Raw genomic sequence first — 57,671 nt, 5'->3', positions numbered from 1 at the left:
AGTGGTCGGAATGGTGCCGATTTTGGGATGGATTTTGAGTTTTGTGGCTTTCTTTCTTGTGGTATATATGTGGGTTATTGGGTTGATGAATGCCGTAAATAAAAGACAAAAACCTTTGCCTTTTTTGGGTAAAAAGTTTGAAGAATGGTTTGAATCAGTTGGATAAAGAATTCTTATATCAAAGAAAACCTTCCAGAATAGCTTTTTTCACCAATCCGGCTAAATTTTTCACATCAAATTTGATAAACAAATTGGTGCGGTGATTTTCAACTGTTTTTTCAGATAGAAAAACCAATTCAGCAATTTCTTTTGTGGTTTTTTCTTGGAGAATGAGGGACAAGATTTCTTTTTCTCTCGGTGTGAGAAGAATACTTTGCTTTTGTCGAATCGAATTTTGATTACCACTATTCACAAGACCTTTTGAAATGAATTTTTCCTCTTTTTTTATCGATTCAAGTGCTCGGAAGATTTCTTCTTTAGGGTCTGATTTGAGTAAATAACCATCGACATCTTGTTTGAAAAGTGTATTGACAGTGTTTTCGTCAGCAAGCGACGAAATGATGATGATTTTTAATTTGGGGTAATTTTCTTTGATTTCCTTTATAAAATCACGTGCATCTGACTTCCCAAACATTATGTCTTGGAACAGAATGTCGATGGAATGAGTTTTTAAAATTTCAAACAATTCAAGTTTGTCAATTGCCATGTAGCAACTGATGCTTGGATCTTGGTTTTTTAAAACGGTTATAAATCCGTCAATTATCAGCGAGTGATCATCCGCAATTAAAATCTTCATACATTAAACTGTTTTCAACAACAAAAATACGGAAGTTCCTCTTTGGGAAGAATCAATATTAATCTGCCCATTTATTTTTTCAAATCTTTCAATGATACCAGACAATCCTTTTGATTTTTTTTCTGCTTCCAAATTGAATCCCACACCATCATCTTCGATATTTACTGTAAGAACATCTTCGTTTTTCATCAACATGACATCTATTTGTTTGGCATTTGAATGTTTGATAGCATTTTGAATAAATTCTTGAACGACTCTATACAAAACCATTGCATGATCTTTGTTGAGGTTGACTTGCTCAACATTGGATTGGAAGATTATAGGCTGTTTTTCAGTGCTACAATCGTCACAGAATGTTTTTACAACTTTCACGATGTTTTCTTTTTCAAAATCAATTGGCATCAAATTATGCGCAACTTGTCTTATTTCGCGATGAGTATCACGTACTAAATTCAATAATTTGTCTGAATCTGAATTGTTTTCAATTTGCAGTTTAACCGCCACTAAATTGGAAGCGATTCCATCGTGCAACTCTTGAGCGAGACGTTTTCTTTCCTTTTCTTCACCCAACATAAGCGATTTGAGTAATGCAGCTTCTTGTTCGGCTTTGAGTGTGGTGATGCGTTGTTGGTTGATTTTCTTATTTTGATAGAAACCTCCAAAAATTAACAATGCTAACAAGCCAAGCCCCACTGAAGTACCAATGAAAATATTTCGTTGATTGTTCTTTTTCTGTATTTCGAGCTCTTGTTCAGCTATTTGTTTTTCTTTTTTCTCATTTTCATATTTGGCAGTAAGTTCATTGACAATCACAATATTTTGATCAAGTCTCGAATTGTCTTTTAATCTTATGTGCTCCAATAAATGAGTAGTAGCTTCTTTATAATCTCCTGTTTTATCACAAGCGAGACCTAAAAAGAGTAATGTTTGGGTTATTTTAGGGGTTAAATTTAAGGTTCTAAACATTTCTAGAGCCTTTGACATTTCATCTTTAGAACTTTTATAATCTTCTTTTCGGTAAAAAATCAACGCTTTTTTGAACAAGGCATCTGCAATCGAAGAGTCTGATTTTAGAAAGGCAATTTCTTGCACAGATTTATCACTGTAATCGATTGCTTTTTCAAATTCATTGTTTCGAGCATAATATTCAGCCAACATGGAGTATGCTTTTGAGCGTCCTTTTTTATTTTGAATATCTTTTTCATCTGTAGGAATAGAAATAGCTTTTTCGGCCCAATTTTTCGACTCCTCAAAATCTTTCAATGACATATAACCTTCAGCAATTGCAGCGACTAATGATACTTCTAGAGTTTTGTCGCTTGATTTTTGCAGAGCTTCATAAGCTTTAAATAGGTATTCTAGATGTTTTTCAAAATTATAAATCGAACTAAATTGCGTAGCAGTATTAAAATAATTGACTATGAGTTTGTCGTAATCTTTTCGATTTTCTAAGATTTTAGCAATGTCAAGAAACATCTCAATTGCTTCATCTTTTTGGTTTTTTAAACTGAAATAATTTCCCCTTAAATTCATAAAACTAATTTTCAACATCTCATCTTTTATGAGTGGAAATTGATCATCATAAATTTTCATAGCATCATCTTGTTCTCCATTTTGCATTTTGTGACGAGCAAGTACATAATAAAGATACTGAACGTATGGTTCTTTCTTTTTTTCTCCTAAATTAATTGCCTCTTGATAGATTTTATCACAATTATCTAATCTGTTTTGAGAGCATTCATTGGCTTTTTTAACCAATTCTAGAATTTCAGGATCGGTTACATCTTCGAGATTATTTTGAGAAAAGACAACTGAGTTTAGCAGTAAAAAAAGTAAAATAGTAAAGTAGTGTTTCATAATGGAAGAGTAAAGTTAAACGTATGGTTTTAGTACGAGGCTAATTAAAACCATTTGTTGAATATAAAAAACTTTTAACTGATTCTAATTAAAATTGAGAAGAAATTTCGGATTTTACGCCTGAAATTACTAGAATAAATAAGTCATTCTTTAACTTTTACATTTCATTAACCGTTCAAACTATAAAATAGTTCTTATTTTCGCAAGATAAATTTTTGACCATGAATATTCCTTTTAAAAAGTGGAACAACATACTAGGATGGGGCATGTTCGTCATTTCGGCGATTGTGTATTTGTTAACCATGGAGCGAAAACTAAGTTTTTGGGATTGTGGTGAATACATCGTGTCTTCTGCAAAATTGGGTGTTACGCATGCTCCTGGTGCAGCTTTGTATCAATTAATTGGTGCTGTTTGGGCAGGATTGGCGTTTGGTGATACCAGCAAATATGCAGTTTTAATCAATTCCATGTCTGCAATTGCTAGTGCTGCTACCATTATGTTTTTGTTTTGGACCATTACGCATTTGGCAAGAAGAATGTTCTTTGTAACCAAACCCAATGAATTAATCGACAACGCCTATTCGACTGCTTTATCAAAATCTCAAGCTTTGATTGTATTGGGAAGTGGTATTGTTGGGTCAATGGCCTTTATGTTCAGTGATTCTTTTTGGTTCTCAGCAGTTGAAGGTGAAGTATATGCGATGGCATCTTTGTTTACAGCCATCTTGATTTGGATGGGTTGTAAATGGGAAGAAGAATCTGATAAGGATAGAGCCAATAAGTGGTTTTTACTAATTTCCTTATTCATTGGTTTAGCGACGGGAGTTCACTTGATGGCGATTTTAGCAATACCTGCAGTATGTTATATGTATTACGCAAAGAACTATAAGTTTACAGTTAAAAGCTTCATTATTGCGAATATTATAACGGCTGTATTTTTAGGGTTTGTATTCAAAGTTTTGTTTGGAGCGATTATGTCTTTCTTCGGGAAAACAGAAATCTATGTGGTCAACAACTTCGGATTACCGTTTAATTCGGGAACTTTCATAGCCGCTTTAATCCTTATTTTAGTTTTTTGGTTAGGAGTGAAGTACACCAAAAAATACAATTGGAAACTAGGAAATACAATGGTTTTGTCCATAGCTTTCATGTTAATTGGATTTTCTTGTTGGTTGGTTATTCCAATTCGTGCCAATGCAAATCCGCATATGAATTTAAATGATCCTGATTCGGCTTTGGGAATGTTGGATTATTTCAATCGTGAACAATATGGTGATTGGCCAACCATAAGAGGGCAAGTTTATACGGCGCATATCGCAGATGATGGAATTTCCGTTTTGCCTTCTGGAGCTTATGAAACAAAAGTTACCGGAGCGAATTATGTCAAAGATTTGAATTCGAAAAAATACATCAAAGTATCGGATAGAAAGGATTACGTCTACAATAAAAAACATATCAAATGGTTTCCTAAAATGTACAATGCTTCGCCAGATGTGATGGAGAATTATGCAGCGATGTATGGATTTCCTGAATTTTCTATCAATCCAATGTTCTTCAATAATCCTGAAGATCATCCGGAAGTAAAAGCACAAAAAAGACAATATGCAGAAAAGATGTACAATGATTTGTTACAGAAAAAGCATGATGGTTCTTTGAAGGTTGCTGATTTACAAAAGGCTTCTGAATTATTGGATATTCAACCACCGACTTTTGGTCAGCAATTGAATTACTTCTTGGATTTCCAATTGGATTATATGTTTTTCCGTTATTTCATGTGGAATTTCTCTGGAAAACAAAACGATTGGGAAGGTAATTTAGAAGTAACGAAAGGAAACTGGATTACGGGAATTCCGTTTATCGATAATGCAAGATTGGGCGATCAATCTAAATTACCAGCTGTTTTCAAAGAAAACAAAGGACATAATGTGTATTACATGTTGCCTTTAATTTTGGGATTAATTGGATTCTTCGTGCAGTTAAATCGAAATTTAACACATTGGTGGGCGATTTTGTCCTTATTTCTATTGACTTCAGTCGGAATCATCTTCTATACGAGTGTAAAACCATTTGAACCGAGAGAACGTGATTATGCATTGGTGAGTTCGTTTTATGCGTTTGCTATTTGGATTGGATTAGGAGTTCAAGCGATTTATCTGTTGGTGAAGAAATTTAAAAAGCGCGAATTGACTCCTTCAGTTTCGATTGTGATTTCAGCGATTTGTTTAGGAATTCCTTTGTTGATGGGATTCCAAAATTGGGATGATCATGATCGATCAAAACGTGAAGGTGCGTATGCATTGGCATATAATTATTTGAAAAACTTAGACAAGAACGCCATTTTGTTTGTGTATGGTGATAACGATACTTATCCGCTTTGGGGATTACAGGAAACAGAAAACTTCCGTGACGACTTGAAAATTGTGAATTATACTTTATTGGGTTCACCTTGGAACATAGAACAATCTTTACGTAGAACCTATAATGCAGCGCCACTTCCAGGGAAAATGCAATACAAAGATTATCAGTTGAACACCAACGATAACATCATGGTGGTAGCTGGAAGTATCAAATCAATTTTTAATGAATTGCATAGTATTATACGTCCAGACGCTAGTTTATCCTTATCGGAAATCATGAACTTAAGTCCTGATCAAATTTCTGGGTATTTAACGGATCCAGGATATGATCCTGCTGGAATTCAAAATATGTATCGTTCTGTACAATCTCTTGAACAATATTTGGTGAAGGATAGTATGACGGTAAAAGAAGCGATGGACTTCTTGATGGACAATAAAAATCCGTCCAAAGCTGCATTGGCTGATTATTTTGGGTATCCGGTTGGAGCGGTGAATTATTTACCCGTTGATAAATTGGTGATTCCGGTTAACAAAGAAAATGCAATCAAACATGGAATTGTTTCTGCTGCTGACGCAGGAAGTATAGTGGATCATATCACGATCAAATTAGGAAAGCGTCAATTGTACAAGTCAGAATTGATGATGATTTCGATGTTCTCTGAATACAATTGGGATCGTAGCATCTATTTCAGTGGTGGAGGAATCTCAGATGGAAGCAATATTTTCTGGTTGTCAGATTATTTAGAAAACAATGGATTTACCTACAAATTAATTCCAATCAAGACGCCATTTGGTTCAGGTGGGAAATTAGGAAGAACCAATACAGAACAGATGTATAAAAACTTCCAAGAATTTGAATGGGCAAATTATAATTTGGATAATGCTTCTTTCTCCAATACCGATAGAAATTACACCAATACCTACCGAAACATTGGAACAAGATTGGCAGAAGACTTCATTGAAAGAGGTGATAAAGCAACGGCTAAAAAGATTTTGGATACCTTGATGGAGAAAATTCCAGATCAGCCTAGATACGATTATGGTGTAAGTTTAGAAAGAGTAGGTCATGCGTATCGAAAAATAGGCGAAACGGAAAAAGCCAATAAAATTCTAAAATCAACCAAAGATCGATTGATTGAAAAAATCAATTTCTATGAAACTTTGCCTTCTCATTTGCGTTACACTGTCGGTAAACAATTAGCTGATGCAAGAAGTGATTATGCGATTATGGTGTATGGTGAAGTTACGGCTTTGTTACAAGCAGGAAATAAAGAAGGAGCTATGAAAGTATTTGAATCTGAATTTAAACCAATCAAGGAGAAGTTGGTTCAAACTTATAAAGCACACAACAAAGATGGTAATATCGACGTTAAAGAACAGAACAATATTGATGGCCAATTCCGATTTGTAAGTGAATTACTGGGAATTGCAGATATGATCGATTCAACGTATGCCGAAAGAGAAACAAATAATTTATACGATATTTTAACAAACGAGAAATAAATTAAATTTTTATGAAAAAGTTATTTTTAAGCGCATGTTTAGGGTTAATTGGGCTAGTTGGGGTAAATGCTCAAGAAGGATTAAAAGCAGAAGCAACCGTAGGAGCAACGATCGGTGATGGTGCTGATGCTTTTGGAATTAACTATGGCGCTGCTGCTTCTTACTTATATCCAGTGATGGAAAATCTACATGTTGGAGGTAAAGTAGGATTGGACATTTTTGGAGGTAAAAAGGTAGATGCTGTTATCATCGATGGTGTTGCAGTAAATTCAAACCTTAAAGCTCAAAATATGACCTTGATTCCAATTACAGCTTCTGCTCAATATGATTTCATGGATCAATTTTTTGCTGGAGTAGATTTAGGATATGCCATTAGTTTAAACAATGATTACAACGGCGGATTCTATTTTATGCCAAAAGGTGGATGGCAAAATGAATTCATTCAAGTTTTTGCTTATTTGAAAGGAATTTCTTCTAAAATCGATAGTGATATTCCAGATACAGCATTCTCTAAAAATTTCAACAATGTTATGGGAATTGGAGTAGGTGCTGCTTACAAATTCTAATAACTCATTCAAGAATAAATAAAAAAGACGGAATCAATTCCGTCTTTTTTTATGGGTGTATTTTTAGTTCGAATTAAAATAATCCATTCAATTCTGCATCGACTTTATCGTAGATAAAACTCAAATCTTCGCGATTGTTGACAAAATCCAAATTGTCTACATCAATGATCAAAAGTTTTCCTTCATGGTAAGTTTTGATCCATTCTTCGTATTTTTCATTCAATCGACTTAAATATTCGATGCTGATGGTGGACTCATATTCTCTTCCACGCATTTGAATTTGTTTCACCAAAGTAGGAATGGTAGCGCGAAGGTAAATCAACAAATCGGGTGCTTGAACAAATGAATTCATCAAGTTGAAAACCGTCAAGTAATTTTCATAATCTCGGGTCATCAAAAGTCCCATATCATGTAAATTGCTTGCAAAAATATAGGCATCTTCATGAATGGTTCTATCTTGAATGATGTCTAAACCGCTATCACGAATTTCTTTGATTTGTCTGAAGCGACTTCCCAAAAAATAGATTTGTAGGTTGAAAGCCCATTTTTCCATGTTGTTGTAAAAATCATCCAAGTAGGGATTTTGGTCAACATCCTCAAACTGAGGCTTCCAATTGAAATTTTTGGCTAATAATTGAGTCAAGGTAGTTTTTCCCGCACCTATGTTTCCGGCAATCGCTATATGCATTTTTAATCGTGTTTTTGGAATTCGTAAAGATAAACAACCTTATTAGTTAAGACAAAAAGATATCGGTTATTTATCGCGAAATAGTCAAAACCATTTGGGGTATCCAAAAGTTGCGTCGTTTTGGTTTGTAAATCGAATTTCCAAATTTTTCCTTCTGCAGAATAATAGAATTTCTGGTTCACAAAATACAATTGATCGAATTTTTGAAAAGGAATGACCGAAACCAAATTGGCATATTCATCAAAAACCAAACATTTGGTGTAGCCGATTAAATAGATTTTGTTTTGGTGGTAAACCATTTCAGAAAAGAATTCATCGCCTGTTTTTTCGCTTAATATTACTGATTGTCGTATGGCTTTCTTTTCACGATAATTCCAAAGAACCAATCGTTGCATAACAGGATCATATCCCCAAACATAATTGTTATCCACCAAAGCGGTAAGCGTTGGCGAAAAATTGGTTTCAATGGGAAATTGGATAAGATCTTGAATTGGATTCAATTGATTGTCTAACACCAATAGATTGAAAAATCCGGATTTTAATGTGACTTGAAGAATATTTTGGGTATTTAAATTTTCAAGAATTTGTTGATTTGAAAATGTTTTTCTTCTACGTGTTTGAAAGTCGATTTTGTTGAGTTCAGAAAAATTCCGGATGTAATACATATTGTGAAAATCATCTACGGAGAAATCAGTGATACTATCTCTTGCTTCCAATTGGATGGAGTCAATTTTTTTCCAACTTTGCCCCAATAAAAGGTTGCTTAGCAAAAACCCGATACCAAATATTATGAATTTCATCATTCTCAAAAATACATAAAAAAATGCTCGAAATACATAATAGTTCGAGCATTGTATGGTGACCGCGGAGGGATTCGAACCCCCAACCGTCGGAGCCGAAATCCGATATTCTATCCAGTTGAACTACGCAGCCTTAAAATTTTGGCCAAAATTACAAATTTTGTGTTATAAGCCCAACACCTTTATTCCTTGTTCAAATACGATATCATCTGGGATTCCAGCTTCTTTCAATCGATCTAAATCTTGTTGCAATTGACTTGAAATATGACCTTTATCTTTTGTGAGTTTCTTTACGCCTTCATAGTCTCCTTCTCCTTGCAATTTTAAAATCACCGCAGAAAGACTGTTCATGGCTTGTTCCATTTTTACAAAATCAACGATGTAGGTTCCTTCTTTTGTACGTTTAAATGCTCCTTTTTCTTGAAAATAATTGAAACAAATCATATTAGCCGAACCATGAGCACTTGCGCCAAAGCGAACCGATCGGAAAATTCCAGCTAAAAAGGTAACCATGAAATCTTCTTTTTGACCTTCTAAGTGGCCATCTTTTAACAATTGATTGACCATGTACAATCCAAGAATATCGGCTTTTCCTTCTTCCAAATGAGAATTTTGTTCTTTCAAAGCTTCACGAACGCTTCCTTTTCCATTGATGGTATTTTTGATTCCTAATCCATGTGCCACTTCGTGAAACATCACATTGGCAAAAAAGGCATCAAATTTCACATGTTGACGTTGAGATTCATCTATTAGAATTTCAGAAATCGGTAACATGATTTTGTCGAATTTCGCTTTCATCGCGTTTTTCAATTGCAATCTTCTGGTTCCTTTTTCTAACTGAACACGTTCATCATTGGGTAAATTGATGGCTATTGTTTTTCCGCCTGCATTACAATCTCCAGCATAATACACAACATCATAGGCATTCAAGTCAGAATCCGTTCCTGGACTTTCTGCTTTGTATTTGTCATCAACCGGTAGATTCTTTTGCAAATCGGGTAGTAAAGCGGCATATTTTTCCAATTTTTTGGACCATTCCATGTCTTTGATCAAAACATAGGCTTCGTGAGCTGTTTTATAACCAAATAATTCATCTTCGTAATTTTCAATTGGTCCAACGACGAAATCTAGACGATTGGTTTTCATGTTCATCCATGCAATGTCACTTTCAAAATATTCATCTGTTTCCAATGCTTTGGCACGTAATTCCAAATAATTTTTCAATCCTTCATCTTCTGAGAAGGTTGCAGCTTTACGTAATAAACTCGCGGCTTTTGCAATTTGGTCTTTGAAATGAACATGGTAAGGAATAGTGTATAATTTTCCTGTTTCATCACGTCTTACAAACGTATAAGGACTTTTTCCTTCTGGTAAATTGGCTTGTTCAAATTCCTCAACCGACATATCAAACGGATAGAAATTCGCGCCTTTTGGTTTGTCTGGGAATCCAGTCAAGAAAGGCTTCATATCATTTAGTCGATCCCAAGGACCATAATTGATTTCTGCATAGGTTTTGAAACGATTCGGGATTTTTGCCAATAATTCAGCTTTGTCTCCATAGGCCTCGTACCAAAACAAATCATCCATGATTTGGGAAGCTTCGATAAATAAAACCAACATGGCTTTTTCTTTATCGGTCAAATGTGAAATGTCCGAATTCAAGGTAACTGTAGCATAATTCTTTAAGGAATCTTTGACTTCTATTTCTACTTCTGGAAGTTGTTCATTATTATCAACCGGTTTTTTTTCCGATTTACAACTTTGAATAATTGCTCCTGCGCAAACAAGTGCTAAACCTAAAATTACGATACGTTTCATTTGACTAAAATTGCAATAAATACCAAAAATAAAATAAAAAGGAGATGAAACCTAATAATTCATCTCCTTTCATTAACACACATGAGGACTTTTTTATTGCATAACAAAGGTGGAAAATTATTTAGGCTAAAAGGTTAGTAAAACGCTAATAAGAAAGTTGTGGAGATGAAGAAATTGTAAACAAAAAAAGTCCTGAATTTCTTCAGGACTTCTGTGGGTGAATGATGGGTCTCGAACCCACGACCTCCGGAACCACAATCCGGCGCTCTAACCAACTGAGCTACAATCACCATTTTTCAATTGGACTGCAAATATAAGGGTTTTTTAAATTCGTGCAAAAAAAATTACAAGATTCCTTCAAAATCTTTTATACCCAAATATCCTTTGATCATGAAGCCTTCACCTGCTTCTGTCCCTATTAACATCCCTAAGTCTTTGGCTCTGTATTCGATACTTTCTTGAAAGGTCTTAGAAGAAATAGGTGTATCGGGTTCTTTATTGGAAGGGTCATGAAATTGTGTTTTGAACGCCATGCATGCTTCTTTTTTCTTTTCCAAGTATCCAGTGACATCCAAAATGAAGTCAGGTTTTAAGGGAAACCATTGGATATAATGAAAAATATGTTTGGGCCTCCAAGCTTCTTGACCGGTTTCAATTCGTTTTAAGCCTGATAAAAATGCTGCTTTTTCAACCAATTCACCACCTTTTCCATGGTCAATATGACGATCTTCTATCGCATTGCATAAAATAATGTCTGGACGATATTTTCTGATGACTTCAATTAATTTCAATTGATGCGTTTCGTCGTGGTTAAAAAAACCATCGCGAAATTCTACATTCTCTCGAAATGCTACTCCCAAAATATTGGCAGCATCTGATGCTTCTTGGTTTCGAATTTCTGCTGAACCTCTTGTCCCCAATTCTCCACGAGTTAGATCAACAATACCAACTTTTTTGCCTTCTGCAACCATTTTGGCAACAGTTGCCCCACAACCTAATTCTACATCATCTGGATGCGCTCCTATGGCTAAAATATCTACTTTCATATTGTTTTAATTAAAAGGAGTAGAGAGGCTCGTTTGGTCTAGTTTAATCTTTTTCAATCCATTTGGTGATTTTCTTGCTATCTGGATTGGTGATGGAATAGAAGTAATCTTCCAAAGTTCCATCCTCATTGATCAAATACTTTTGAAAATTCCATTTTACAGATGAATTCTTTTTCCCGTTCAAATCTTTTTGAGTTAAGAACTGATAAATAGGAGCAATGCTATCTCCTTTTACCGAAATTTTGCTCATCATTGGAAAAGTAACACCATAATTGATTTTGCAGAATTCTGCTATTTCTTCATTACTTCCCGGATCTTGTTGGCCAAAATCATTGGAAGGAAATCCGATAATGACGAAATTATCATCTTTGTAATCTTGGTATAATTTTTCCAATCCGTCAAATTGTGGAGTAAATCCACATTTGGAGGCCGTATTGACAATCAAGATTTTTTTTCCTTTTAGCGAAGCGAAATCAAATTCGTCTCCAGAAATATCTTCTACTTTATAGTCGTAAATCGTTTTCATCTTTTCGGTTTTTTGTGCAGTGCAACCCATCATGAGAAGGAAACATACTGCAAGGTTTAGAAACTTCATCTTTGGTTATTTTTTCTTTTTAAGTGCTTTGAATTTCTTATCTCGAAGATACGAAATAATCGTTAGAATCAGCATCAAAGATGCAGCAACGTAAATCCAATTTGGAATTGGAATTGAATCTCCTGCCGCATACGTATGCAATCCAGATAAATAATAATTCACTCCGAAATACGTCATCACAATCGTCCAAATTGCCCACATAGTAGCCATGTTGAATACCCATTTCCCTCTCAAACCTGGAACCAAACGTAAGTGTAAGACAATGGCGTAAACAATTACCGAAATGAATGCCCAAGTTTCTTTTGGATCCCAGCTCCAATATCTTCCCCAACTTTCGTTGGCCCACATACCTCCTAAAAACGTTCCGATGGTTAAGGTCAACATCCCAATGGTTAAGGACATTTCGCTTACAATCGTCATTTCTTGAATCGAAAGTTTGATTTTTTTCGTTGGTTTGATACACAACAAGACCAAGACTATGACTCCAATTACCATCGACAAGGCAAAAAATCCGTAACTAGAACAAATGATTCCAACGTGGATCATCAACCAATAGGATTTTAATACAGGAACCAAAGGTGTTATTTGTGGGTCAAGCATCGAACCTCCATGCGCAAATCCCATCATGATCATGGCTACTATTGCTCCAGAAGCTGGAATGAATGCGTTTCGGTTTCGGTACATAATCGCTCCTCCCAATACTCCAATCGAGGAAATAAAGATAATTGCTTCATAACCATTACTCCAAGGTGCATGACCCGATAAATACCATCTAATTCCTAATCCGATGAAATGAATTAGCAATGCTACTAAGACCAAATAAAACAAGCCTAGAATGACTTTATGGATGATGCTTTTGGAATTATAATTTCCTAATACTTCTATGAATGAGAAAAGAATCAATAATCCACCAAGCATCGAATAAATAATCATCAACCAGAAGAAAATGTTGATTTTATTGTAGGTAATTTCCATGTTTACTTTGGAAGCTGGAGGAAGAACATTTTTTCCCCATTCTTTTTGATAATCAGAAATTGCTTGCAATGATTTATTAGCATTGTCCCAATTTTTGGTTTGGATAGCTGATTTAATATCGTTGAAATATTTGGTGATCAACTCAAATGCGATCGGATCAATTTCAATGGCCGATTCTGGAGTGCTATAAATCCAACTTGTCCAAGTTTCTCCTGGATCATTTTTGATAGGAATTACTTTTAAATAATATCCGTACACAATGTTGTTGAAGATGTTGAAACGTTCGGTAACATTGATGATTTCTAAATCAGATTTGGATTGATCGGCCGCACGTTTTGAAAATGCTTCATTGTAGCGTTGATCCAATTTGAATTGGCCCGTTTCAGGATCCACTAAATTCATATAGGAAGTATATCCTTTTTCGTTGACTTTCAATTCGGCCATTAATTGATCTCCGGCAGTATTGGCAACTTTGATCAAAGGTTGATTGGCCCAGAAAGCTGGATCAATTTGCATGGATAAGAACAATTGTTCCGCACTTATTTTAGTTCCATTTTCAAGTGTGTACGAATCCTTTTTGTGGATTTTACGAATCATATCCAACGCATGCGTATTCATTGGTTTGATACGACCTTCGAAATCTTGGACTAAAATTCGAGCAAAAGCATCCAAATGGTCTTGGTCAAATTCAACGAAATTTTCCAAGGTTCCAGGTTGAGCAAATTGTGCCGAAGGTTGAACTTCTTTATGCGGATGAGCAACCGAATCTTGCGTATTTACAGAAGTTGAATTTGGATTGGAAATGGAATCTTGCGCTACACTCAATCCGCCTAGCAAGAAAAATGGAAGTAAAACCAAACTTTTCTTTTTGTTCAATTCGGTTAATTGCGCATTCAATTTCCAGAAATGCGTTCCTTTCCAGAAAAGTGTCGCAAATAAACCGAAGAATAATAAGAAATATCCGATGTAGGTAATATTTGTTCCCCACCAATCCGCGTTAACTGATAGGATTGTTCCTCCTTCATCTGGGAAATAACTCGATTGAAAAAAACGATATCCGCGGTAATCCATCACATTGTTCATGTAAATATGATGTGGAGTTTCTTTTCCTTGATCAATAACGGTAATTTCACTTTCATACGAAGATGGATTCATAGAACCAGGATAACGATCCAGAATAAAGTCATCACAACGAATCGAAAATGGAGTATGGATGAATTTCGATCCAAATCCAAGTGAAACACCCAAACCATTGATGGAAGTGTTTTTGCTAAACGAAGTTAATCCTCGTCCACCAATGATGGTCAAGGTGTCGCGTTCTGAACCTGAACTCAATTCTACCACAATTGCACCAGGTAATTCTTTTTCTTCTGGTTTTGTTTTATCGCCTTTGTAGTAAACAACTCTTCCTTGAAATGCAGGTTGAGGAATGATGATGTTGGTATTGTTAATAGTGTAAAGTGTACGGTAATTTAATTCTTGAACTTTGTTCAATTCCAAATTACCCGATTGTTCTTTTAACAAAGCAGAATCGGTTACCACACCCATTTGTTGACCCGTCATAGTCATATATTGTCCTTCAAATGGGGATTTGATATGTAATTTTCCTTCTAAATCCAATAATTGAACAGATCCTTCAATTGGATTGTTATAACTCACCATGGTTCCGTTCACATTTCGGATTTCACCGTCACCTATGAATTCGCTTTCGCGACCCTCTTTGCCCATGGTTACAATTTCCAACATTTTTTTGCCGGAATTGGTTCGTTCAATGGAATCTTTTGCTAAAGGAATATAATCAAGCGTTTTAAGCGTCAAAATTTTGTCTCCAAAAGCATAATCTTGTTTGTATGTGCGTTTGAATGGCCATGGAGTATCCTTTGCATTGAAATGAGACATCATGTACTCATTTTTGTCATAACGCAAGGCACGTTCCTTGTCATTGATTTCAACTTTGAAATAGGTGCGTTCGCTGATGATTTCATTGGTAGTTTCGCCTTCACGAATTGGCATTTGACCTTCAAAACTGATGTATCTTGTGATAGCTCCTCCAATAAAAATGAAAATAAAGGAAAGGTGAAAGATCAAAACAGGCCATTTGTCTTTTCTCAGCAATCGATAGCGCGCAATATTGGCAACGAAAAGAATAATTAACCAAAGCATTAATACTTCAAACCATTTGGCTTCGTAAATCAAGGTTTTGGCAGTTGGTGTGTCATAATCATTTTCCACAAAGGTCGCAATCGCCATTGCAATGGCATAAATGAACAATAAAACTGTCATTGTGCGGGTTGAGAAAAAAAACTTTTCAATTTTCGTCATTAGATCTTACTATTAAACCAACAAAAATAAGTCATGCACAATGATTTAATGTTAAGCCGCATGTGATTTTTGTTATAAGCGTATAGATTATTCTAATTTAAACCAATTCTAATTAAAGAAAATAATCAAGTATGGTTTCATGGTTTTTATTTACCTTTTGTCCGTTTTTATTAAGCAATTCAATTAACACATCGAAATTTACATGGAAACAAATCAAACAAAGACCAATTATCCAGCATTATACACATTAATTGTGGTGTTTTTCTTTTGGGGATTTATTGCGGCTGGTAACAGTATTTTCATTCCTTTTTGTAAGCATTATTTTGATTTGGATCAATTTCAATCCCAATTGGTCGATTTTGCATTTTACACGGCTTACTACGTTGGTGCATTGTTGTTATTCATTTTTAGTTCCATGTCAGGAAGAGATTTGGTAACCAAATGGGGCTATAAAAAAAGTATAGTATACGGATTGTTGTTTTCTGCCTTGGGAGCTGGAGCGATGATTTTGGCAGTTGAGGTCAATACCTATTTAGGCATGTTGATTGGATTGTTTATCGTTGCACTCGGATTTTCTTTGCAGCAAACAGCTGCTAATCCTTTTGCGATTTTATTAGGTGATCCCAAAACTGGCGCCAACCGAATCAATCTGGGAGGAGGAATCAATTCCTTTGGAACCACCATTGGACCTTTGATTGTGGCGTTTGCATTATTTGGAACAACTACCGCAGTTTCCGATTCTGATATTGCCGGATTGCCGTTGAACAAAGTCGTCTATTTATATGCTGGAGTCGGATTGTTATTTGTGGCAGCAGCAGCTTTGTTTTATTTTTCGAAAAAAGTACCAGCTGGGATTTCCAATGAACCCATTGAAAAGGCCAACAAAGCCATTCGTTTATTGGTTATCATGACCTTTTTGTTGGGCGTTACATTTGCTCCCGTATTTAGTAGTTACAAAAGCGAGGAAGCCTTGAAAATAGAAGCACTGCAAGCTGACTTAAAAAACACACAAGAAACTAGTGAAATTGCTCTGATTAAATCCGAAATAGAAGAAATCCTACATCCATTGGAACAAAAACGTATGATGTGGTTGGGTGGCGCTTTATTGGTAGTGCTTGGAGGATTGTCTTTTGCAGGAATTCAAGCCAAACGCAAATCGGATGGTTGGGGAGCAATGCAATATCCGCAATTGATCTTGGGTATGATTGCCATATTTATTTACGTAGGAGTGGAAGTCGCGATTGGAAGTAACCTTGGAGATTTACTGCAACAACCAGAATTTGGCGGATTTTCGTCTTCTGAAATTGCACCCTATATTTCCATGTATTGGGGAAGTTTGATGATTGGTCGTTGGGCAGGAGCAGTATCTGCTTTTAGTTTGATGGGTGCCAAGAAAACCTTGTTATTGATAGCTTTGCCAATTTTGGCATTTTGTTTAATTATTGGAGTGAATACGGTTGCAGGAAATAATATGCAAACCTTGTATTATTATATATTCTGTGTTTTCTTACAAATCATTATGTTCTTCATTGCTAAAGATCGTCCAGTGATGACTTTGTTGGTGTTCAGTATATTTGGAGCATCAGCTATGGTTGTTGGTTTGATGACTTCAGGAATGACGGCTGTGTATGCCTTTTTGGCTGGGGGATTGGCTTGTAGTATTATTTGGTCCTCCATATTTTCCTTGGCTTTGATGGGATTGGGGAAATATACAGCGCAAGGATCTGCATTTTTGGTCATGATGATTTTGGGCGGTGGAATTATTCCTCCGATTCAAGGGAAATTAGCCGATATAATTGGAATTCATAATTCCTACATCATTCCTTTGTTATGTTTCGTTTATTTGGCTGTATTTGCCGTTTTGGTAAAATCCATTTTAAGAAAACAAGGAATCAATGTAGATGAAGCAGAAACTGCAGCATCAGCACATTAAAAATTCAATAAAAATTAAAAAGATAAGTTTGGGAGGTTGTTTGTAATTTTGTTGCAAATAAACTCCCAATGCGTTTTAGCTCAACCATTTTTTTTCTTGCTCTAAGTACAACATTGTTTGCTCAATTTGGCCGTGTCAATATCAACGTATACGATGATTTTACGAAAAAGCCTATCGAAGCAATGGTTACGGTATTGAATGATGACCGTTATTTTGAAGGAAATGGAAATGTCCAAATCGATAGTTTGGTTCAGGAAACCTATAGCTTTGAAATTTCAGCAATAGGATACTCATCGGGTTATTTGGATGATATTCAAATTTTGCCCAATCAAAACCTTAGTTATTCCATCGGATTGTATGCACAAACAGAAGAATTAAATGAATTGATTTTGGTCAAACAAACCTATAAGAAAACGCCTGAAAGTCCTATTTCACTCCGAAATATTTCCAGTGAAGAAGTTCAAAAAGCTGCAGGTTCTAATCGTGATGTTTCCAAAGCGATTTTAAGTTTTCCAGGTGTTGGATCAACAGCAACTTTTCGAAACGATTTGTTCATCAGAGGAGGAGCTTCCAGCGAAAATAAGTTTTATGTGGATGGAATAGAAGTTCCCGTTATCAATCATTTTCAAACCCAAGGTGCGAGTGGTGGTCCACGAGGAATTTTGGCCGTTGATTTTATTCAAGATGTAGATTTTTATAGTGGTGCATTTCCTGCGAAACGAAATGGTGCCTTGTCTTCTCTATTTGAATTTAATTTGAAACAAGCGAGGAAAGATAAAATCGGTTTCAAAGCGGTTTTAGGAACCGATGATTTTCAATTAATGGCCGATGGACCTTTGAGCAAAGATCAATCTTGGACAGGTTTGTTTTCCGTAAGAAAATCGAATTTACAGTATTTGTTTAACGCAATAGGTTTGCCATTCTTGCCTTCTTATTACGATGCAAATTTCAAAGTTTCGAAAAAGTTTCGTTCGGGAGATGAATTGTATTTCATCGGAATTGGCGCGATCGATAAATTTGAATTCAACGAAGAAGCAGAGCCAACTTTAAGCAATTTAACCTTGATTGAACGTTTGCCCAATTCGCCTCAATGGAATTATACGTTGGGAGCAGGATACAAACACTTAGTGGGCAATGGAAGTTGGTTGTTTACCTATGGACAAAATAGATTGGACAATCAAGCAATCAAATACTATCGAAACATTGAAAAACCAGACAATTTGTTGTTGGATTATCATTCGCAAGAAATTGAAAACAAAATACGTGTAGATCGCAATTTGAGATGGGTAAATTATCAGGTTTCATTTGGAGGGAATTTGAATTTCGCCAAATATAAAAATGAATCCACCATTCGATCTGTGACTCAAAATACGATTGCGTATGATCAGTTGGATGTCAATCAAGATATAGCACAATATGGAATTTATGCACAGACAGCTAGGAAATTCTGGCAAGATAAATTGCAAGTTTCGTTAGGTTTACGTTTTGATGGTTCCGATTATTCATCCAATACCAATAATCCATTGGAGCAATTTTCACCAAGATTGTCCTTGAATTACAAGTTTTCACCTAGTTGGAGCTTCAATTTTAATACAGGAATTTACCATCAATTGCCGGCTTATACAGCACTCGGATTTCAACTAGACAATGAATTGGTGAATGAAAAAACATTGAAATACATTCAAAATTCTCAGTTGGTAGCGGGAGTGGAATACAATGGGAAAAACAATTTGAGAATTACCGTAGAAGGTTATTACAAACACTATCAGAATTATCCGTTCTCTTTGCGAAATCAAGTGAGTTTAGCAAATTTAGGAGGTGATTTTGGTGTTGTAGGAAATGAACCTTTGGATGCTCGAGGAAAGGGGGAATCCTATGGAGTGGAAATTTTGATGCAAAAAAGAACAACCAATGATTTTTACGGAATCATGGCGTATACATTTGGCTACTCTAAATTCTCAAATTCAGAAGGAGAATTGATTCCATCAGCTTGGGATTCCCGCCATATTTTGACCTTATCTGCTGGGAAATATTTCAAACGAAATTGGAATTTGGGAGCAAGATTTCGTATGCAAAGTGGCATTCCTGAAACTCCTTTTGATTTAGACAGAAGTGCGCAGGTTTCGATTTGGAATATATCCAATGGTCCGATTCAAAATAATGCAGAATTGAATAGCTTAAGAGGAAATTTGTCTCATCAATTGGATATTCGAGTTGAAAAGAAATGGGCGTTCAAAAAATGGCAATTGACAGCGTATCTGGATTTGGTGAATGCCTACGGATCTAAAAATCCAAGTGCTTTACCTGTGGTGAATTTGCAGCGCGATGAAAACAATTTGCCAATCATTTCCAATCCAGAAGCACCTTTGGAAGAACAATCTTATTTATTGGAAATTGGGGAACAAGACCGAAATACAATCTTGCCTTATTTTGGGTTGATATTTGAATTTTAATCTTGGAGGAAATGTCGAATTTGATTTCGACAACTAGAGCAAAATTCGGTTACTTCATCGACGGTTGAAACTTTTCCATTGGCATCGCGCATCACACAGGTTTCGGAATTTTTGCAATGAGGCAATCCCAAAGTATGTCCAAATTCGTGCGTTACCACTTTGGCTAATCTTTCTTGTTTGTGCTTTTCATTTTTTGCTCCTCTGAATGTTCGGTGTGTAGATACAATACATGATTTTCCAGGTCGATAGGCTAGACCCATAATTCCCCAATCTTCATGTTTTCCAATGGTGGTAGAAATATCATGTGTCGTCAGTCCGATTACTTTTTGGGTTGAATATTCCTCTTTTAGATGTTTGATGAGTTTGTCAGCACGATATCTATTTCTTGGTGCATAAAAGGTTTCCTTTGGTAAATTGGATGGAATCAAATGAATGGTGTCAATCTTGAAGTTTTCTTGAAGTGTTTGTATGGAAGACGAAACATAATCTTCAGGAACTTTCTCAAAATTTACCATCGTAATCTCTAAACCTTTTTGTTCATTGATTGATTTGCATTGGAGAAAAAAGAAAGATACAATGATCATTATAAGGATTCGCATGAAGAAGTTGTTTTGGGTAAAACGAATATATTTTAATATCCGTATTTACCTTTCCATTTTCGATGCAAATTTTCTTTGTCGGCTTGTTCTCTTGCGTTCAGCCCTGGTTCGTACAAAGTGGTTCCCGATAATTCGGAAGGTAAAAATTCTTGGTTCACGAAATTGTTTTCGTAGGAATGAGCATATTTATATTCCTTGCCATAATCCAAATCTTTCATCAATTTACTTGGAGCATTTCGCAAATGAAGCGGAACGGGTAAATCGCCAGTTTGTCTAACCAATTGTTGAGCTTTTCCAATGGCTTCATAGGTGGAATTGCTTTTTGGTGAATTTGCTAAATAAACGGCACATTGACTTAAAATAATTCGTGCTTCTGGATACCCAATTGTGGTAACAGCTTGGAAGGAATTGTTGGCAATCACTAAAGCAGTTGGATTGGCGTTTCCAATATCTTCTGATGCTAAAATTAGCAACCTTCTCGCGATAAATTTCAAATCTTCACCACCTTCAATCATTCGAGCCAACCAATAGACTGCTCCATTGGGATCAGAACCACGTATGGATTTGATAAAGGCTGAAATGATGTCATAATGCATTTCGCCCGATTTATCATAAAGGGAAAGATTTTGCTGAATGGATTGCGTGATTAATTCATTGGTTAAACTGATTTTCCCGTCTCCTGCACTATTGATAACGAGTTCCAAACCATTTAAAAGTTTTCTAGCATCTCCTCCCGAAAAGCGTAATAGAGCTTCGGTTTCTTTGATTTCAACCTTTTTTTTGGATAGGGTCTCATCTTCCTTTAGAGCTCGCTCAATCAATTCATCTAAATCCTTTCTTTCTAAAGATTTCAAGGTATAGACTTGACATCTCGACAATAGTGCGGGAACCACTTCGAAACTTGGATTTTCCGTCGTAGCACCAATGAGGGTAATCCATCCTTTTTCAACGGCACCGAGCAAACTATCTTGTTGGGTTTTGTTGAATCTGTGGATTTCGTCGATGAATAGAATTGGAGATTGCTCTCCTGAAAATAAATTTTGATTTTTTGCCTTTTCAATGATTTCACGAACTTCTTTCACGCCAGAATTAATCGCACTTAATTCAAAGAAGGAACGATTGGATAATTCTGAGATTAGTTGAGCTAAAGTTGTTTTTCCAGTACCAGGAGGTCCCCAGAAAATCATGGACGCAATATGACCTGTTTTTAGCATGATGCGAATAGGAGAGTTCTCACCAACCAAGTGTTTTTGATTGATGAATTCTTCTAAAGTTTTGGGGCGCATTCTTTCTGCTAATGGGGAATTCATTTTTACGAATATTTGAAGTCAAAATTAAGGAATTATGGCCAATAAAAAACCCCGCGTCTGCGGGGTTCTTATTAAATTCTATGTTATAAATGAGATTAGTTAACGTCCCACCAAAGTTTAACATTGATTTCATCTGCTCCACCCATTGCCTGAACTGCATCATTGTAGTTGTTGGCATTGGTGTTCAATTCAGATTGAGGATATCTTACACGATAAGGAATATCGGTAGCGATAACATTTCCTGACATCATTGGAACAAATACATATGGATCACCATTTAATTCGTTTCCAGTTCCACCAGGTAATAATAAGATATCACCGTCTGGGTATCCAGTTCTTCTATATTCACACCATGCTTCTTGTGGTTGCATGTACAATGCGATATATTTCTGAGTGATTACATGTTCCATGTTAGCAGCAGGTAAATTTGCTACGTATGCATCGATAGCACTTGGAGCAACACCCCATTTTTCCATAGATGCTCTTACACCAGCTTCATAGTTAGATTGGCTCCAATTATTAACTTCTGATAATAAGAATTCTACTTCAGAATACTCCATTAAAACTTCACCATAAGTTGGAGAAAGGATTTCAGCAGATACAAAAGAAGTTAAACCAACAACACCATTGTCAGCAACTCTACCAGCTGGTAGACCATAAGGCATTCCTTTGTATTGAGACAAATCTGAAGTTTCAGAATAGTTACCACTTGTTACATCTGCAGGTTCAACTCCAATTGGGGCAGCCATTTTTTGTAATCTTGGATCTACACCATAATCTCCAGACTCACCTTTCAATAAATTGATGAATTCACTATTGGTTGCAAAGTCTGTTCTATTGTCCACAAAGAATGTTTGCCAGAATGGGCTCGCTTCTGTTGAAGAAGAATAGAATGAATGAACTGCGTTATCTGCATTGGAAGTAAATACTCCACTTGCAATAGCATCATTGATGTGTGAATTTGCTTCTGGATAAACTGATTTAATTCTGTTTGCAATTCTCAATCGCAATGAATTAGCAAATTTTTTCCATTTAACAGCATCACCTCCATAAATGTTATCTCCAGAAGTAAATACAGGCTCGCTTGTATTGAATTGCTCACTTGCCTCTTTTAATTCTTTCAGAATATCTGCATAAACTTTTGATTGAGGAGCATACTTTGGTTGAAGGTACTCATCAATTTGCAATGCTTGAAAATCTGGATCTGTTGTTCCGTAAGACCAATAAGGAATATCACCAAAGTGACTTGCTAATTGATCAAACATGTACGCAAGCATTACTCTACTCGCAGCAATTTGGTTGTCCAAATTACCATAAGCCGCCATTTGAACCGAAGTTTCTGGATTTTCACAAAAATCGATGATTGATTTCAAGTTTTGTGTTTGGCGATAAATAATGTTCCAACCATTTGTAGTTTGAGTTTCTCTATATTGATAAGAATCCTCTTCGGTATAAGCCAATTGGGCAGAATACTGCATCCAAGGAAGCGTCATTCTAGCAGACCACCAACCATCACGTGTATTGTCTACAAACATTCTGTTGGCTTCGCTAAAAATCATATTGGTAGGAACTACCTCTGGAAAATTTAAATCTGTGTTGATTTCTTCCAGATTTTCTGTACAAGCATTAAGTCCTAATAGACCTAATCCCATAATTCCTATTATGAATTTATTTTTTATAGTTTTCATAAATCTGTTTATTAAAATTGTAATCTAACATTCATACCGATTGATCTTACTGGCGGTAAGTTACCTCCTTCAAGACCTTGGATATTTCCACTACCTGTTGAAGACATTTCTGGATCAAAATTGTCATTATCCAATCCCCAAGTCAACAAGTTTCTACCATATACTGATAATTGAACACCGCTAAATGGTCCAGTCATTCTTTGTGGGAAAGAGTAAGTTAATGTTACCTCTCTCAATTTGAAATAATCTGCATCAAATACGTTTTGAGCTGTAGGACCAGAATAGTAATGTGCAAAATAATCTGGAGCATCAACGTTGGTTGAATTTGGAGCTGTATTGGTTACTGTATAAGTGCCATTGGTTGCGAAATCAGAAAAATCAACAGTTCCAGTTACACCATCAACTACAAGTCCATTTTCACGAATTCCGTTTGCAGCAGTTTCTGCTAACATACCACTATACATTCCCCACATGTTGGAAGTAGAAAAATATTTTCCTCCTTTTTGCATGTCAATCAAAGCACTTAAGCTTAAATTTTTATAAGAGAATGTGTTTCTCAATCCCATGTTGTAATCTGGTAATACAGAACCTAAGTTAGTAGTTGGAGTTCTTAAATACAATCCATTTGCACCTACTACTTTATTACCTGCTTCGTCATAAACGAAATCAGATCCTCTAATTTGACCCCATTTCTCACCTTTTACAGCAGCGATTTGAGCTACGAAAGGAGCACTTCCTAATACAACTGTTTGTAATCCTTCATTTAAGTCGATTACCATGTTGTCATTTTTCGCAAAGTTCCAAGTCAACGCCCATTCAAAATCATTTGTTCTAACAGGGATTAACGTAACCAAAGCCTCAATACCCTTGTTTTCCATTGATCCAGAATTCAAGTTTTTAGTTGTAAATCCTGTTGCTGGAGAAACTGGTACAGCCATGATCAAATCTTCTGTTAATTTTTCATAATAAGTTACGTCAAACATCAAACGTTTTTTGAACATCGATGCTTCGATACCAACTTCCCATGTTGAAATTAACTCTGGTTTCAAGAAAGGATTTTTCTTGTTTGCTTGGTTTGAGAATCCTGGAGTACCTCCAAAAATTCCTGGGTCACCAGCAATATACGTATTGATTAACTCATTTGGATTAGTATCATTACGAACTTCTCCCCATCCTCCACGGATTTTACCGAAATTTAAGATATCATTCTGTGGCATTAACTGAGAAAATACAAATGATCCCGATACAGAAGGATAGAAGTAAGAATTATTATCTGATGGTAATGTTGATGACCAGTCATTACGTCCCGTAACATCCACAAATAACATGTCTTTGAATCCTAATGAAATTCCTCCGAAAATACTATTTACACGTTTTTTGTATTTTCTATTTAAAACTGTTGGAGCTTCTAAACTGTTTCCAAGGTTATACAAATTCGGAACGATTAATCCACCATTTGTATTGGCTTGCATATTTTCATTGTCTTGGTTTCTTCTATTAACCCCAACAAAAGAGTTTACGCTGAAATCACCCCATGTTCTATCGAAGTGTAAACGACCTTCGTAGTTCATCTCTGTGAAATTAAATTCAGATACTGCGTATCCAGATTGAGCTTGTGATCCAATTGCAACTTGTGAGTTGATATCAAATGAATAAGTATCACCATACACACTTCCAATTGCATACAATCCTTTCATGAATTCGTATTTCAATTTCACGTTTCCATAAAAACGATCTCTGGTATCAGTTGACGTATTTTCGTAAACTGTCCAATATGGGTTGTCAGAATATTGAGGTAAAGCATTGTTCCAAGCTCTTCTGTTCCAAGTTCTTTGCTCACCTGTGCTTAATTTATAGTCTTTTAATACGTTGTAATCCAATTGTCTTTGCCCCCACTGGAACATTTTCTGGATAACACTATTGTCACCATATCCAACTTCTGGTCTGTTGAAACCAACTGTGCTGATATAGTTTAATTCTGCAGAAGCAGTTAATTTATCGCTAAATTTATTGTCAACAGATAAGTTAACAGTTGTTCTTTCTAATTCAGAATTTGGAACAATCCCTTTTTGAGCAACATTTGATAAGGATAAACGAGCCGATGTGTTTTCATATGATTTTCCAAATGCAACACTATTTGTAAACGTTAAACCACTTCTGAAGAAGTCTTTAGCGTCAGCTTGTGGAGCAACCCATGGAACTGGTCTTAAATAATCATTTGCGAATTCTGGGTCAAATGCATTCCAAGGCAATACGTAAGTGTTTGGATCGTATTTAGGACCCCAAGACTCATCCATTGCATAATGAACTAAATTATAAGTAGTTCCATTGATGTTTGCAGTTTGGAATGTATCACCATAACCACCACCATATGAATTTTGCAAATCAGGGAACAATGAGATCGCATCTACTGAGAATCCAGTGTTGAAAACGATTTCATCTCTACCTTTTTTAGCATTTTTTGTGGTAATCATAATCACCCCATTTGCACCTCTTGAACCATACAATGCCGCAGCTGGTCCTCCTTTCAAAACGTTGATTGACTCAATGTCATCTGGGTTGATGTCATACGCCATATCTCCATAGTCGCGTCCACCTGCACCACGTTGAGCGGTAGTCGTGTTGAAGTTGGAATTGTTCATTGGAATTCCGTCGATAACAATCAATGGTCTGTTTTCTTGTGTTAAAGACGTAACCCCTCTCATCGTAATTCTAGTAGAACCACCTAAGTTTGAAGAAGGATTCACGATGTTAACACCCGCTACATTACCTGATAAAGCATTCAAAGGATTTGATACTCTTGAAGCAGATAACATGTCGCCATCCACTTTCTGAGCAGAATACCCCAAAGCTTTTTCATCTCTTGTAATACCCAATGCCGTTACGACAGCACCTTCTAATTCGATGGAACCTCCCGCACGCAATGTTGCGTTGTAGGTGTTACTAGCCCCAACCGTTACAGTAACAACATCCATCCCAAGCGATTCAATGAAGAGTGTGTCTCCTTCACTTGCTTGAATTGAATATTTACCATCATCATCCGTGTACACTTCTTCTCCTGAGGAAGATCTTACGACCACATCTGGAAGAGCGAACCCGTTAGCGTCAGTTACAGTTCCTGTAACTGATTTTTCTTGCGCCATCAAAATTCCTCCGAAAAGGATTCCAAATAGCACAAGTAAACCTCTTAACTTTGTACTCATTTTGTTAAAGAATTTAATGTTTTATGAAGCTAAATTAACATTAAATTAATAGATATGCATTATGTTTAAGTGTTAATTTTTGATTTGAACCCATGAAAAAGCAATTAATTCTCAATGTGATAGAGGCTGGATGCGACGAAGCAGGCCGTGGATGCTTGGCTGGGCCCGTATTTGCAGCCGCAGTTGTTCTTGGTGAAAAATTCGACAATTCCTTAATTAACGACTCAAAAAAATTGACAGAATCCACGCGAAATACTTTGCGAAAATATATTGAAGAGCATGCAGAATATTGGGCAGTAGCTCAAGTTTCGGCTCAGGAAATTGATACGATAAATATTTTAAAAGCGAGCATTTTGGCAATGCATCGAGCGATAGATCAATTGGGTATTTTACCAGAACATATAATCGTCGATGGAAATCGATTCAAACCCTATCAATCTATTCCGCATACTTGTGTGGTTAAAGGAGATGCGAAATTTTTTAACATTGCAGCTGCTTCTATTTTGGCGAAAACGTATCGTGATGAATACATGGAGAAAATCCATCAAGAATATCCAACCTATAATTGGTCCAAAAATAAGGGGTATCCGACAACCGAACATCGATTGGCGATTTCAGAAATTGGAACGACCATTCACCATCGTATGTCCTTTAAATTGTTGCCAACACAACTAAAGTTAGATATTTAAACTTCGGTGATTCTGACCTCTTTCGGGACTAAAATTTCATAATTTCCACCATTTCGTAAGACATCTCGTACAATGCTGGAAGATATGTAGGCTTTCCCCGATGAGGTTAACAAAAAGACTGTTTCAATATCTTGTTTCGTAATCGCTCTATTGGTGTGTGCAATGGCTTTTTCGAATTCGAAATCCGCTGGGTTACGTAGTCCTCTAAGGATAAATGCTGCTCCAACTTTTTTACAATAATCCACCGTTAATCCTTCGTAAATATCTACTTCCACATTGGGGAATTTTTTCAAAGAATCTTCGATCCATTTTTTTCGCTGTTCCAATGAAAACATATAATTCTTTTGTGAATTTTGTCCAATGGCAACAATGATTTTGTCAAATAAAGGAACTGCTCGTTCGATGATATCATAATGACCTATTGTGATAGGGTCAAATGACCCAGGAAATACGGCTATTCGTTCCATAATGTCTTTCTATTTAAGGCAACTTGAATTTCGCTATCAAATAAATCCATTAAGTCAATATTTGCATAAGCAGCTTGTTGAGGAAATATACTTGCTGGTGAAAAACCAGGTAAAGTATTCATTTCTAAAAAATGTGGAATTCCATTCACAATGATATATTCCGAGCGCGAAATTCCTGTCATTTGCAAACAATCATAGGCTTTTTTCGAAATTTCTTCTACACGAATTCTAGTTTCTTCATCCAATCTTGCTGGCGTGATTTCTTCCGAAGCGCCCAAATATTTCGCTTCGTAATCGAAAAATTCGTTTTGACTGATGATTTCTGTAATTCCTACTACAGTGGTTTGACCATTCATGCCTAAAACACCTACAGAAACTTCCGTTCCTTCCAAGAAAGATTCAATCAAAACTTCTGGATCTTCATGAAATGCTTTTTCCAACGCTTGTTCAAATTCGTCAGGAGACTTAACTTTAGAAATCCCTAAACTCGAACCCGATTGATTGGGCTTGACGAAACAAGGCAATCCAACAACCTCCAGAATTTCTTCTTTATTGTAAGGTAAATCTTGACGGATGTATACCGATTTCGCATGAGGGATTCCATATTTGTCCAAGACGGCAATGCAATCTTTTTTATTAAATGTTAAAGCAGATTGATACATGGAACAACCTGTAAAGGGCATTCCAATCAGTTGCCAATAGGCTTGCATAAATCCATCTTCACCTGGCGTTCCGTGGATGATGTTGACAACGCAGTCAAAGGTTTCTTTCCTTCCGTCTTTTTCAAAACTAAAGTCTTCTTTGTTGATGGGGAATTTTTCTCCCTCAATCTCCGCATACCATCCTTCTTTTAGTATACGAACTCTAGTAGCTTTGTATTTTTCAGGATTGATACTTTGGTAAACCAATTCGCAACTTTTTAGCGAAACCACATATTCGTCTGAATATCCACCTGCGACGACTGCAATATGTAACATTGAATTGAAATTTAAGTCAAAGATAGTATCATTTCCATTTTTGAAGGTAATTTTCATCTGTTTAATTCAAGCAAAATTGAAATTTTTATAAGTAGCTTGGATATTTTAAAAAATTAGGCAAAAAAAATTATGTAAGTTTGCTCATTAATTGGTTGCAAGATTTTTTGGTTAAATTTTTGTAACTAAAATTTTAAAATTAAGCGAGTGAAATTCTTTAGAGCATTAACGAAATGGCAATTTTGGGCAAGTATTGTTTTAATGGCGCTTGCAGTTTATGGTCTTTACCATTTTACCTTCCGAGTATTTTTGAATTCCTATACCAATCATAATGAGGTAATGGAAATACCCGATTTATCTCAAATGAACATAAAGGAAGCTATCAAAACATTGGAAGATTTAAATCTTACCTATGAAATAGATAGTGTGAAATTTGATTCTACCAAAGCTCCTTTTGCGATTTTGGATTATTATCCACAAAAAGGATTTAAAGTAAAAGAAGGTAGAAGAATTTTTATCAAGTCCAATCCTCGTACTTGGTTGCCAGTTGAATTACCCGATATTATTGGAAAGTCAAAACGATTGGCTTTTACACAATTAAAATTATCGGGCTTAGAAGTAGGTGATACTATCTATGAGCCAGACATTGCAAAAGACGCAGTATTGCGTGTGATGTTCCAAGGAAAACAAATCACCAGCAAAACCATATTGCCAAGATTTGCCCGAGTAGATGTTGTGTTAGGAAAAGGTTTGGAGTATGGAGTAAAAATGGAAAACCTAATTGGCATGGGGCTAGATCAAGCAAGATCCACTATTGTTGCCAATCAATTTGAAGTAGGTCGATTGGTCGTTGAGGAGTCGGTTTCCGATAGTTCCGTCCTTCGTGTTTTTTATCAATATCCAATTGCTGGTGATAATTACGACCAAGGATTGCCTGTTGATTTGTGGCTTTCTTCCAGAAGTCCAGCTGAATTAGCAATGAGAGTGAAAGATTTAGATCGACAATATCGAAACGACTTAAAAGATTCTGCCGCAATTGCGGAATATGAACGTCAATTGCAACTAAAAGATCGAACTGAATTGTCAACTGATAATACTCCATCAGTGCAAGAATCTCAATTGCCTCCTAAAAATGTTCCGCAAGAACAACCAGAAGGCGTTCAAATAGATTAAGAATATGTCCCATATTGAAAATAGCGAGAACAAACAAGAATGGTTCGAGCAATACTCTTTTGTAGTTAGTGGTGGTCAAGAGCCATTACGCATCGATAAGTTTTTGATGAATTTTATCGAACAAGCTACCCGAAATAAAATTCAGAAATCTGCAGATAATGGATTTATTTTGGTAAATGGATCTCCCGTAAAGTCCAATTATAAAGTAAAACCGGGTGATGAAATAAAAGTTATGCTAGAGGAACCACCTCGTGTCATTGATATTCTTGCTGAAAATATTCCCTTGAACATCGTCTATGAAGATGATTCGGTGGTCGTAATAGATAAAGAACCAGGAATGGTGGTTCATCCTGGACATGGAAACTACAAAGGGACTTTGGTTAATGCCTTGAAATTCCATTTTGACAACCTTCCTTCTATGTCTCAAGATTTGGAACGCCCAGGTTTGGTGCACCGAATTGATAAAGATACAAGCGGACTTTTGGTAGTCGCCAAAACCGAACAAGCGATGCAGTCCTTAACCGCTCAATTCAAAGCCAGAACGACAGATCGATTATACGATGCATTGGTTTGGGGTAGTTTGGAAGAAGATAAAGGGACGATTGAAGGTCATATTGGACGACATTTAAAAGACCGCATGCAGATGGCTGTTTTTCCAGAAGGTGATCAAGGTAAACCTGCTATAACGCATTATGCGGTTAAGGAGAGGTTTCTATATGTAACTTTGGTAGAATGTAAATTAGAGACGGGTCGTACGCATCAAATTCGTGCACACTTCAAACATTTAGGTCATCCTTTGTTCAATGATGATCGATACGGTGGAAATTCAATTCTAAAAGGAACTACTTTTACCAAATACAAACAATTTGTCGAAAATTGTTTCAAAACTTGTCCTCGTCAAGCACTTCATGCCAAAACTTTAGGATTTGATCATCCAGTTTCTGGAGAAAGAATGAATTTCGAATCGCCAATGCCAAATGATATGGTGGAATTGTTGGAGAAGTGGCGAAACTATTCGAAGCATTCCAAAGACGATCCCAATATGGATCAAGAAATCGATAAAAGTGGAAATGAAAATTGGTAGAAATCATTAGAAATTTTGATTTTGAGAAGAATTAGTCCAAAAGAATTAAGAATTGTTTTTGCATTTTATTCTCTTGGATTGATCTATCTGATGCTGTTTGGTTTTGGTCGAATGGCCGATGATTTCAAGCAAATTCAACTCATTCCCTTTAAAACCATTGGCGATTTTATCTTCCTTCAAAACGGATTTTACCATTTTTTTATCAATATCATTTGCAACATTGTTTTATTCATTCCATTCGGATTTTTAGGGCTAATTTCCCCTAAACTTCAATCCTTAAAGTGGAACCTAATTTACTTTTGGATAGGTTTGATTCTAATGGAATTTCTTCAGTATATCACGGGTCGAGGAATTGCCGATGTCGATGATTTCATACTGAATTCAATTGGAGTAATTCTGGGAAATTTTCTGATGAGATCGAAATTCTTTCAAGCTCAGATTTTTAAATTTCCTCAAGACTAATTTCCCCTTTGGATTCTATTCCTAAAAAGAAGATTTTTTCGTAAATTCGCATCTCCTTAAAAATTAAGGAAATCAAACGAATTAGGAATTCATCAAAAGCGATTCTGGTAATTGTTTTTGAGATTTGGAACGATACGAAATGAGCAAGAATTTTAAAGAATACAAACAACTTGATTTAGTTCAATTAGCAAATGATGTTTTAAATGATTGGCAAGCAAACCAAACATTTGAAAAGAGTGTGAGCACACGTGAAGGCCAAGAAAACTACGTTTTTTACGAAGGACCTCCTTCTGCAAACGGACTTCCGGGTATTCACCACGTGATGGCGAGAGCAATCAAAGATATTTTTTGTCGTTATCAAACCCTAAAAGGAAAACAAGTTCACCGTAAAGCCGGTTGGGACACGCACGGACTTCCAGTGGAATTAGGTGTGGAAAAAGAATTGGGGATTACCAAAGAAGATATCGGAAAGAAAATCACGATCGAAGAATACAACAAAGCTTGTCGCGAAGCCGTGATGCGCTATACCGATATTTGGAACGATTTAACCCAAAAAATGGGGTATTGGGTCGATTTGAAAGATCCCTACATCACCTACGAACCCAAATATATGGAATCGGTTTGGTGGTTGTTGAAACAGATTTACGACAAAGATTTGTTGTACAAAGGTTACACCATTCAACCTTATTCACCAAAAGCAGGAACCGGTCTTTCTTCCCACGAATTGAACCAACCTGGAACCTACCGCGATGTGACCGATACATCAATAGTTGCTTGTTTCAAAGCCATCAAAGATTCATCTGATTTCTTGAAAGGAATCGAGGGCGATGTCTATTTCTTGGCTTGGACGACTACTCCTTGGACCTTGCCATCAAATACTGCTTTGACCGTTGGTCCAAAAATCGATTATGTTTTAGTCGAAACGTTCAACCAATATACCTTCCGTCCACAGAAAGTCATTTTGGCAAAAGCTTTATTGAATTCTGTATTTGGGAAAACTTATTTTGAATCAGCGGAAGAAACCGATTTCGAAAACTTCAAAGAAGGTGACAAAAAAATTCCTTACCGAATTTTAGAAGCCTATCAAGGTTCTGATTTGGTAGGAATCAAATACGAACAATTATTGCCTTGGGCATTGCCATATGAAGATGCAGACAAAGCATTTCAAGTGATCGATGGAGATTTCGTGACCACAGAAGACGGAACCGGAATCGTTCACACTGCACCAACTTTTGGTGCGGATGATGCCAAAGTAGCCAAAGAACACGGAATTCCGCCGATGTTGGTATTGGACGAAAATGAAAACCCTGTTCCATTGGTGGATTTGCAAGGAAAATTCATTGCATCTCTTCCAGATGGCTACGGTGGAAAATACGTAATAAACGAATATTACAATGAAGGTGAAGCGCCTGAACGTTCAATTGACGTGGAAATTGCGATTCATTTGAAAGAAATGAACCAAGCCTTCAAAGTTGAAAAATACAAGCACAGTTATCCGCATTGTTGGAGAACCGATAAGCCGATTTTATACTATCCGTTGGATTCTTGGTTCATCAAAATCACGTCGGTTCGTGATCGAATGAGTGAATTGAACAAAGAAATCAATTGGAAACCAAAAGCAACTGGAGAAGGTCGTTTCGGGAATTGGTTGGATAACGCCAACGATTGGAATTTGTCACGTTCTCGTTATTGGGGAATTCCTTTGCCAATTTGGCGTACAGACCCTTCGACAAGCTCAGGGACCTCGGAAGAAATCATCATCGGTTCAGTAGAAGAATTGATGAACGAAATCCAAAAAGCAATCAATGCGGGTGTAATGACCCAAAATCCATTTGAAGGATTTGAAGTAGGCAATATGTCGGAAGAAAACTATGCGAAAATCGATTTGCATAAAAACATCGTGGACCAAATCACCCTGGTGTCAGCTTCGGGTAAACCGATGAAACGTGAAGCCGATTTGATTGATGTTTGGTTTGATTCGGGTGCAATGCCATATGCACAATTCCATTATCCGTTCGAAAACAAAGATTGGATTGATTCTGGAGCAAAATTCCCAGCAGATTTCATCGCAGAAGGAGTCGATCAAACACGCGGATGGTTCTATACGTTGCACGCAATCGGAACCTTGGTTTTTGATCAAATCGCTTATAAAAATGTGGTTTCCAATGGATTGGTGTTGGATAAAAACGGACAAAAAATGTCCAAACGTTTAGGAAATGCGGTGGATCCATTCGAAACATTGGCAACCTATGGTCCTGACGCAACGCGTTGGTATATGATTTCCAATGCACAACCTTGGGAAAACCTGAAATTTGATTTAGCGGGTGTCGATGAAGTTCGTCGTAAATTCTTCGGAACCCTTTACAATACCTATTCTTTCTTCGCTTTGTACGCCAACGTAGATGGATTCAAATACGAAGAAGCAGAGATTCCAGTGAATGAAAGAGCGGAATTAGACCGTTGGATTTTATCGGAATTGAATACCTTGATCAAAAAAGTAGATGAATTCTATTCTGATTACGAACCAACTCGTGCGGCAAGAGCGATTCAAGATTTCGTGATCGACAATTTATCAAACTGGCACATCCGTTTGAGTAGAAGACGTTTCTGGAAAGGCGAATATGCAAAAGACAAAATTTCGGCTTACCAAACTTTGTATACTGTGTTGGAAAAAGTTGCCATTATTTCAGCGCCAATCGCTCCGTTCTTTATGGATCGTTTGTACAAAGATTTGAATGCAGCAACAGGAAAAGATGCGGCAGAATCTGTGCATTTAGCATTTTATCCGAAAGTCGATGAATCCTTGATCGATTCCGAATTGGAAATCAGAACCCAATTGGCGCAACAAGCAACTTCCATGATTTTATCTTTGCGTAAAGGAGCGGATTTAAAAGTTCGTCAACCTTTGCAAAAAGTGATCATTCCGGTTTTGGATAACCAAATGAAAGAACGTTTGGAGTCAGTTTCGGAATTGTTGAAACAAGAAGTCAATGTCAAGGAAATTCAATTGTTGACCAACGAAGAAGCTTCGCATTTATTGGTGAAAAGCATCAAACCCAACTTCAAAACTTTGGGTCCAAAGCACGGCCAAGATATGAAAGCAATTTCGGCTGCAACCGCGAAATTGACCAATGATGATATCTTAAAATTGGAAACTGACGGGAAATTGGAATTGGATTTGGGTACGAAAAATGTCGAATTGGAATTGGAAGATTTCGAAATTGCCACTTCCGACATCCCAGGCTGGTTGGTTACTTCTAATGGAAATTTAACCGTTGCTTTGGATATTACTTTGACCGAAGAATTGAAATCCGAAGGTTTGGCAAGAGAATTGGTCAACCGAATCCAAAATTTGCGCAAGGAAACTGGTTTGGAATTGACCGACAAAATTAAATTGTTTGTGAAAAAAGATGAACAATTAGAAAATGCAATAAATCAAAATAAAGATTATATTTGTTCGGAAACGCTTACGGAGCAGCTTTTAATCGAAGCTGATATTCAGGGCGGAACGAAAATAGAATTAGATGGATTAGAAACCGAAATTTCGATTTCAAAAATTTAAAAAAACTATGTCAACTACAGAAGAAAGAACAAGATATTCTGATGCGGAATTGGAAGAATTCCGTCAGATCATACAAGAGAAGTTAACGAAAGCAGAACGCGATTACGAATTGATCAAAGAAACCTTTATGAATGGTTTGGACAATGGAACAGACGATACGTCTCCAACGTTCAAGGCATTTGAAGAAGGTTCAGAAACGATGAGCAAAGAACAAAATGCGCAATTGGCTTCACGTCAAGAAAAATTCATTCGTGATTTGAAAAATGCTTTGATTCGCATCGAAAACAAAACCTATGGTATCTGTCGTGTAACTGGGAAATTGATCAACAAAGAAAGATTGAAGTTGGTTCCACATGCGACATTGAGTATCGAAGCGAAAAATATGCAACGTTAAAAAACAAGTTTGAAAAAAATAGGAATCATCGTTTTGTTGGTATTGATCATTGATCAATTGACAAAATTTTATATCAAAACCAATTTTGCCTACGGCGAAGGAGTTGAAGTTTTCAGTTGGTTTATACTGAAATTCGTGGAAAATCCTGGTATGGCGTATGGAGCTGAATTTGGCGGATTAACAGGGAAAATTGTTTTGTCTATTTTGCGCATCATTTTGATTGCAGGAATCGGATGGTACATTTGGAAAAATGTTAAAGTTCATAACAACAATTATTTCAAAATTGGGATGGCGCTTGTGTTTGCAGGAGCGATCGGAAATTTGATTGATGGATTGTTTTATGGATTGATTTTCGATACTGGATTAACTTGGAACGAAGAAAGAGCCGCTTGGGATGCCTACTATGGAATTTCAAAAGCGGACTTTTCGGGATATTCTGGGTTTTTAATGGGAAGCGTAGTAGACATGTTTTACTTTCCACTTTTCGTTTGGCCAGATTGGGTTCCAATCGTAGGTGGGAAAGAATTCTTTTCTTACATATTCAACGTAGCCGATGCTGCGATAACCGTAGGAGGAGCCACGATACTTTTATGTCGAAACAAAGTATTTTCTTAAAAATAAAAATGGATATGATAAGCCCCAAGAGAAAAATCTTGGGGCTATTTTTTGATAAAATTTCTACATTTGAAAAGTTTTAACTCATTATCACATGTCGCATTTTCCACTCCGTTCAGATAAAAATTGTTTAAACTGTGGCGCAGAAGTACAAAAAAGATTCTGTCCCAATTGTGGTCAGGAAAATGTAGAGGTAAGACCAAGTTTCCATCATTTAATTTCTCACTTTTTTGCCGACTTATTTCATTACGATAGTGGTTTCTGGAAAACCATGAAAACATTGCTGTTTAAGCCAGGTATAATCGTAAAAGAATATTTGAGTGGAAAAAGAAAAACCTACGTAGAACCGGTAAAACTGTATATTTTCGTCAGTTTTGTTGCCTTTTTCTTGCCTCACTTTCTGCCCAATTATGTTGATTCATTGACAGAGGACACAAAGGAAAATTTAGAAGTTTCGAAAGAGGTTAAAATAGATAATCCTAATTTTTTAAATGTGCTGAGCGTTGCTCAATTGGATTCTATCCAGAATTCCTTGGATGAAAAAGATAGAATTCCTGCAGATGAATATCTTGAAGTTCGCAAGCGTTTGGAGCAAGTAAATAAACTCGAGAAAGACTTAAATCTCGCTAAAGATGGCGGTTTTGAACTGAATCTTTTTGATAATGAAGGAGATTCTATTGACCAATATGAAGGAATAAGTTTAGGAGAGAATTATAAAAATATCAAAACCGTTGCAGAATTCGATTCCATTCATGCTTCCTTGCCCAAAAAGGATAGATTGAATTGGTTGGGAGCTAAATTGGGACGTAAGCTCATTGAAATTCAAGAAAATTATGTGTATCATAATTTCGATTATCGAGAAAAATTAAAAGAAACATTTGTCAAGAACCTTCCCAAAGTTCTTTTCTTTTACCTCCCGATATTTGCCTTCACGCTTTGGTTGTTTCACAAAAAGAAGAAATGGTTGTATTACGATCATGGTATATTTACCTTGTATTTTATGTCGGCTATGCTTATTTTTATTACGTTCAATACACTTATCCATTCGGTTATAAGTATTCCTGGAGTATGGTGGAGCGGATATGAATCCATATACAATGTTCTAAGCTTATTGATAGGATTTGCCATTTTTGGGTATCTCATATTTTATTTTTTCCGTGCGCATCATGTCGTGTATGAAAAATCAACATGGCGATCTAGAATAATCGTTCTCATCCTTTTATTTGTCAATATGTTCATGGTTTTTTGGGTGGGAATATTTTATACAATATTCACATTTATGCTGATTTAAACCATAATTTCTAGGTTGCTCATTTTCAAATTCGCACCTATCTTTGCAAGAAATTTTTTAACATGAACGAAGCAAGTCTCAAAAAATGGTTCAACATTTTTTGCATCATGGAATTCATAAGTTGCATCCTATTATTTTGTGTAGCAATGCCTGTAAAATATGGTTTCGATCCCGAAACACCTTTGATGTTTCCAATCGGAATGTTTCATGGCGTAGCCTTCATGGGCTATATTTTGTTGGCATTTTTGGTAAAGAAAATTTACAAATGGGACGATGAAGAGTTTGTATTCATCTTATTATTTGCCTTCATTCCGTTTGCGACTTGGTTCGTACACAAAAAAATCAAGAAATTCGAACAAGAAAATCCAAGCTAACTTGGGCATGACCCCTCCCTACGGTCGGGGTCGGGCTCTCGGAACTCGCTTCTCGTACGCCGATGCGTACGAGAGAGCTCAAACAGATTCCTCGATCCCTCATGCGAGGAAGTGACCAAAAAAAATCAGGTTGAAACGAAATTTCTTCTTCCATCAATCCCCAAAATCAGATTGACAGAAGTATATTTGTTCACCAAAAACGAAAAAACATACAACATGCCACGAGTTTTAACAGGTGTTCAGGCAACTGGAACACCGCACATTGGAAACATACTGGGAGCCATTTATCCTGCAATTGATTTGGCCAATTCTTCAACGGACGATTCTTTTATTTTTATCGCAGATTTACATGCTTTGACCCAAATCAAAGATCCTGAAGTTTTGAAACAAAACACCTATGAAGTAGCAGCATGTTGGTTGGCATTGGGCTTGGATACAGAAAAAGCCGTTTTTTACCGCCAGTCAGACGTGCCTCAAGTTTCAGAATTGATGTGGTATTTGTTGAATTATTTTCCATTTCAACGATTGACATTGGCGCATTCTTTCAAAGATAAACAAGACTATTTGAGCGATGTTAATGCTGGATTGTTTACCTATCCGATTTTGATGGCTGCCGACATTTTGATGTACGATGCCGATGTAGTTCCCGTTGGGAAAGACCAATTGCAACACTTAGAAATCACGCGCGATGTTGCAGAACGTTTCAATCGTCAAATGGGCGAGACCTTTGTTTTGCCTTATGCGAAAATTAGCGAAGAAGTGATGATCGTTCCTGGGACAGATGGAGAGAAAATGAGTAAATCAAGAAACAATTATTTGAATATTTTCCTTTCTGAAAAAGAATTGAAAAAACAAGTCATGTCCATCCAAACCGATAGTACTCCTTTGGAAGATCCTAAAAATCCAGAAACCGACAATGTATTTGCTTTGTATAAATTAGTCGCAACTCCAGAACAAATCGAGGAGATGCGTCAAAACTATTTGAATGGTGGATATGGTTATGGTCATGCAAAAAATGCCTTGTTAGAAGTGTTGATTGAGAAATATGCGGAACCTCGCAGAAAATTTGCGGAACTTTTAAATGATCGAGCTTTGTTAGATGCATATTTAGAGAATGGGGCTGTTCGTGCTGCTGCCGTTGGAGACAAAGTTCTTAGAAGAGTTCGTGAAAAAATCGGATTGAAAATTTAATTCATATCAATTGAAATAAAGAAAAAGCCTTGTAAGTCATAAAATTACAAGGCTTTTTTTGTATATTGATTGCTCAAACTATCTCATGAAACACATCTATTTTCTTATTATTCTTTTTGCATTTAGTGACTTATTTGCACAAATTCAACCCGAAATCCTATGGGAGAAAAAAATTGGAGGGGCACATGAAGAAAAGGCTAATGATATCATCCAATTAGCAGATGGAAATATAATTGTAGTTGGTTTTAAACTTTCTGATACAGACGTTTATGGATATTCCTCAGATTTTTACATTGTTAAATTGAATGAATTAGGAGAGCAGATCTGGGAGAAATCTTTTGGTGGTAGTATGTGGGATGAAGTTAAGAGTGTAGTGGAAACGCTAGATGGAGATATTTTGATGGCAGGATTTTCCTATTCAAATAATGGAAATGTTTTGAACAATTATGGAAATTCAGATGCTTGGATCGTCAGATTAAATGGGAATGGAGACATTGTTTGGAGTAAAAATTATGGAGGTTCAAGCATTGATACAGCTCAATCTATTGTTTCAAACTTAGACGGAACTTATACAATCTTGGGTACTAGCTTCTCAAGTGATATTGATCTTGATAACAATAAGGGTTTAATGGATTATTGGGTTTTTAGCATTGATGAAATGGGAGAAATACTATGGTCAAAAACCTATGGCGGCTCTCAAGAAGATTTTGCTACTCAACTAATCAAAACGCAAGACAATGGATATTTATTAGGAGGGTATTCCCACTCAATTGACCATGACGTACCCAATAATTGGGGTGAGAAAGATTTTTGGGTTGTAAAAATTACGAATACTGGTGAAATTCAATGGAGTAAGAATTTTGGAGGTTCAGAGTGGGATGAGTTATATGGTTTGTGCGAAACAGAATCTGGAAATTTTGGATTGAGCGGATATACCTATTCCTCAGATGGCGATGTTTCAGAATTGTATGGAGATGTAGATATTTGGGTTGTGAAGCTTGATGCTGCAGGAAATATGTTGTGGGAAAGAAATTATGGAAGTTCGGGAACCGATGAAGGTTATTCTATATCTGCAATAGGAGAAAATTTTTTGGTCGCAGGAATGACTGTTGGTGATGTGATTGATTATGATATAACGGAAGGTATTGGTGGTGGCGATATGTGGTTTTTTAAATTAGATGCAAATGGTGATTTGATTTGTCAAAAAGTTTTGGGTGATATTTATTACGATAGGGCAAATGTTATACAATCTTTTATTGATGATAAATTCTTGGTAGCAGGTCATTTTGAACACGAAAATCCAACGGGACAACCAGAAGATATCAACTTTGATTTCTGGGTTATATATTTTGCAGATGCTGAAATGTCTACAGAAGAATTAAATCAAAAAAGCATTTCCATTTACCCCAATCCAGTGAAAAATAATTTGTTTTTTAGCGAAGAATTAAGGGATATAGAAATTTATAATTCGCTAGGACAGAAAATCCGAAATTTCGAAAAAGGAACCCATATCAATCTTTCTTCTCTTCCAAAAGGAACCTATCTGTTGAAAGCAAAATCAAGTTCTCAGAAATCAATCCAACATACATTCATAAAGCATTAAACGTTAGACTTTTCAAACTTATTGTGAAACTTAATTCCCGAATTGTTATTATTTATTAAAAATTAGAATAAATAAAGGTTTCGGTTGTATCTTTGTATGTTCAAAAATAAGAGAGTAAAATGATTAAAGTTTCAGATACTGCAAAAGTGAAAATTGCTTCTTTGATGCAAGAAGAAGGAACTTCTATTGAAAATAGTTTTGTACGTGTTGGCGTAGAAAGTGGTGGTTGTTCTGGTTTGTCATACAAATTATCCTTTGATGCTACTCAAGCAGAAAACGATCGTTTGTTTGAAGACAATGGCGTTCGCATCGTAGTAGATAAAAAATCATTCTTGTATTTAGTTGGCACGACTTTGGAATATTCAGGTGGACTAAATGGTAAAGGATTTGTTTTCAATAATCCAAATGCCCAAAGAACTTGTGGATGTGGTGAAAGCTTTGCCGTATAAAAGACTTGTGATGATCAAAATGAAATTGGTACAACTTTTTATCCTGATGCTTTCTGTTGGCCTGATGGCGCAAGAAACCATTAAAGATCCAAAAGATTTGATGGTTTTTCAACCCGACGAACAATCGAAAAGATTCAATGAAGTCTATACTCAAAATTTCTTTTTTGGGAATTTCGGGATTAAACCTTTGGTCAATGCAATCCCGATTGATTATTCTAAAGTTAGATCCATTCGAATTTCAGCAGAAAAAGGAGGGAAGAAAACCCCAAATATCATGGAGCTTTATTTCAACCAAAATGGAAACATAGAGAAATTGAAAGTTTCCGAAATGCTGGCTGGAACAAAGCGTGAAGTAATCTACAAATACCAAGATGGATTGATTGTTGAAGAGAAATTCAACGATCCAGATGGCGCAAAAGTCAATCAATTCTACTATGCAAATGGGAAAATGATTGTCAAAACCATCAAAGGAATGGTAGAAGTGTATGATTTGAACGGTGAAATTTTCACCAAACAAAGTTATTTAGATGGAAAGTTGGTTTTCAAAGATCGATTGGAAGGAAAATGTAGAATTACTACTTATCTAAAAGAAGATATTGACAAAGTATGTTACAGCAACTTCAATTCAGAATTGCCTTTGACAATGGAAGAATTTGTGTCATCCTATGATGCAACCTCCAAAAAGAACCAAATCAAACCAGAAAATAAATGGGAAGTAAAAAAATTGGATGAGTTAAATTATTCAATTTTAAGAGATGCAAGAGAAAATTACCAAGTAAAATTGGATAAAAACAAAAGGGTGAAATCGTTTGAATTTTTGGGAAGCAAAGCTGACAATGTCAAGCCCGTTTCTTACACATTCGCCTATACATATTACTAGAAAATGAGCAATACAAAATATACCGAAGACGATTTAAGACAAGACCTATCCACCAAAAAGGAATATGAATTTGGCTTTACAACCGATGTAGAGTATGAAGAATTCCCGGTAGGTTTAAATGAAGACATCATTCGTGAGATTTCAAAGCGTAAAGAAGAGCCGGAATGGATGACCGAATGGCGTTTAGATGCCTTCCGTCAATGGCAAAAAATGGAAGAACCAGAATGGGCAAATGTTCATTACGAAAAGCCAAACTTCCAAGAAATCACCTATTATGCGGCTCCTAAGAAAAAGCCAGAACTTTCAAGTTTAGATGAGGTCGATCCAGAATTATTGAAAACCTTTGAAAAATTGGGTATTTCAATGGATGAGCAAAAACGTTTAACAGGCGTTGCTGTCGATATCGTGATGGATTCCGTTTCGGTTGCAACGACATTCAAAGATACATTGAACGATTTAGGAATTATTTTCTGTTCCATTTCGGAAGCAATCAAAGAGCATCCAGAATTGGTTCAAAAATACATTGGAAAAGTGGTTCCAAAAACCGATAATTTCTATGCTGCATTAAATTCAGCCGTGTTTTCAGATGGTTCGTTCTGTTACATTCCCAAAGGAGTTCGTTGCCCGATGGAATTGTCGACTTACTTCCGTATCAACCAAGCGGGAACAGGTCAGTTCGAAAGAACTTTGTTAATTGCTGACGAGGGTTCGTATGTTTCATATTTGGAAGGATGTACGGCTCCAAGTCGTGATGAAAACCAATTGCATGCTGCTGTTGTGGAATTAATCGCGATGGATGATGCTGAAATTAAATACTCAACCGTTCAGAACTGGTATCCTGGAAATGAAGAAGGAAAAGGTGGTGTCTTTAACTTCGTAACCAAAAGAGGTGTTGCCGAGAGAAATGCAAAAATCTCTTGGACGCAGGTGGAAACAGGTTCTGCTGTTACTTGGAAATATCCATCTTGTATTTTAAAAGGAGATAATGCTGTAGGAGAATTTTATTCGATCGCGGTAACCAATAATTTCCAACAAGCCGATACAGGAACCAAAATGATTCACATTGGTAAAAACACCAAATCCACCATTATTTCCAAAGGAATTTCTGCTGGAAAATCTCAGAATTCTTACCGTGGATTGGTGAAAGTTATGCCTAATGCAGATGGCGCAAGAAACTTCTCGCAATGTGACTCTTTGTTGATGGGTAACGAATGTGGAGCGCATACATTCCCATATATCGAAATCAAGAATAAAACAGCCCAATTGGAACATGAAGCGACGACTTCCAAAATTGGAGAAGATCAATTGTTCTATTGTAACCAAAGAGGAATCAATACAGAAAAAGCAATTGCTTTAATCGTTAACGGATTTAGCCGTGAAGTCTTGGATAAATTACCAATGGAATTTGCTGTGGAAGCTAAAAAACTGTTGGAAATTTCATTAGAAGGAAGTGTAGGATAATGTTGAGTTTAACGTTCAAAGTTTAAGGTTTAATGTTATGGCAACAATTGAAAAATTTGAAGATTTGGAAATTTGGATGGAGGCAAGAAAAATTTCTGCAAAAATTCATGAGCTTTCAATTGAAACCGAACTTAAAAATGACTTTGGATTAAGGAATCAAATAAAGAATTCTTCTGGATCTATTATGGACAATATTGCAGAAGGTTTTGAAAGGGGAGGTAATTTAGAATTTAGACAATTTCTTTCTATTGCAAAAGGTTCAGCCGGAGAAACTAGATCTCAATTATATCGATTATTTGATTCAAATTATATTGAAGAAAAAGAATTTGAAGATTTAAAAGTTAGATTAGAAAATTTAAGTGGGAAAATTCAAAATTTTATAAAATATTTAAATAAAAAGGATTTTAAAGGAGATAAGTTCAAATAAGAACTATTTAACTTGAAACTTTAAACATCAAACCTTAAACAAATTAAGATGTTAAAAATAAATAATTTACATGCTCAAATCGAAGACGGAGCAGAAATCTTAAAAGGAATCAATTTAGAAATCAAACCAGGTGAAGTTCATGCGATTATGGGACCAAATGGTTCTGGTAAATCGACTTTATCTTCGGTAGTTGCTGGAAAAGAAGATTACGAAGTTACCGATGGTGAAATTGAATTTTATGGGGAAGATTTATTGGAATTAGGAGCAGATGAGCGTGCACACAAAGGGGTATTCTTGTCGTTTCAATATCCAGTCGAAATTCCGGGAGTAACTGTAACCAATTTCATCAAAACAGCGATCAACGAAACACGTAAAGCGCAAGGTTTAGAAGAAATGGGAGCATCTGAAATGTTGAAATTAATTCGTGAGAACGCAGATAAATTAGGAATCAAAAAAGATTTCCTTTCTCGTTCCTTAAACGAAGGTTTCTCTGGAGGTGAAAAGAAACGTAATGAGATTTTCCAAATGATGATGTTGAATCCGAAATTAGCGATTTTGGACGAAACCGATTCAGGATTGGACATTGATGCTTTGCGTATCGTTGCTGATGGTGTGAATGCTTTCAAAAATGAAAACAATGCAGTTTTGGTGATCACTCACTACCAACGTTTGTTGGATTATATCGTTCCAGATTTTGTACATGTATTGTACAATGGTAAAATCATCAAATCTGGAGGGAAAGAATTGGCTTTGGAATTGGAAGCGAGAGGATACGATTGGGTGATCGAAGAAGCAACTGTTTAATTTTTTTGTATTGGGTACAAATGTTTAGGCTCATCACTGATGGATTCCTTAAACATTCTACTTCTTACATTAATACATCAAAAAAATGATCGATTTAAAAGAAAATTTAGTTTCAAGACATTTGGTTTTCAACGAAAAGAATTCAAAGAATCAATTCGTGAATCAATTGCGTCATGAAGCTATCGAAATATTTGACAAAGCAGGATTTCCAAACAAAAAAGAAGAAGAATGGAAATACACCAATTTGGCTCCTTTGTTAAAAAAAGATTACAAATTATTTCCTGAATCTGAAGATGTTTCCATCGGATACCAAGATGTGAAAAAATACTTCGTTCATGACATGGATACCTATAACATCGTTTTTGTCAATGGTGTGTATAGCAGCTATTTGTCATCAACAACGCATGAAGAAGCCGATATTTGTGTATTGTCGAGTGCATTGAATAAGATGGTTCATCAGCCAGTGATTGAAAATTTCTACGGAAAAATTGCAGACAAAACCGAAAGTTTGGTTGCCTTGAATACAGCTTTTTCCAAAGACGGAGCTTTCATTTACGTACCAGATAATGTGATTTTGTCCAAACCTGTTCAAATCATGTATCTTTCGACTACCAATGAATCCGAAGTGATGTATCATCCAAGAAATTTGGTGGTAATTGGAAATAATTCTCAAGCGCACATCATTGAAAGACATCAGACTTTGGATGGGAAAGCGAATTTGACGAATTCTGTTACCGAAGTTCACGTAGGGAAAAATGCGGAATTGGATTATTACAAAGTTCAGAATGATAGCAAAGAAGCATCTCTAATTGACAATACTTTCATTGCACAAGAACGTGATTCCAAAGCTGCTTTTCAAACCTTCTCATTTGGTGGGAAATTGACACGAAACAATTTGAATTTCGTTCAAAATGGAGAAAACACAAATTCTATTTTGAATGGTATTACGGTGATTTCGGGAGATCAACATGTGGATCATCATACCAAAGTAGAACATAAATTCCCTCATTGTGAAAGCCATGAATTGTACAAAGGGATTTACGATGAGAAATCAAGAGGTGTTTTCAACGGAAAAGTGTATGTGCATCCAGAAGCACAAAAATTGAATGCATTTCAACAAAATAACAACGTATTGTTGACCAATGATGCTTCCATCGACACAAAACCTCAGTTGGAGATTTTTGCTGATGATGTGAAATGTTCGCATGGATGTACGGTAGGACAATTGGATGAATCTGCATTGTTCTATATGCAACAACGTGGAATTCCTAAAAAAGAAGCCAAAGCATTATTGTTGTATGCATTTGCAGCAGATGTTTTGGAACATGTTCAAATTCCACAAGTGAAAGTTCGTATTACGAAGATCATTGCCGAGAAATTAGGAGTCAATATAGATTTTGACTTATAAATAAAGAATAAAAAAGTCCCGATATCGGGACTTTTTTATTGGATTAAGGGTTACAATCAATGTTGTCAAGTGCATCTAATAAATCGTCTGGATCATATCCAGAGTTCGGACAATTTTTAACGTAGTTATAGAAATCAGTTAATTTCTGTTTTACGTTCATACAATTTGCATAGGTTTGATTTTGGGTGTATGTCATTGCTGCACTTTGATATGCGTTGGCCAATTCGACAACTTTAGAAGGGTTGCAATTACCAACTCCTCCGTCATCATCATCTTCCCCAAAACAAGAAAACGAAAACAAAGAGATACATCCTACAAGGAAGAATCTTGATAATAAATTTTTCATAAATGTTAATTAAAATAAAATCCGAAATTAACATTCGTGAAGAAGATGCGAAATACCGATGATTAGGTAATTTTTAGTAGGCAACGTTGGGATTGTAGGGAATTAATTGAGGTTTGCCAAAATCAAATTCCATCAATTCGTAATCCGAAATATTGAAAGCATTGGTTTTGAAAATATGATCTCCTTGTCCCGGAATGGTATTGTACCAAGCAAAGGAAAGTTGGAAATTGCTAAAGACCAAATAATCATTGGTAAATAATATCCCTACGCCAATTTTGGAATACATTTTTCCGTTGAACAAATTTTCATTGCCAATCAACCCAAAAGATCCACTGATGAATGGCGATAAACGAAATCCTAAGAAATCATAAGGTGAATAAGATTGAATTTGAACATTGGTCAACCATTTCTTTGTTCCCACCACTTCCAAACTTCTAAATCCAGGAATTCCCAATGGGTCACGCTCATTTAATGTCAACCGATCTCCATAAGAATCAACTCGATTTCCACCCAAAATAAGATGAGATGAAAGGAAATTTCGAAACTTCCAATCTCCCCAATTCATCAATCGTGTAAAATAATTTCCGGAAACTGAAAATACAGTCTGTTGCGCCTTTTTTTCGTGAATGAAACCTCCATAATTGGCCTCAAATCCAAAATATCCAAGACTATAATAATTTCCAAATTTTAATCCGCCAGCCAAATACCATCGGTTAGTCTGATTTTTTCGCTGAATTCCTGAAGTTAAACCATAAGACATCCCAATTGGGATGTCTTCTACAATGTCATAGTTTCGAATGAATCGATCTTGGACAAATCCTCTTCTGGAAATTCCTATCCCAAACAAATAAAATTCCTCATTGGAAAAGAAATTGACGGGATCCAGAAGTCGATCGGGCGAATTTTTATAATCAACAGAAAAATAACGAGCTGATAAAATTAAATTGTTTAGACGTTCGGAAGTTGAATTCTTTTTTTTGAAGAGAGGTATAGCAAATCCTGCCCAATAATCTTGAAAATTGTATTTGAGATGTTGTTCGGGAATTTCAAGGTTGTTGGGTATGGAATCATGGTAAGATCTCTGGCCGATATACGCTCCACCTGCCCAACGTGTAAGTGGAGAGAAAAATCTTCTTTGCAATGAAATGCCTTTGGTATAATCCTTTTCCTCGTTGCTTGCATAGCCAACACTCAATCCAATATAGGTTTTTTGAATATTGGGAACTGTATAGCGTGTTTGAAATTGATGATTTCCTGTTTCGAAATTTTGTCGATAGCGATTGTCAAAATCATGACCCCAACCCATAAAATTTTGATCTCTCAATCGAACGCCAATTTTGGAACCCGAATAAGTTCCATTGGGAATGATTGTCCAGGAATCCAAGGTGTTCACCACCAAATCAACACTATCCAAATTCTCCCCAACCAATTCATAATCAATTCGAACTCTTCTTGTAAATCGTTGATTTCTAATCAAACGTTCTGATTCCAATATTTTCAAGGAATCAAATTTTTCTCCTTCCTTTGCTAATAAGTAATTTCGGATAACAAAATTCTTGGTTCTGATGTGCAAGGTGTTCCCAGCTTTTTCCAAAAAGTTGCTCGGCACTTCTGTCGAATCCGTTAGAGAATATCCAAAAGGTTCTCTAGTGAGGATGCTAATGTTTCGAATGGGTTTTCCTTCTGCAGCGAGGAATACGCTTTTATTTTCTTGAAAACGTTCGGTTGTGTTTACGGCTTTTTTGGTACTCGGTCGTTTGACCAACATCCGATAAAGAAAGCGATTGAAGGCGTGTTTATCTCGGTTGTTTTCAAGATTTCTGAATATACCTTTCTTATTTGATTGAACTATTGAATCAGAAGGAAAAGAATCATTTTTCTCATTGCCAATTTGGGCTTGAAGGAAATCCATTGACAAAGTGACTAGTAAAAGAATACCTAAAATTTGAAGAAAACGTTTTCCCATTGATTAACTACTTCTACGAATGTACATAAAATTCAAGGGATTTGATAACCAAAATTTTAGTCAATCCATAAAAAAAGCCCGAATCATCGGGCTATCTTTTTAGAAATATTTTCCTCTGTTTCGCATATGAGGATTTTGCATGTTCTTTCCAACATTGATGCGTTTCATTTGCTCTTGCATCATTTTGATTTGGTCGGTAAACATTCCTTGCGAATCTAGAGTTTTTGCTTCTTTCAAAAGGATTTCGGCTTCTTGTTTTCTACCTTTAGCCATTGCCGAACCAGCTAAACTTAACTTTGCCATTGCGCGATCATGTTTGAAACTCAATCCATATTCCAAGGCTTTTTTCATGTGTTTTTCAGAAGAATTCACATTGGCTTGAGCTTCTGAAATTCCCAACATATAATGGTAATAACCCATTTGCTTACGCACCAATTGGCCTTCGGGATTGGTGATTTTTAATAACCAATTTTTTGCTCCTTCAATGTTTTGTTTTCTCATTTGCCAAAAAGCCAATAAGATGTATTCATTTCGGAAGAACAATAAAATAGGAAGAATTGAAAGGGTGATCAAAATGATACCCCAAGCGTATTCACGCTCTGTAAACAAATAAATACCTCCACCTATCATTAAAATCGCAATCGCTAATTTGATGTATTTGTTCATGTCTATAAATAAGATTTAATTTTTTCAGAAATTTCATTCATTTCCTCTGGGGAAATTTTCATTTTGGGTTGTGTAAAGTTGATATCGTTCATGGTGTTTAACGGAACCAAATGTACATGCACATGAGGAACTTCAAGTCCAATTACCGCTACTCCAACTCGTAAACATGGAATGGCTTTTTCCACCGCTTGCGCAATGTCATAGGCAAAATCCATTAAACCAGAATAAGTTTCTTTATCGAGTTCAAATAATTTGTCAACTTCTTGTTTCGGAATGACCAATACATGACCTTTAACCAATGGGAAGGCGTCCAAAATGGCTATATAACGGTCATTTTCAGCAATTTTATAGGATGGAATTTCACCATTGATAATTCGTGTGAAAATACTTGCCATGGATTAGTCAATTTTTATATCCAAGATCTCAAATGTCATTTTGGTTCCATTTGGCAAATCAATTTCAGCTGTTTCTCCAAGTTTTTTACCCAATAAACCTTTGGCAATAGGAGTATTCACGGAAATTTTTCCCTTCGATAAATCAGCTTCTGTTTCAGGAACCAAGGTATAGGTCATTTCCATCCCATTGGCTTGATTTTTAATTTTTACCTTAGATAAAATGGAAACTTTTGAACTATCCAACATGGTTGGGTCAATAACTCTGGCATTGGCTACTTGATCCTTTAATTTCGAAATTCGCATTTCCAAAAGTCCTTGCGCTTCTTTCGCAGCATCATATTCAGCATTTTCAGATAAATCACCTTTGTCTCGTGCTTCTGCAATTTGTTGCGAAATTTTTGGGCGTTCAATGGATTCTAATTGTTCCAATTCTGCACGCAATTTATCCAAACCTTCTTTCGTTACATATTGTATATTTGCCATATCTAATCAATTTAAAAAAAGAATAATCCTACGGGTGATCCGCAGGACTATTCATGCAAATATAAAAAATAAAAATAGACTTGTCGTATGATATGTAAGAAATTAGCCCTGAGCTTTGGATTTCTATTTTTGATGGGAATCTTCCTAGGATGTAATGATGATGATGGACAATTAAATTGTAATCCGCAGTATACCGTATCTGCTGTTGTGAATATTGGGCTTCCTTTGTATAGTAATATTGAAACAAGAGGTTGGACCTATGTAGATGGGGAAGGGACCGGGACCAAAGGCATAATTTTGGTTAAATCGACCAATGGAACTTATAAGGCGTATGACCGAAACGCTCCTCATATTTGTCCGACAGCCAATTCTAGACTGGAAGTCATTGAGGATATTAAAATTCATTGTCCAGAGGATGGGGCAGAATGGATTTTGTTAACCGGTCAGCCAATTGCAGTTGCAGATCGTACTCCACGTACCTATGCGGCCGTTCGAAATGGAAATATAGTCACAATTTATAATCAATAAAGATGTTTGGAAATATTATGGAAATGATGGGCAAGCTTCAGGCTGTCCAAGGAAATTTTGAGGAATTAAAGAACCGTTTGGAAAGTGAAAGTTTTACTGAAACTTCTTCTGATGGAACCATTTCGATTACGATGTCAGAATTGGCTACTATAAAAGACATAAAAATCGCTTCGGGCCTATTGGCCGACAAGGAGCAACTGGAGGATACGCTTGTTGTAACCTTGAACAAAGCATTGGAAAAAGTGAAAAAGAATGCGATGGAAGAAGCCAAGAAAACGGCAAAAGACAGTCTTCCAGCAATTCCTGGTTTAAACTTCTAAAAACCAAGAAATTTATAATTCGAAAATATTTAACATTTAATAGTCTATCAATCTGGTAGACTATTCTTATTTTTGGCAAGAATTTTTAAAGAATTAAAAGTATGCCAACGATACGATTGGGCGATGTAGCGCCAAATTTTCGAGCAAAAACTACAGAAGGAGATTTAGATTTTTATGATTATTTAGGTGACGGATGGGGAATTTTATTTTCACATCCAGCGGATTATACCCCTGTTTGTACAACCGAATTAGGGACAACAGCCAAATACAAATCAGAATTTGACAAGAGAAATGTCAAAGTTTTGGCTTTGAGTGTAGACGGATTGGATTCTCATTTCGATTGGATCAAAGATATAAACGAAACCCAATCTACGACAGTGAATTTTCCCATCATTGCCGATGAAGACAAAACCATTTCGAGATTGTATGATATGATTCACCCCAATGCTTCTCAAACCGCAACGGTTCGTTCGGTTTATGTAGTCGGACCCGATAAAACAATTAAGCTAATCATAACCTATCCTGCATCTACCGGAAGAAATTTTGATGAATTGCTACGCGTTATTGATTCATTGCAATTAACCGCTTACCATAAAGTAGCGACTCCAGCGAATTGGAAAAATGGTGAGGATGTTGTCATCACTCCGGCTGTAAATAATGAACAAGCAAAAGATTTATTTCCAAAAGGATTCAAAGAGTTGAAGCCCTATTTGCGTTTAACGCCTCAACCCAATTTGGATTAAGTAGAAATATTTTCAAAAAGAAAGCGCTCTAATTGAGCGCTTTTTTATGTTATATGATGGGAACTTCTACAATGTATAGGAATTTCCCTTTGACTTTGTGTTCAATTTTATTCAAGATTTTCGCTCCCTTGTTTTCAAAAAAGTTCAAACCATTTGGATCGAGTACCAAGGTTACTTTCTCTACATTTCGAGCTTTCAAAAATTCTTTCAAATATTTGTACATATTGGACCCATATCCTTTGCGCATATAAGGTGTGTCAATCCAATATTGAGCAATACGCGTGGTTGGCAAAATTTCCTCCAAAGCAAAAAATCCGACAATTTCATCTTCCAATGTTGCTTTGATTACGGTATGCGAATTGATAAATTCTTCCGTGATGGAAAGATTAACATTCCATAATTCCATTTCTTCTTTTGAATACCCCCAATGACGCTTTGAACGGACTGCGACGTTGCTCAATTCTTCACAATCAGCAGCTGTTGCTGGTTCAAAAATCATTTCTTCAGGAGGTAATTTAGAGTAGTTCATATAGTTACTTTTAATAAAGTGATGTTAGCAAATTTATTCTAATTTCATATGTAAGTCAAGAAACTTTGATGAAAATCACAACGGATTCCTAAATTTAAGAGAAATTCTTAAAAATTGAATGTTTTCATTGAAAAACTGATTCTTGTATCTTTGTAAGTTTATTAGTTTTGCAAAAATTCATACAATGACCAAACAAGAAATTTTAGAAAATTTCGATCCAAATCAACCTGGATTGTCAGATGCTACTTTATATGGACTACCATTTCCAGCGGAATTAAGTGATATCATTATCGTTCCTGCACCTTGGGAAGTTACAGTGAGTTATGGTTCTGGTGCCTCTGACGGAGTGGATGCTGTATTTGATGCGTCTTTTCAAGTTGATTTATTGCAACAAGAATTTCCTGATTTATGGAAATTGGGCATTTATTTAGATCAAGATATTCCCGATTGGAAATCCAAAAGCGATGAATTAAAAGCAAAAGCGCAACCCATTATTGAAGCTTTGGAAAATGGAGAAGATGTCAATAATCATCCAGAATTGTTGCAAGATTTGCAAACCATCAATCAAGCATGTTCCCAATTCAATGAGGAAGTCAAAGAGCGTGTTTTGCATTGGATGAACCAAGATAAATTGGTTGGATTTTTAGGTGGAGATCATTCGACGCCACTAGGCTATTACCAAGCTTTGGCAACCAAACATGAGAATTTTGGGATTTTGCACTTAGACGCACATATGGATTTGCGTAACGCCTACGAAGGATTTACCTATTCGCACGCATCTATCATGTACAACGCTTTGCAAATCCCTCAAATTGGGAATTTGGTTCAGGTTGGAATCAGAGATTTTTGTGAACAAGAGGTAGAAGTGGTGAAAAATTCCAATCAAAAGGTTCGTGTATTTACAGATTCCGATGTGAAGTCAATGGAATATGGTGGCCAAACTTGGGAGGAAATTTGTACCATGATCATCAATGAGTTGCCACAAAAAGTTCATATCAGTTTTGATATCGATGGATTGTATCAATGGTATTGTCCCACTACGGGAACGCCTGTTCCAGGTGGATTGGCTTATGAAAAAGCGGTTTATTTATTGTCGAAACTGAATGAATTTGGGAAGGAAATTGTTGGATTTGACTTAGTAGAGATTGCTCCAGGAGAAACCGATTGGGATGGAAATGTAGGTGCACGATTATTGTTTCACTTATGTGGTGTTTTTGCCAAATCAAATGGTCGACATGTTGGCGAGAAAATCGATTTTAAAAATCTTTAGAAAATTATCATAACTAATTGAATCTCCATTATTTAGTAGTGGAGATTTTTTTTTATAATCAATTTCGTTTTCTAGTCTATGAAAGGACTTGTAAATAATGAAGAAAATTAGCCTAAGTTGTTGTGTTAATTCGATTTAAGTTCCTACTTTTGCAGTCCTTTTTGAAAAATTGTCAATTTATTAATTTAGAGTGATTTAAAAATTCGAAACAATGTTCATCCTGTTTATGGTCAGTTGTTAAGGAGAATTAAATTTTTGATGAGATGAAATAATGTCAATTTAACAATAGGATGAGATGGATGAATTAGGTTTGGAAACTCAATTCACGATCAATTTTTAGATAGAATTAGCAACAACGAATTAATTAAATAATCAAAAATGAAAAACAAATTTTTACTATTTTTCACGACACTCCTGCTTGCGGTGACGCAGTTGTGGGGGCAGAGCGAAACGCTGGATTGTCCATTAGGTACAATTGAAAATAATGCTATGACTTTTGTGACGGATAATTTCACGATTATCCACGCAAAAGGAGAAAGCAATAATTTTGCAGCTTATAGCCCTTGGCGTGTTTATACAGATAATACAGTTACATTTACGGGCGGAGAAAATGTCCAAAACATAACGAGTGTGGTCATAACTGCTACAAATGCAAGTTATGCGCAAGTTGCAAATGACTCTGATTTTACGGTATTGTCAGGAACAGGTACTTTCAGCAGTTCTGTTAGCGGAAATATTGTGACTATCAACATAACAGGAGAGGATGTAACTTCCATTCAGATAAAACCAAATGCGCAAACCAGATGGGAATCTATTACACTAAATTTTCAGGAAGCTGAAACTTCAACTACTTATAACTTAACTGTAACCCAACCAACAGGTGGATCGATTTCACCGGAAGGAGTTATAGAGGTAGAAGAGGGAGGAAGTGCAGAGTTTACAGCAACTGCTTCAGAATGTTACACGTTTAACCATTGGCTCATAGACGGTGCAAATGCCGGAAATACCAATCCTTATGTTTTCACAAATGTAACTGAAGATCATACAATCACTGCGGTGTTTGATACAGTTGCCCCTTATGCAATTACGGCTACAGCCGGAACAAACGGAAGTATTTCACCAAGTGGTGATGTGGAAGTGAACTGTGGCGAAGACCAGACTTTTAACATTACGGCTGACGCCGGATATATCGTATCAGATGTTTTGGTAGATGGTGTTTCCGTAGGAGCGGTTTCTACCTATACATTTACAGAGGTTTCTGCAGATCATACCATCAGTGCTACTTTTGAAGCGATTGAGGAACCGGGAGATTTCTGTTTTGAAGAAGGTTTTGATGGTTTAACCGATATACCAACAGGGACGAATTATGGCTCCGGAACTTATACCAATAACGGTATCACTTGGGATTTTCACGGACAGAGCCCGCTTCCCAATTATGCAATTGACGGACAAGGAATCCTTTTAAGAAGAGCTTCTGATTCATTCCTCGAAACAACCATTCCTGCTGGAGTCGGAACATTCTCATTTGAATATAGAAAAGCCTATACTAGTGGTACTTCTAGACAATTGGAATTAATTGTCAATGGAACTCAGGTTGCTACTACACCAGAATTTGGTTCAGGTTCAGGAGATCAAACAACAGTTTATACATTTACACACGAAATCAACTCAGAAGAACCAGTTGTAATAAGAATCAAATTAAGTGGTGAAGAAAGCACGAATCGTCATGCAACCATTGATAACATTTCTTGGACTTGTGAAGACGTTGTACCATGTGAAACCCCAGCGCCAACAGCTGAAGCTCAAGAGTTTTGTGCAGGAGCTACAGTTGCTGATTTGGTTGCAGAAGGAATTGAAATCAAATGGTATGCAACAGCAGATGCGACAGAAGCATTGGAAGGAACTGTTGAATTGGTTTCAGGAACTTATTATGTTTCTCAAACAATTGGTGATTGCGAAAGTGATAGAGTAGCTGTTGAAGTTACCATCAATGAAATTCCTGCTGCGCCAGTAGCAGAAGCCACTCAAATCTTTACAGAAGGTCAAACCTTGGCAGATTTAGTAGTTGAAGGTGAAAACTTAACTTGGTACGATGCTGACGGAAACGAATTACCTGAAACAACTGTTTTAGTAGACGGAACTACTTATTATGTAAGTCAATCGATCAACGGATGTGAAAGTGAGCAAACAGCTATTACTGTTGAATTAGAAGTTGAAACAGGAGATGCTTGTTTTGAAGAAGGATTTACTGATTTGACAGAAATTGCAACGGGATCTCAATATGCAGCAGGAACCTATACCAATAATGGTATCACTTGGGATTTTCACGGACAGAGCCCGCTTCCCAATTATGCAATTGACGGACAAGGAATCCTTTTAAGAAGAGCTTCTGATTCATTCCTCGAAACAACCATTCCTGCTGGAGTCGGAACATTCTCTTTCGAATATAGAAAAGCATACACAGGTGGTGCTGCAAGACAATTAGAATTCATCGTAGATGGAGAAATTGTAGGAACTACAGAAGTATTTGGTGAAGGTTCTGGTGAACAAACAACGGTTTATACATTTACGCACGAAATTAACTCAGAAGAACCAGTTGTAGTAAGAATCAAATTAAGTGGTGAAGAAAGCACGAATCGTCATGCAACAATTGACAACATTTCTTGGACTTGTATTGAAGTTGAGCCATGTGATCTTCCTGCTCCAACTGCTGAAGATCAAGAATTTTGTGCAGGAGCTACAGTTGCTGATTTGGTTGCAGAAGGAACTGAAATCAAATGGTATGCATCTTTGGAATCAACAGAAGCCTTGGCTTCAACAGAAGTTTTAGTTGCAGGTTCTTATTTTGCGACTCAAACTATTGACAATTGTGAAAGTGAGAAAACAGAAGTAGTTGTTACTTTATTAGAAACGCCAGAAGCTCCAATCGCTGATTCTCCACAAATCTTTACAGAAGGTCAAACTTTGGCTGATTTAGTGGTTGAAGGTGAAAATTTAACTTGGTATGATGCTGACGGAAATGAATTAGCTGAAACTACTGTTTTGGTTGATGGAACAACGTATTATGTTACTTCGTCAAACGAAATTTGTGAAAGTGAACAAACTGAAATTTTAGTTCAATTAGAAGGAAATACAGAAGATCCTTGTTTCGAAGAAGGATTTGATAACTTAACCGAAATTGCAACGGGATCTCAATATGCAGAAGGAACCTATACCAATAATGGTGTAACTTGGAACTTCTTTGCTCAATCTCCGCTTGATGCTAACGGTGGTGATTATTCAATCGACGGTCAAGGTATCTTGTTAAGAAGAGCATCTGACGGATATTTAGAAGGAAATTTACCAGCAGGTGTTGGTGTTTTCTCTTTCGAATATAGAAAAGCATACACAGGTGGTGCTGCAAGACAATTAGAATTCATCGTAGATGGAGAAATTGTAGGAACTACAGAAGTATTTGGTGAAGGTTCTGGTGAACAAACAACGGTTTATACATTTACGCACGAAATCAACTCAGAAGAACCAGTTGTAGTAAGAATCAAATTAAGTGGTGAAGAAAGCACGAATCGTCATGCAACAATTGACAATATTTCTTGGACTTGTATTGAGGTTGAGCCATGTGATCTTCCTGCTCCAACTGCAGAATCTCCACAACAGTTTACTGCTGGTCAAACTTTGGCTGATTTAGTAGTTGAAGGTGAAAACTTAACTTGGTACGATGTAGATGGAAACGAATTACCTGAGACAACTTTATTAGTTGACGGTGCTAGGTATTATGTAACATCAAGCAATGATGTTTGTGAAAGTGATGCTACTTCAATTGAAGTTTATTTAGAGGATTTAGGAAATGGTGCAATCAACTTTGCGAATTTTAACTATTATCCAAATCCAGTGAAGAATAAATTGAACATCATCAATGCAAATGAAATTACAGAAGTTTCTATCTATAATTTAGCAGGAGCATTGGTTGCAAAACAAATTACTTCATCTAAATCAGTTGAAATTAATTTATCATCTGTTTCAACTGGAACTTATATTGTGAAAGTAATTTCTGGAAAAGAAACGAAATCCTTTAAAATTATTAAAAAGTAATCCTTTACAAATAATTTGAAATAATGAAAAGGCTGCCTTCGGGTGGCCTTTTTTTATGGAAGTATTTGACCTTTTAAAGGAAGGTGAAATTTTGTATCGAACCTTAACTATCCAATTTCAAGGTCTATATCGAGCAGTCCAATCTTTCCCAAATTCATTGTGAGAACTTAATCGATTTTCCAAATCAGATGTAAATCCGGTGTAATGTTTTGAATATTGTTCAGAAAATAGAACGTATACTATAAATGGCATAAAGGTTAGGTTAAGTTTTGCACAAAAAAAAGGGACTCATATCTGAATCCCTTTGTAGTAGCGAAGTTGGTCCCGTCCCGAATTTTCGGGACGGGAGAACCCCCGTCCGCCGCGGCGGATATGAATCCTGCGTATTTAGTGGGGAATTGATTTGATAAAATCTCTACCGACTCCTGACTTCAACCATTTTTCATGCTCTAATGCTTCTTTTTTGGAATCAAATATTTTCGTGTAAATCAGTTTCCAAGGTCTATATCGAGCAGTCCA

49 protein-coding genes and 2 tRNA genes (1 of these 51 running past the window's edge) are annotated in these 57,671 nt (G+C 36.2%); 27 read left to right on the top strand and 24 right to left on the bottom strand.

All coding sequences use genetic code 11. The annotated features are described in order from the left end of the window. Positions 1-166, top strand: the 3' end of a protein-coding gene (locus tag ABID46_RS02160) for a DUF4870 domain-containing protein (RefSeq protein ID WP_354506540.1). 194 nt of this gene lie to the left of the window's left edge; the window shows 166 of its 360 coding nt (coding positions 195-360); the start codon falls outside the window, past its left edge; it ends in the stop codon at positions 164-166. 12 nt (positions 167-178) lie between these two features. Here ABID46_RS02160 and ABID46_RS02155 read toward each other — a convergent pair whose 3' ends face one another. Both ABID46_RS02155 and ABID46_RS02150 read right to left on the bottom strand, forming a co-directional pair. Then, entirely contained in the window at positions 179-796 is a 618-nt protein-coding gene (locus ABID46_RS02155) for a LuxR C-terminal-related transcriptional regulator (RefSeq protein WP_354506537.1), read from the bottom strand. A gap of 3 nt (positions 797-799) precedes the next feature. Further along, complete coding sequence (locus ABID46_RS02150; RefSeq protein ID WP_354506534.1) at positions 800-2,653, bottom strand: tetratricopeptide repeat-containing sensor histidine kinase; 1,854 nt, start codon at positions 2,651-2,653, stop codon at positions 800-802. 221 nt (positions 2,654-2,874) lie between these two features. On the opposite strand from ABID46_RS02150, the gene ABID46_RS02145 reads away from it, so the two are divergent. Together ABID46_RS02145 and ABID46_RS02140 are read left to right on the top strand one after the other, a co-directional pair. Then, positions 2,875-6,513: a protein O-mannosyl-transferase family gene (locus ABID46_RS02145; RefSeq protein WP_354506531.1), complete on the top strand. Its 3,639-nt coding sequence runs from the start codon at positions 2,875-2,877 to the stop codon at positions 6,511-6,513. Positions 6,514-6,524: 11 nt separating this feature from the next. Next, complete coding sequence (locus ABID46_RS02140; RefSeq protein WP_354506523.1) at positions 6,525-7,079, top strand: hypothetical protein; 555 nt, start codon at positions 6,525-6,527, stop codon at positions 7,077-7,079. 73 nt (positions 7,080-7,152) lie between these two features. Here ABID46_RS02140 and ABID46_RS02135 read toward each other — a convergent pair whose 3' ends face one another. The 8 genes from ABID46_RS02135 to ABID46_RS02100 form a co-directional block, all read right to left on the bottom strand. Continuing rightward, positions 7,153-7,767: a deoxynucleoside kinase gene (locus ABID46_RS02135; RefSeq protein WP_354506520.1), complete on the bottom strand. Its 615-nt coding sequence runs from the start codon at positions 7,765-7,767 to the stop codon at positions 7,153-7,155. A 2-nt stretch (positions 7,768-7,769) separates the two neighbouring features. Further along, a complete protein-coding gene (locus ABID46_RS02130; RefSeq protein ID WP_354506517.1) occupies positions 7,770-8,570 on the bottom strand; it encodes a hypothetical protein in 801 nt (266 codons plus the stop codon). Between the two features lie 53 nt (positions 8,571-8,623). Continuing rightward, a tRNA-Arg gene (locus tag ABID46_RS02125) sits at positions 8,624-8,700 on the bottom strand. Between the two features lie 32 nt (positions 8,701-8,732). After that, complete coding sequence (locus ABID46_RS02120) at positions 8,733-10,385, bottom strand: DUF8614 domain-containing protein (protein ID WP_354506514.1); 1,653 nt, start codon at positions 10,383-10,385, stop codon at positions 8,733-8,735. A 215-nt stretch (positions 10,386-10,600) separates the two neighbouring features. Beyond that, a tRNA-His gene (locus tag ABID46_RS02115) sits at positions 10,601-10,676 on the bottom strand. A 53-nt stretch (positions 10,677-10,729) separates the two neighbouring features. Continuing rightward, positions 10,730-11,431, bottom strand: a complete 702-nt coding sequence (bshB1, locus tag ABID46_RS02110; RefSeq protein WP_354506512.1) for a bacillithiol biosynthesis deacetylase BshB1 — start codon at positions 11,429-11,431, stop codon at positions 10,730-10,732. Between the two features lie 43 nt (positions 11,432-11,474). Beyond that, a complete protein-coding gene (locus tag ABID46_RS02105; protein ID WP_435529313.1) occupies positions 11,475-12,026 on the bottom strand; it encodes a glutathione peroxidase in 552 nt (183 codons plus the stop codon). Positions 12,027-12,032: 6 nt separating this feature from the next. Beyond that, a complete protein-coding gene (locus ABID46_RS02100; RefSeq protein ID WP_354506509.1) occupies positions 12,033-15,284 on the bottom strand; it encodes a cytochrome c biogenesis protein CcsA in 3,252 nt (1,083 codons plus the stop codon). A gap of 241 nt (positions 15,285-15,525) precedes the next feature. Here ABID46_RS02100 and ABID46_RS02095 point away from each other — a divergent pair, with 241 nt between their 5' ends. Both ABID46_RS02095 and ABID46_RS02090 read left to right on the top strand, forming a co-directional pair. Then, the gene (locus tag ABID46_RS02095) at positions 15,526-17,256 is read left to right on the top strand and encodes an MFS transporter (RefSeq protein WP_354506506.1); all 1,731 of its coding nucleotides are present in this window, start codon (positions 15,526-15,528) and stop codon (positions 17,254-17,256) included. A 68-nt stretch (positions 17,257-17,324) separates the two neighbouring features. Beyond that, positions 17,325-19,709 carry a TonB-dependent receptor gene (locus ABID46_RS02090; protein WP_354506503.1) on the top strand — a complete coding sequence of 795 codons (2,385 nt, stop codon included), beginning with the start codon at positions 17,325-17,327 and terminating at the stop codon, positions 19,707-19,709. On the opposite strand, the gene ABID46_RS02085 is transcribed toward ABID46_RS02090, so the two are convergent. The 4 genes from ABID46_RS02085 to ABID46_RS02070 all read right to left on the bottom strand — a co-directional run bounded on the left by ABID46_RS02085 (position 19,706) and on the right by ABID46_RS02070 (position 26,509). Further along, a complete protein-coding gene (locus tag ABID46_RS02085; RefSeq protein WP_354506501.1) occupies positions 19,706-20,308 on the bottom strand; it encodes a zinc-dependent metalloprotease family protein in 603 nt (200 codons plus the stop codon). The genes ABID46_RS02090 and ABID46_RS02085 overlap by 4 nt on opposite strands. A gap of 32 nt (positions 20,309-20,340) precedes the next feature. Next, complete coding sequence (locus ABID46_RS02080) at positions 20,341-21,618, bottom strand: replication-associated recombination protein A (RefSeq protein WP_354506498.1); 1,278 nt, start codon at positions 21,616-21,618, stop codon at positions 20,341-20,343. A gap of 95 nt (positions 21,619-21,713) precedes the next feature. Further along, positions 21,714-23,306 carry a SusD/RagB family nutrient-binding outer membrane lipoprotein gene (locus tag ABID46_RS02075; protein ID WP_354506495.1) on the bottom strand — a complete coding sequence of 531 codons (1,593 nt, stop codon included), beginning with the start codon at positions 23,304-23,306 and terminating at the stop codon, positions 21,714-21,716. An 11-nt stretch (positions 23,307-23,317) separates the two neighbouring features. Further along, a complete protein-coding gene (locus ABID46_RS02070) occupies positions 23,318-26,509 on the bottom strand; it encodes a SusC/RagA family TonB-linked outer membrane protein (protein WP_354506492.1) in 3,192 nt (1,063 codons plus the stop codon). 92 nt (positions 26,510-26,601) lie between these two features. On the opposite strand from ABID46_RS02070, the gene rnhB reads away from it, so the two are divergent. Beyond that, on the top strand, positions 26,602-27,198 hold the full coding sequence (rnhB, locus tag ABID46_RS02065; protein ID WP_354506489.1) for a ribonuclease HII: 597 nt from the start codon (positions 26,602-26,604) through the stop codon (positions 27,196-27,198). Here the strand turns inward: rnhB and coaD are convergent. Together coaD and ABID46_RS02055 are read right to left on the bottom strand one after the other, a co-directional pair. After that, a complete protein-coding gene (gene coaD / locus ABID46_RS02060) occupies positions 27,195-27,665 on the bottom strand; it encodes a pantetheine-phosphate adenylyltransferase (protein WP_354506486.1) in 471 nt (156 codons plus the stop codon). The genes rnhB and coaD overlap by 4 nt on opposite strands. Continuing rightward, complete coding sequence (locus ABID46_RS02055) at positions 27,653-28,642, bottom strand: D-alanine--D-alanine ligase (protein WP_354506483.1); 990 nt, start codon at positions 28,640-28,642, stop codon at positions 27,653-27,655. Before ABID46_RS02055 ends, coaD begins: the two co-directional genes overlap by 13 nt. Positions 28,643-28,846: 204 nt before the next feature. Between ABID46_RS02055 and ABID46_RS02050 the strand changes: the two genes are divergently transcribed. The 16 genes from ABID46_RS02050 (at position 28,847) to sufD (ending at position 45,817) form a co-directional block, all read left to right on the top strand. Further along, on the top strand, positions 28,847-29,812 hold the full coding sequence (locus tag ABID46_RS02050) for a PASTA domain-containing protein (protein WP_354506480.1): 966 nt from the start codon (positions 28,847-28,849) through the stop codon (positions 29,810-29,812). 4 nt (positions 29,813-29,816) lie between these two features. Further along, on the top strand, positions 29,817-30,896 hold the full coding sequence (locus ABID46_RS02045; RefSeq protein ID WP_354506477.1) for an RluA family pseudouridine synthase: 1,080 nt from the start codon (positions 29,817-29,819) through the stop codon (positions 30,894-30,896). Positions 30,897-30,917: 21 nt separating this feature from the next. Continuing rightward, on the top strand, positions 30,918-31,358 hold the full coding sequence (locus ABID46_RS02040) for a VanZ family protein (protein WP_354506474.1): 441 nt from the start codon (positions 30,918-30,920) through the stop codon (positions 31,356-31,358). A gap of 139 nt (positions 31,359-31,497) precedes the next feature. Continuing rightward, entirely contained in the window at positions 31,498-34,920 is a 3,423-nt protein-coding gene (gene ileS, locus ABID46_RS02035; protein ID WP_354506471.1) for an isoleucine--tRNA ligase, read from the top strand. Between the two features lie 7 nt (positions 34,921-34,927). Beyond that, positions 34,928-35,314: a TraR/DksA family transcriptional regulator gene (locus ABID46_RS02030; protein WP_354506468.1), complete on the top strand. Its 387-nt coding sequence runs from the start codon at positions 34,928-34,930 to the stop codon at positions 35,312-35,314. A gap of 9 nt (positions 35,315-35,323) precedes the next feature. Next, a complete protein-coding gene (locus tag ABID46_RS02025) occupies positions 35,324-35,929 on the top strand; it encodes a lipoprotein signal peptidase (protein WP_354506465.1) in 606 nt (201 codons plus the stop codon). A gap of 94 nt (positions 35,930-36,023) precedes the next feature. Then, complete coding sequence (locus ABID46_RS02020) at positions 36,024-37,220, top strand: DUF3667 domain-containing protein (RefSeq protein ID WP_354506462.1); 1,197 nt, start codon at positions 36,024-36,026, stop codon at positions 37,218-37,220. A gap of 62 nt (positions 37,221-37,282) precedes the next feature. Further along, a complete protein-coding gene (locus tag ABID46_RS02015) occupies positions 37,283-37,594 on the top strand; it encodes a DUF3817 domain-containing protein (protein ID WP_354506459.1) in 312 nt (103 codons plus the stop codon). Positions 37,595-37,810: 216 nt separating this feature from the next. After that, positions 37,811-38,785: a tryptophan--tRNA ligase gene (trpS, locus tag ABID46_RS02010; protein ID WP_354506456.1), complete on the top strand. Its 975-nt coding sequence runs from the start codon at positions 37,811-37,813 to the stop codon at positions 38,783-38,785. 85 nt (positions 38,786-38,870) lie between these two features. Then, complete coding sequence (locus tag ABID46_RS02005) at positions 38,871-40,388, top strand: T9SS type A sorting domain-containing protein (protein WP_354506453.1); 1,518 nt, start codon at positions 38,871-38,873, stop codon at positions 40,386-40,388. Positions 40,389-40,507: 119 nt separating this feature from the next. After that, a complete protein-coding gene (locus ABID46_RS02000) occupies positions 40,508-40,837 on the top strand; it encodes a HesB/IscA family protein (RefSeq protein ID WP_354506450.1) in 330 nt (109 codons plus the stop codon). Next, on the top strand, positions 40,794-41,717 hold the full coding sequence (locus tag ABID46_RS01995) for a hypothetical protein (protein ID WP_354506447.1): 924 nt from the start codon (positions 40,794-40,796) through the stop codon (positions 41,715-41,717). Before ABID46_RS02000 ends, ABID46_RS01995 begins: the two co-directional genes overlap by 44 nt. 3 nt (positions 41,718-41,720) lie before the next feature. Further along, positions 41,721-43,178, top strand: coding sequence for a Fe-S cluster assembly protein SufB (gene sufB, locus ABID46_RS01990; RefSeq protein ID WP_354506445.1), 1,458 nt, complete (start codon positions 41,721-41,723; stop codon positions 43,176-43,178). A gap of 37 nt (positions 43,179-43,215) precedes the next feature. Beyond that, positions 43,216-43,605 carry a four helix bundle protein gene (locus ABID46_RS01985; RefSeq protein ID WP_354506442.1) on the top strand — a complete coding sequence of 130 codons (390 nt, stop codon included), beginning with the start codon at positions 43,216-43,218 and terminating at the stop codon, positions 43,603-43,605. Positions 43,606-43,653: 48 nt separating this feature from the next. Next, positions 43,654-44,409, top strand: a complete 756-nt coding sequence (gene sufC, locus ABID46_RS01980) for a Fe-S cluster assembly ATPase SufC (protein WP_354506440.1) — start codon at positions 43,654-43,656, stop codon at positions 44,407-44,409. A gap of 88 nt (positions 44,410-44,497) precedes the next feature. Continuing rightward, positions 44,498-45,817: a Fe-S cluster assembly protein SufD gene (gene sufD / locus ABID46_RS01975; RefSeq protein ID WP_435529317.1), complete on the top strand. Its 1,320-nt coding sequence runs from the start codon at positions 44,498-44,500 to the stop codon at positions 45,815-45,817. 43 nt (positions 45,818-45,860) lie between these two features. Here the strand turns inward: sufD and ABID46_RS01970 are convergent, their stop codons facing one another. The 5 genes from ABID46_RS01970 to greA form a co-directional block, all read right to left on the bottom strand. Then, the gene (locus ABID46_RS01970; protein ID WP_354506436.1) at positions 45,861-46,163 is read right to left on the bottom strand and encodes a hypothetical protein; all 303 of its coding nucleotides are present in this window, start codon (positions 46,161-46,163) and stop codon (positions 45,861-45,863) included. A gap of 73 nt (positions 46,164-46,236) precedes the next feature. Next, complete coding sequence (locus ABID46_RS01965; protein WP_354506433.1) at positions 46,237-48,129, bottom strand: BamA/TamA family outer membrane protein; 1,893 nt, start codon at positions 48,127-48,129, stop codon at positions 46,237-46,239. Between the two features lie 99 nt (positions 48,130-48,228). After that, entirely contained in the window at positions 48,229-48,795 is a 567-nt protein-coding gene (locus tag ABID46_RS01960) for a DUF2892 domain-containing protein (RefSeq protein WP_354506430.1), read from the bottom strand. 2 nt (positions 48,796-48,797) lie between these two features. Then, positions 48,798-49,190: an HIT family protein gene (locus tag ABID46_RS01955; RefSeq protein ID WP_354506427.1), complete on the bottom strand. Its 393-nt coding sequence runs from the start codon at positions 49,188-49,190 to the stop codon at positions 48,798-48,800. A 3-nt stretch (positions 49,191-49,193) separates the two neighbouring features. Next, positions 49,194-49,673: a transcription elongation factor GreA gene (gene greA / locus ABID46_RS01950; protein ID WP_354506424.1), complete on the bottom strand. Its 480-nt coding sequence runs from the start codon at positions 49,671-49,673 to the stop codon at positions 49,194-49,196. 132 nt (positions 49,674-49,805) lie between these two features. Here greA and ABID46_RS01945 point away from each other — a divergent pair, with 132 nt between their 5' ends. From ABID46_RS01945 to ABID46_RS01935, 3 genes are all read left to right on the top strand, one after another. Next, on the top strand, positions 49,806-50,201 hold the full coding sequence (locus ABID46_RS01945) for a Rieske (2Fe-2S) protein (RefSeq protein WP_354506421.1): 396 nt from the start codon (positions 49,806-49,808) through the stop codon (positions 50,199-50,201). 2 nt (positions 50,202-50,203) lie between these two features. Then, positions 50,204-50,521, top strand: a complete 318-nt coding sequence (locus ABID46_RS01940) for a YbaB/EbfC family nucleoid-associated protein (protein ID WP_354506419.1) — start codon at positions 50,204-50,206, stop codon at positions 50,519-50,521. 101 nt (positions 50,522-50,622) lie between these two features. Next, the gene (locus ABID46_RS01935) at positions 50,623-51,264 is read left to right on the top strand and encodes a peroxiredoxin (RefSeq protein WP_354506416.1); all 642 of its coding nucleotides are present in this window, start codon (positions 50,623-50,625) and stop codon (positions 51,262-51,264) included. 49 nt (positions 51,265-51,313) lie between these two features. On the opposite strand, the gene ABID46_RS01930 is transcribed toward ABID46_RS01935, so the two are convergent. Continuing rightward, on the bottom strand, positions 51,314-51,793 hold the full coding sequence (locus ABID46_RS01930; RefSeq protein ID WP_354506413.1) for a GNAT family N-acetyltransferase: 480 nt from the start codon (positions 51,791-51,793) through the stop codon (positions 51,314-51,316). 184 nt (positions 51,794-51,977) lie between these two features. Between ABID46_RS01930 and ABID46_RS01925 the strand changes: the two genes are divergently transcribed. Both ABID46_RS01925 and ABID46_RS01920 read left to right on the top strand, forming a co-directional pair. After that, on the top strand, positions 51,978-53,063 hold the full coding sequence (locus ABID46_RS01925; RefSeq protein WP_354506410.1) for an agmatinase family protein: 1,086 nt from the start codon (positions 51,978-51,980) through the stop codon (positions 53,061-53,063). Positions 53,064-53,441: 378 nt separating this feature from the next. Further along, positions 53,442-57,152, top strand: a complete 3,711-nt coding sequence (locus ABID46_RS01920) for a T9SS type A sorting domain-containing protein (RefSeq protein WP_354506407.1) — start codon at positions 53,442-53,444, stop codon at positions 57,150-57,152. A gap of 117 nt (positions 57,153-57,269) precedes the next feature. Here the strand turns inward: ABID46_RS01920 and ABID46_RS01915 are convergent, their stop codons facing one another. Then, positions 57,270-57,404 (bottom strand): GIY-YIG nuclease family protein, encoded by a 135-nt coding sequence (locus ABID46_RS01915; protein WP_354506404.1) that lies wholly within the window; start codon positions 57,402-57,404, stop codon positions 57,270-57,272. A 135-nt stretch (positions 57,405-57,539) separates the two neighbouring features. Next, a partial coding sequence (locus ABID46_RS01910; RefSeq protein WP_354507039.1) for a GIY-YIG nuclease family protein occupies positions 57,540-57,671 on the bottom strand: 132 nt, incomplete at its 5' end.

It is taken from the genome of Moheibacter stercoris (genome assembly GCF_040545805.1).
Lineage (GTDB): Bacteria > Bacteroidota > Bacteroidia > Flavobacteriales > Weeksellaceae > Moheibacter > Moheibacter stercoris.
This window is presented reverse-complemented; position numbering and strand designations above follow the sequence as displayed.

Bases quoted from the DNA above. Each gene is read 5' to 3' on its own strand.
- ABID46_RS02155 (WP_354506537.1), bottom strand. From the start codon at position 796: ATGAAGATTTTAATTGCGGATGATCACTCGCTGATAATTGACGGATTT.
- ABID46_RS02150 (WP_354506534.1), bottom strand. From the start codon at position 2,653: ATGAAACACTACTTTACTATTTTACTTTTTTTACTGCTAAACTCAGTT.
- ABID46_RS02145 (WP_354506531.1), top strand. From the start codon at position 2,875: ATGAATATTCCTTTTAAAAAGTGGAACAACATACTAGGATGGGGCATG.
- ABID46_RS02140 (WP_354506523.1), top strand. From the start codon at position 6,525: ATGAAAAAGTTATTTTTAAGCGCATGTTTAGGGTTAATTGGGCTAGTT.
- ABID46_RS02135 (WP_354506520.1), bottom strand. From the start codon at position 7,767: ATGCATATAGCGATTGCCGGAAACATAGGTGCGGGAAAAACTACCTTG.
- ABID46_RS02130 (WP_354506517.1), bottom strand. From the start codon at position 8,570: ATGATGAAATTCATAATATTTGGTATCGGGTTTTTGCTAAGCAACCTT.
- ABID46_RS02120 (WP_354506514.1), bottom strand. From the start codon at position 10,385: ATGAAACGTATCGTAATTTTAGGTTTAGCACTTGTTTGCGCAGGAGCA.
- bshB1 (WP_354506512.1), bottom strand. From the start codon at position 11,431: ATGAAAGTAGATATTTTAGCCATAGGAGCGCATCCAGATGATGTAGAA.
- ABID46_RS02105 (WP_435529313.1), bottom strand. From the start codon at position 12,026: ATGAAGTTTCTAAACCTTGCAGTATGTTTCCTTCTCATGATGGGTTGC.
- ABID46_RS02100 (WP_354506509.1), bottom strand. From the start codon at position 15,284: ATGACAGTTTTATTGTTCATTTATGCCATTGCAATGGCGATTGCGACC.
- ABID46_RS02095 (WP_354506506.1), top strand. From the start codon at position 15,526: ATGGAAACAAATCAAACAAAGACCAATTATCCAGCATTATACACATTA.
- ABID46_RS02090 (WP_354506503.1), top strand. From the start codon at position 17,325: ATGCGTTTTAGCTCAACCATTTTTTTTCTTGCTCTAAGTACAACATTG.
- ABID46_RS02085 (WP_354506501.1), bottom strand. From the start codon at position 20,308: ATGCGAATCCTTATAATGATCATTGTATCTTTCTTTTTTCTCCAATGC.
- ABID46_RS02080 (WP_354506498.1), bottom strand. From the start codon at position 21,618: ATGAATTCCCCATTAGCAGAAAGAATGCGCCCCAAAACTTTAGAAGAA.
- ABID46_RS02075 (WP_354506495.1), bottom strand. From the start codon at position 23,306: ATGAAAACTATAAAAAATAAATTCATAATAGGAATTATGGGATTAGGT.
- ABID46_RS02070 (WP_354506492.1), bottom strand. From the start codon at position 26,509: ATGAGTACAAAGTTAAGAGGTTTACTTGTGCTATTTGGAATCCTTTTC.
- rnhB (WP_354506489.1), top strand. From the start codon at position 26,602: ATGAAAAAGCAATTAATTCTCAATGTGATAGAGGCTGGATGCGACGAA.
- coaD (WP_354506486.1), bottom strand. From the start codon at position 27,665: ATGGAACGAATAGCCGTATTTCCTGGGTCATTTGACCCTATCACAATA.
- ABID46_RS02055 (WP_354506483.1), bottom strand. From the start codon at position 28,642: ATGTTACATATTGCAGTCGTCGCAGGTGGATATTCAGACGAATATGTG.
- ABID46_RS02045 (WP_354506477.1), top strand. From the start codon at position 29,817: ATGTCCCATATTGAAAATAGCGAGAACAAACAAGAATGGTTCGAGCAA.
- ileS (WP_354506471.1), top strand. From the start codon at position 31,498: ATGAGCAAGAATTTTAAAGAATACAAACAACTTGATTTAGTTCAATTA.
- ABID46_RS02030 (WP_354506468.1), top strand. From the start codon at position 34,928: ATGTCAACTACAGAAGAAAGAACAAGATATTCTGATGCGGAATTGGAA.
- ABID46_RS02020 (WP_354506462.1), top strand. From the start codon at position 36,024: ATGTCGCATTTTCCACTCCGTTCAGATAAAAATTGTTTAAACTGTGGC.
- ABID46_RS02015 (WP_354506459.1), top strand. From the start codon at position 37,283: ATGAACGAAGCAAGTCTCAAAAAATGGTTCAACATTTTTTGCATCATG.
- trpS (WP_354506456.1), top strand. From the start codon at position 37,811: ATGCCACGAGTTTTAACAGGTGTTCAGGCAACTGGAACACCGCACATT.
- ABID46_RS02005 (WP_354506453.1), top strand. From the start codon at position 38,871: ATGAAACACATCTATTTTCTTATTATTCTTTTTGCATTTAGTGACTTA.
- ABID46_RS02000 (WP_354506450.1), top strand. From the start codon at position 40,508: ATGATTAAAGTTTCAGATACTGCAAAAGTGAAAATTGCTTCTTTGATG.
- ABID46_RS01995 (WP_354506447.1), top strand. From the start codon at position 40,794: ATGCCCAAAGAACTTGTGGATGTGGTGAAAGCTTTGCCGTATAAAAGA.
- sufB (WP_354506445.1), top strand. From the start codon at position 41,721: ATGAGCAATACAAAATATACCGAAGACGATTTAAGACAAGACCTATCC.
- ABID46_RS01985 (WP_354506442.1), top strand. From the start codon at position 43,216: ATGGCAACAATTGAAAAATTTGAAGATTTGGAAATTTGGATGGAGGCA.
- sufC (WP_354506440.1), top strand. From the start codon at position 43,654: ATGTTAAAAATAAATAATTTACATGCTCAAATCGAAGACGGAGCAGAA.
- ABID46_RS01970 (WP_354506436.1), bottom strand. From the start codon at position 46,163: ATGAAAAATTTATTATCAAGATTCTTCCTTGTAGGATGTATCTCTTTG.
- ABID46_RS01965 (WP_354506433.1), bottom strand. From the start codon at position 48,129: ATGGGAAAACGTTTTCTTCAAATTTTAGGTATTCTTTTACTAGTCACT.
- ABID46_RS01960 (WP_354506430.1), bottom strand. From the start codon at position 48,795: ATGAACAAATACATCAAATTAGCGATTGCGATTTTAATGATAGGTGGA.
- ABID46_RS01955 (WP_354506427.1), bottom strand. From the start codon at position 49,190: ATGGCAAGTATTTTCACACGAATTATCAATGGTGAAATTCCATCCTAT.
- greA (WP_354506424.1), bottom strand. From the start codon at position 49,673: ATGGCAAATATACAATATGTAACGAAAGAAGGTTTGGATAAATTGCGT.
- ABID46_RS01945 (WP_354506421.1), top strand. From the start codon at position 49,806: ATGGGAATCTTCCTAGGATGTAATGATGATGATGGACAATTAAATTGT.
- ABID46_RS01940 (WP_354506419.1), top strand. From the start codon at position 50,204: ATGTTTGGAAATATTATGGAAATGATGGGCAAGCTTCAGGCTGTCCAA.
- ABID46_RS01935 (WP_354506416.1), top strand. From the start codon at position 50,623: ATGCCAACGATACGATTGGGCGATGTAGCGCCAAATTTTCGAGCAAAA.
- ABID46_RS01930 (WP_354506413.1), bottom strand. From the start codon at position 51,793: ATGAACTACTCTAAATTACCTCCTGAAGAAATGATTTTTGAACCAGCA.
- ABID46_RS01925 (WP_354506410.1), top strand. From the start codon at position 51,978: ATGACCAAACAAGAAATTTTAGAAAATTTCGATCCAAATCAACCTGGA.
- ABID46_RS01920 (WP_354506407.1), top strand. From the start codon at position 53,442: ATGAAAAACAAATTTTTACTATTTTTCACGACACTCCTGCTTGCGGTG.
- ABID46_RS01915 (WP_354506404.1), bottom strand. From the start codon at position 57,404: ATGCCATTTATAGTATACGTTCTATTTTCTGAACAATATTCAAAACAT.